Below are 57,671 nucleotides of genomic sequence, written 5' to 3' on the forward strand. Positions count from 1 at the left end.
CCACTGGCAACCGGGCCAGGTCGATCACCACTTTGCCTGCACCTTGAGCCGCGTCGACATGGAACAACGCGTCGCGAGCACGCACGACTTCGCCGATGGCCGCGATGTCGTTGACGGTGCCCAGCTCGTTGTTGACCAGCATCAACGATACCAGAAAGGTGTCTTCGCGCATCGCTTCGCTGACCGCTTGCGGGGTTATCAAGCCCTCGGCGTCAGGCACCAGATAAGTCACCGCGACGCCGGCATCCTGCAACTGCTTTGCCGTGTCGAGAATCGCTTTGTGTTCGATCTGGCTGGTGATGATGTGGCCGCCAGAAACGCCGCGAGCCTGGGCCACGCCCTTGAGGGCAAGGTTATTCGATTCGGTGGCGCCGGAGGTCCAGACGATCTGGTCCGCCTGAGCCCCGACCAGTTCGGCGACCTGCTGCCGCGCCTGCTCGACCGATTGCCGGGCCTGTTGACCGAACGCATGGGAGCTGGACGCCGGATTGCCGAAGTTGCCGGTAAAACCCAGGCACTCGACCATGACCTTGATGACTCGCTCATCCACCGGCGTGGTGGCGGCGTAGTCGAAATACAGAGGACGTTTATTCATAGAAGACTCGCAGAGCATGTTCCGGGATCAGGAGGCTCGTCACTGAAACGTCAAAGCGCAGCCTCGTGAGCTGCGCCGATCGTTCAGAGCGTTAGAAATACCTGATCGGAGGCCGTTAAAGAAGAACAACTTCATTTAAAAGTGCGTAGGAACGCTCCTGAAGTCGAGCTTAACAGGCATCGGGCAACCGGTTGAAGCAATGCGTCACCTAAAGCTTTCAAGCAACAACGGATACAGCGAAGCCACCAGTAGCAAGGCCATGCCCCAGTTGAACAGCCGCAACCAGCGGCGATCCTTCAGCACGTTGCGCAACAACGTGCCGCAGCCTGCCCAGACACTGACGCTCGGCAGGTTGATCAAGGCGAACACCGCCGCAATCACGATCACGTTGGTGAAATAACCCTGCATTGGCGTGTAGGTGCTGATGGCCCCGATGGCCATGATCCATGCCTTGGGATTGACCCACTGAAACGCTGCGGCGCCCAAATAGCTGATCGGCTTACTCTCGCCCTTTTCACTCTCGGAAACCGGTCCCGAATGGGCGATTTTCCACGCCAGATACAACAAATACGCCGCGCCGATGTAACGCAGCACGCTGTAGAGCAAAGGATAGGTTTGAAACACCGCGCCCAAGCCAAAACCTACCGCCACCACGAGCACGAAGAAGCCGCAGGTAATGCCAAGCATGTGGGGAATGGTGCGGTTAAAGCCGAAGTTCACACCCGATGCCAGCAACATCGTGTTGTTGGGGCCGGGAGTAATCGAGGTGACAAGCGCAAACAGGGCAAAGCCCAACAGCAAATCGAGCGAGAGCGTCATGGGTGGCAGTCCATTGGGGTCAGTCAGGTGTTGACCCTATCGCAGGCCTTCAGGGAAACCCATGGACAGTTGCGTGAAACTTCAAGCGGTACAGTTTTCGATCAGCTAGAACGACCGTGAAGCTGTACAGCACGTTCGGCGTTCATCTCGCCGTGTTTGTCGAAACTGAATGATTTTTGCGGTTGGCCGAGCAATTCGGCTTTTTTCGCGTGGTATTCGTCGAAAGACAAACCGCGACGATTCAACGCCTCTAGTGCCAATTCTCTGGTTTCTTCTGCGGTGTACGGCCGTAATTCCGGGGAAACATGGCTGGCACATCCGGCGAGCACCGAGACCGCAAGCAGCAAGAAAGTAGCGATTAGAGGTTTCATTGTGAGCGTCCTGACATCTGGGTTCGAGGCAATGAACACAGGCTACGCCGGGCATCCGATCAGCAGAAATCAACGCTCTCGATAGTGGCTATCGACTTTGACTAATGCCGCTCATATATCTCTAAACGATCTATAAATATTAATTTTAGGTATTTTGAGGAATAACACAGAGCCTTTATAACAACGGTCATCGCTTCACGCACTGTTGCTCAAGCAACTGTTTGCCAGGCAACAGTCATTCAACAAACAGCTCTGCCATTCGTACAGCGTCTACCGGCCAACGCGCCGAAAGCCCCGTAAACAGGGGCTCCGAGGGATTGGTACAGCTCTTGCTCTCTGTCAGTGACTACTCACTGCTCCCTGAGCAACTGTTTAAAAAGGAACTGATCATGTCGCGTCCATTGAAAGTTGTTGCCCTCTCCGGCGGTACCTGGCGTCCGTCCCGCACGTTGGTGCTGACCCAGGCGCTGTTGGCGCAACTGGCCGAGCAATTGCCGATTGAAAGCAAACTGATTGAACTGGGTGACATCGCCCGACCGTTGGGTACCGCGCTGTCCCGTCAAGAGTTGAGTGCCGAGATCGAAGCCGAGCTGCAAGCGATCGAGAACGCCGACCTGCTGATCGTCGCCGCGCCGGTTTATCGCGGTTCCTACCCTGGACTGCTCAAGCATCTGTTCGACCTGATCGACCTCAATGCATTGATCGACACGCCGGTATTGCTGGCCGCGACCGGTGGCAGTGAGCGTCATGCACTGGTGCTGGATCACCAGTTGCGGCCGCTGTTCAGTTTCTTCCAGGCCTTGACCTTGCCGGTTGGCGTCTACGCCACCGAAGCCGATTTCTCCAATTACCAAATAACCAGTGAGCCCTTGAAGGCCCGCATACGCCTTGCTGCAGAACGCGCCGCGCCATTGTTTGGCGTGCACCCCAAAAATCTGCTGAAAATCGCTTAAGGATTCCTTCATGGATGTTTTCTGGTTTCTGCCGACTCACGGCGACGGCCATTACCTGGGCACCACTCAGGGCGCTCGCCCGGTGACCCTCAACTACCTGAAACAAGTGGCCCAGGCGGCCGACAGCCTCGGCTACCACGGTGTACTGATTCCGACCGGGCGCTCCTGCGAAGATTCGTGGGTGATTGCTTCGGCGCTGGTGCCGCTGACCGAACGCCTGCGTTATCTGGTGGCGATCCGGCCGGGGATCATCTCGCCGACGGTCTCGGCGCGCATGGCCGCGACACTGGATCGACTGTCCAATGGCCGCTTGTTGATCAACGTGGTTACGGGCGGTGACCCGGATGAAAACCGTGGCGACGGCATCTTCCTCGATCACAGCGAACGCTACGAAGTGACCGACGAATTCCTGCAAATCTGGCGCCGGGTGCTGCAAGGCGAATCGGTGGATTTCGAAGGCAAACACCTGCAAGTACAGAACGCCAAGGCGTTGTATCCGCCTGTGCAGAAACCGTATCCGCCGCTGTACTTCGGCGGTTCTTCCGAGGCTGCGCATGAACTGGCCGCCGAGCAGGTTGATGTCTACCTGACCTGGGGCGAACCACCGGCCGCCGTGGCGGAAAAACTGGCCGATGTGCGTGAGCGTGCCGCGCGAAACGGTCGCACGGTGAAGTTCGGGATTCGCTTGCACGTGATCGTTCGCGAGACCGCCGAAGAGGCCTGGAAAGCCGCGGACAAACTGATCGAGCACATCAGCGACGAGACCATCGCGGCCGCGCAGAAGTCGTTCTCGCGTTTCGACTCCGAAGGTCAGCGGCGCATGGCGGCGTTGCATGACGGGCGTCGTGACAACCTGGAAATCTCCCCCAACCTGTGGGCTGGTGTCGGTCTGGTGCGTGGCGGTGCCGGGACAGCATTGGTGGGCGATCCGCAGCAAGTGGCGGCGCGAATCAAGGAGTACACGGACCTGGGGATCGAGAGTTTCATCTTCTCCGGCTATCCGCACCTCGAAGAGGCTTATCGTTTTGCCGAGCTGGTGTTCCCGCTGTTGCCTGAGCCGTATGCCAGCCTTGCGGGGCGCGGCGTCACTAATCTCACCGGGCCGTTTGGCGAAATGATCGCCAATGATGTGCTGCCCACCAAAGCCACGGCCTGATCGCCGAGACTTTGGCCGTAAGGTGAATTTGTGGCGAGGGGGCTCGCCCCCGTTCGGCTGCGCAGCAGTCGTAAAACCGTTGAATGCGGTCTTCATGAAAACCCGCTTGCGACGATTTCAGGGCCGCTACGCGTCCCAACGGGGGCAAGCCCCCTCGCCACAAAAGCCCGCCACACAAGAAACGGTTCGATTCATATGAGGAACCCCGAGTGACTGCCAAGCAGCAAAGCGCCCTGATATCCCCCCTGCAGACCGCCCGCCGATTGGCGGCCGAGTTTGCCCTGACCGCTGTCGAGCGCGATGAACGTGGCGGTACGCCCAAAGCCGAACGCGACGCTTTGCGCCACAGCGGTCTGCTCGCCTTAAGCATTCCCACCCAGTACGGCGGCCTCGGCGCCAGCTGGAGTGACACCCTGACCATCGTGCGCGAGTTCGCCAAGGTCGACAGTTCGATTGCCCATGTCTTTGGCTTCCATCACCTGATGCTCGCCACCGTGCGCCTGTTCGCCCGGCCCGAGCAGTGGCAGCCGTGGTTCGAACAGACCGCGCGCAAGAACTGGTTCTGGGGCAACGCCCTGAACCCGCTGGACACCCGCACCGTGGTGAAAAATCTCGGTGGCTGGCGTGAGTTTTCCGGCAAGAAAAGTTTCTGCTCCGGCGCCAGCGATTCGGAAATGTTGATTGCCTCGGCGGTGGACGAAAGCGCTGGCGGCAAGCTGTTGATCGCCGCGATTCCCAGCGGTCGCAGCGGCATCACCCTGCACAACGACTGGAACAACATGGGCCAGCGCCAGACCGACAGCGGCAGCGCGACATTCGAACGGGTGCGGGTCGAAGAGTCGGAGTTGCTCCTCGATCCGGGTCCGCTGAGTACGCCATTCGCTTGCCTGCGGCCGTTGATTGCCCAACTGACCTTCACCCACATGTTTCTCGGCATCGCCGAAGGGGCCTTCGAAGAAGCGCGGCAATACACCCTCACCGAAACCCGTCCGTGGCACAAATCCAGTGCCCAGGATGTGCGTCAGGATCCTTATGTACTCGGCCACTACGGCGAATTCTGGGTCGCCCTCGAAAGTGTTCGACTGTTGGTGGAGCGCGCTGCCGGGTTGCTCGACAAGGCCTGGGCCAAAGGCCCGAACCTCAGCGCCGAAGAACGTGGGCATCTCGCTACCGCCATCGCCACAGCCAAGGTCGCCGCCACCCGCAACGGTCTGGATCTCTGTAGCCGCTTGTTCGAAGTGACCGGCGCCCGTTCAACGCATGCCTCACTGCGACTGGACCGCCATTGGCGCAACCTGCGCACGCAAACCCTGCACGACCCGGTGGATTACAAACTCCATGAACTGGGTGACTGGGCGCTCAACCAGTCGCTACCGATTCCGACTTTCTATTCATAGCCTTCTCTTCATGGAGCCTGCCCATGCAACTGCTGACCTTACCGCCCTCGCCCGCTCTGGCCACCTCGATCCGCGCCACGGCGCAGGTATTCGAAGACCCTAAATCCCAGGCCTTGCTCGCCCACATTCAACAAGTCGCGCCGAGTGAAGCCAGCGTGCTGATCATCGGCGAAACCGGCACCGGCAAGGAGCTGGTGGCGCGGCATATCCACAACCTCAGCGCCCGGCGCAACCGGCCATTTGTGGCGGTGAACTGCGGCGCGTTCTCCGAATCTTTGGTGGAGGCCGAGCTGTTCGGCCATGAAAAAGGTGCCTTCACCGGTGCGTTGAGCGCCAAGGCCGGCTGGTTCGAAGAGGCCGACGGCGGCACCTTGTTCCTCGACGAAATCGGCGATTTGCCGATGGCGATTCAGGTCAAGTTGTTGCGGGTATTGCAGGAGCGCGAAGTGGTGCGACTGGGTTCGCGCAAGAGCATTCCCATCAATGTCCGTGTGCTGGCGGCGACCAACGTGCAATTGGAGAAAGCCATCAACGCCGGGCATTTCCGTGAGGATTTGTACTACCGCCTCGACGTGGTCAGCCTGGAATTGAGCCCGCTGCGCGACCGCCCCGGCGACATCCTGCCGCTGACCCGGCACTTCGTCGAAGCCTACAGCCAGCGCCTTGGCTACGGCACCATCACCATCAGCAAAGAGGCCGAACTGAAACTGCGCGGCTACAGCTGGCCGGGCAACATCCGCGAACTGGAAAATGTCATTCACCACACCTTGCTGATCTGCCGTAACGGCGTGATCGAACGCGACGACCTGCGCCTGTCGAACATGCGCATCGAGCGTCAGGACGATAACCACAGCAGCGTCGACGATTCACCCGAAGCCCTGCTCAATCGGGCCTTTCAAAAGCTCTTCGAAGAACAGGCCGGGGCGCTGCACGAGAAAGTCGAAGACGCGTTGCTGCGAGCCGCCTATCGATTCAGCCATTACAACCAGGTGCACACCGCTGCGCTGCAGGGCTTGAGCCGCAACGTAACCCGTACGCGACTGATCAAGATTGGCGAACTGGCGGTAAACAAACGCCGGCCCACGGAAAACCTTCAGGGCGAGCGTGTCATGCAGCTGTCGATCTAACCCACCAGATTGCAGTGAAGCGCGTTGTCGTGGCTGCGTTCCAGGCTGTGCAGCACCTGGAACGAGCCGAAGGTCACGGCTTTCGCCTGATGGGCGCGAATCAGCTGCCAGAAATCCTGCTCGCCGCTTTCAAAGCTTTGAAACGCGGCTTCTCCCGCCTCGCGTGTTTGCCATTGCAGGTAGTTGAGCACCCGCCGGCCATCGTCGCTGGCCTGGATGCTGGCACTCAGAAAACCGCTGTAACCCTGGGCGAGACGCTCGGTCTGCTTCGACAGTGCTGACACCAGTGCGGGTTGTTGATGGGGTTCGATCTCGAATTCGATCAATTGGGTGAAACTGCGATTTTTCTCTGACGCTTGCATGAAAAGTCCCCACTGACGTGTAAGCCGGATCTTGCGATCCGAAGGCCTGCAGGGTAAAACCTCGAGTTAACTTGAGGTCAAGGGGCATTTTTTAAATGATCACCTCGGAAAATCTGCACAAGGAACTCACCGTCGGCCAAGTGGCTGCGCGTAGCGGCGTCGCGGTCACGGCACTGCACTTTTACGAATCCAAGGGTTTGATTAAAAGTAATCGCAACCAAGGCAACCAGCGGCGTTATCCACGGGAAGTGTTGCGGCGGGTGGCGTTGATCAAAGTGGCTCAGCGATTGGGCATTCCGTTAGCGGAGATTGGCGAGGCCCTCAAGTCCCTGCCGGATAACCGCGCCCCGACGGCGGCGGACTGGAAGGTGTTGTCGGCGCAGTGGAGTCGGGATCTGGATGAGCGGATCAATCAGCTGACCTTGCTGCGGGACAAGCTCAATGGCTGCATTGGTTGTGGGTGTTTGTCGATGGAGGCGTGTCCGTTGCGCAACTTTGGCGATGTGCTGGGGGAACGCGGGCCGGGGCCGCAGCTCTTGGAATCGGGGGCTGATCCTAAATAGCAGTGCGGCCATCGCGGGCAAGCCTTGCTCCTACAGGTTTTGTGTCGTTTGTGATTATTGCGAACGACACAAAACCTGTAGGAGCAAGCGGTGCGGCGGTCCGACTTGCCCGCGATGGCGTCCCTCCAGTCGACGAGGTTTTAGAACCCCGGTGCAATCTGCCCTTTGTAGCGGGTCAAAATGAACTGCCGAACCTCATCCGAATTCAACGCCTTGGCCAGTTTCTGCAAACCCGGATCATTGATGTTGTCCGGCCGCGCGACCAGAAACTCGACGTACAGACTCTTGCCCTTCTCGACGATCAACGCGCTGTTGGTATCGATCCCCGCTTCCAGGGCGTAGTTGGCAAAAACAAACGCCAGGTCCACCTGGCTCACCGAACGCGCCAGCAGCGCTCCCTCCAGTTCACGGATTTTCAGGTGTTTGGGGTTTTCGATGATGTCGCGCTGAGTGGCCAGGGTGTTGCTCGGGTCCTTGAGTTTGATCAGGCCGGCTTCGTGTAGCAGAACCAGCGCACGGCCAGTGTTCACCGGGTCATTGGGAATCGACACCGTGGCGCCATCCTTCAGCTCGGCGATGTTTTTGATCCTGGTCGAGTAAGCGCCAAACGGTTCGATGTGCACACCGACCACCGGCACCAGATCGGTATGGCGGGTTTTGTTGAAGTCATCGAGAAATGGCCGGTACTGGTAATAGTTGGCGTCGAGGTTCTTCAACGCCAGTTGCTGGTTGGGCTGGATGAAGTCGGTGAAGACCTTGATGTCCAGGTCCACGCCTTCCTTGGCCAGGGTCGGTTTGACGAATTCGAGGATCTCCGCGTGCGGCACCGGGGTGGCGCCGACGATGAGTTTTTCGTTGGCGTGAGCGTTGAACGACAGGACGGCAGCCAGAATGGCCAGGGTCTTTTTCATGCTGTGCTCCTAGGCAGATTGAGTGGCCGTCGTGGGGCGGACGTTGGGCCGATTTTTAATGGTTGAATCGAGTTTTTATCGTCGGCTGTAGCGCGCCACCAGTCGGTCGCCGGTCATTTGCAATGCCTGGACCAGGATCAACAACAGCACCACGGTGACCACCATCACGTCAGTCTGAAAACGCTGATAGCCGTAGCGGATCGCCAGGTCGCCAAGACCGCCGCCACCGATCACCCCAGCCATTGCGGTGTAATCCACCAGCACAATGGCGGTCACCGTGACCGCAGCCAGCAACCCTCCCCGCGCTTCGGGCAACAAGGTGTGGCGGATGATCTGCCAAGTGGTGCCGCCCATGGCCTGGGTCGCTTCGACGACCCCGCGATCGACTTCGCGCAACGCGGTTTCCACCAGCCGCGCGAAGAACGGCGTGCAACCCACCACCAGCGGCGGGATAGTCCCCGGCACGCCCAGTGAAGTGCCGACCAACAACGTGGTCAGGGGAATCAGCACGATCAGCAAAATGATGAACGGCAGCGAACGCAGCATGTTCACGATCACCGAAAGCACCCGATACACACCGACCGCTTTATGCAATTGGCGCTTGCCGGTGAGGAACAGCACCACGCCCAGCGGCAACCCCAGCAGCACGGTAAAACCGAGGGCGGCACCGAGCATGCTCAGGGTGTCGAGGCAGGCCTGGGCGATGTCGGCCCAATAGATGTTTTTCAACCACTCGGCCATGGTCACGACCAGTCGTGTCGCGGTGGTTTGACGCCATTGAGCAGCCAATTGCCGACCACGTGGTACTTCCAGCGCACCGGGTCATGCAGGGTATGGACCCGAGCGTTGCGCCAGTGGCGGTCGAAGTTGTGTTTCCTCAGGGTCGAGCGAGTGCCGCCGAGTTCGAAGAGTTTGTTGCTGGCTTCGATGGCGATTTCGGTGGTCAGCACTTTGGCTTTGGCGACGGCCAAGGAGGCTAGCGCGACGTTGTCTTCGTCAGGTGCCGAACGTGCGGCATCCAGCGCCCAACCGGCGCGTTCCAGCAAGGCTTCGGCCGCGTCCAGACGAATCTCCAGGCCGCCGACCTGAATGATGGTCAGCGGATCTTCACTGGCTTTTTCCACACCCGCGTCGATCCACGGCCGAGCGAATTGCTGAACGAACGCGATGGTGTCACGCAGGGCCGCGCGGGCGATGCCTGCGTCAATGGCGGCGGTGGTCAACTGCGCGAACGGGCCCGCCAGGGTGGGTGTTTCATAAGAGCGATAGGTCGGGAACAGATTGAACGCCGAAACGTGCAAGTCCTCAGCCAGCACCGTGCCGCTGGAGGTGGTGCGCTGACCGATGCTGTCCCAATCGTCGACGATCACCAGTCCTTGGGTGCCGCGCTCGACAAAGGCCAACTGGCCCTTCTGCTCTTCATCCAGCGCCAGCACCGCCAGCCAGTGGGCGTAGAGCGAACCGGTGCAATAACCCTTGCGGCCATTGATCACATGGCCGTCGCCGAAACGGCGAATGGTCGCCTGAATATCCTGCACGTTCTTGCCGCCGGTTTCCGACAAGGCATTGGCAAAGCGGTGACCTTGCAGCGCCAGTCCGAAGAAGTGCGTTTGCTGTTCAGGCGTGCCTTGCAGGCGAATGTCTTCCAGCAGGCAATAGTGGTTTTGCGGGATTTGCCCCAGGGACGGATCGGCCGCCGAGATGATCGCGATGACCTGCGCCAGCACCGCATAGGACACCTGCGCGCCGCCGAACGCCTTCGGCACGCTGATGCCCCACAAACCGCTGTTGGAATACAGATCGACGATCTCGGCGGGCACTTGGCGGGTGCGGTCGCGTTCGGCGTCTTGCTCCAGTAACACCGCGGCAATGCGTCCGGCGACGCGCAAGGCTTCGGCTTCGTTGGCGATCCGATGGGCGGCCGGTGGGTTGATCGGATAAACGGCAGATTCAGGCATACAAGGCTCTCGGCACCAATGTTTGCCAGAGGGCATTGCAGCTTCTGTGCCTGACCGTCCGAGCCACTGTTTTCGGGGGTGTTCTGGGCAGCTCAGAGGCTTTTTTCATGAGCAACCCGAGCAATCTGCTGCTGCGCTGTTGATGGCTGAACAGTGGTGCTGCTCGTCGGACACTCGGTTGCAGAAAAGAGGCTGACCTATAGTTATCCGGCCGGAAAACGGCACAGGATCTTTCTCGACTGACAACAAAAACAGGGAGAACAGCCATGAGCGTCAAACCTATTCCAGAGGGTTATCACAGCATCACCCCGTATCTGGGCATTCAAAAAGCGGCGGAAGCCATCGAGTTCTACAAGAAAGCCTTTGGTGCCACCGAAGTCATGCGCCTGTCCATGCCCGATGGCGGCATCGGCCATGCCGAACTGCGTATTGGCGATTGCCCGATCATGCTGGGCACGCCGTGCGATCAGGGTCCATTGAGCAATCCGGACAAGTCGCCGTCCGTAGGGCTGCATCTGTATGTGAACGATGTGGACAAGTCCTATAAACAGGCGATTGCGGCTGGCGGCATAGTGGTGTCCGAGGTCAAGGATCAATTTTATGGCGACCGCTCGGGAACCTTGAAGGATCCCTATGGGCATCTGTGGTTTCTGGCCACGCGCAAGGAAGATCTGACTCAGCAACAGATCGAGCAGCGAGCGCAGGAAATGTTTAAACAAGGTTAAACCCACTCGCCTGCTGCCAAGTGCACAACGCACATGGCTCTGTAGGAGCAAAGCTTGCTCGCGATAGCGGTAGTCCAGTCAACATCAATGTTGAATGACTGCAAGCAATCGCGAGCAAGCTTTGCTCCTACAGAAATCAGCCAAGTGGTTTCTGGCCACGCGCAAGGAAGATCTGACTCAAGAGCAGATCGAGCAGCGAGCGCAGGAGATGTTTAAACAGGGTTAAACCCACTCGCCTTCTGCCAAGTGCACAACGCACATGGCTCTGTAGGAGCAAAGCTTGCTCGCGATAGCAGTAGCCCAGTCAACATCAATGTTGAATGACAGAAAGCAATCGCGAGCAAGCTTTGCTCCTACAGAAATCAGCCAAACGATATCGCGAAACATTTTCTTTCATATCCCCCTTCGGGATTTTCGATGCTCATCCGTCTTATTTAGATGCAGTCGGCCCGCGTAGGCAAAAGCCACGGCCCGGCCTTTCATGGACCTCATCGCTGGAAGCCCACAGCAGAGGCCATCTCATCGAAACAAGACCTTTAATCATGTCGAAGAAATCCCGTTCAAAACTCTGGTTTCTGGTCCATAGCTGGCTGGCATTGCCGATCTGGTTTTTCGTACTGATCGTGTGCGTGACCGGCACTCTGGCGGTGGTCAGCCAGGAAATCGTCTGGCTGGCCGAACCGCAAATGCGCGCCAGCCAACCCTCGGACGATGCGCCGCTGCTCAGCTATGACCAGATCATCGCCGCCATCAAGAAGGCTGAGCCCAACACTCTGGTTGAGGCCATCAGCCGACCCGATGAATCGCACTTCGCCCTCGACGTGGACGTCAGCTACCCCGACGGTCGCTCGGTGACGGTTTACGTCAATCCCTACAGCGGCGTGATTCAGGGCACTGCTCCACAATTCAATTTCAAGGCGTTTACCCGCGCCCTGCATGGCTGGTGGCTGGTGCCGTTCACCAACGGTTACAGCTGGGGCTGGTACCTGGTCTCATTCCTGAGCTTGCCGCTGCTGGCGTCGTTGGTCACCGGGCTGGTGGTCTACAAGCGCTTCTGGAAAGGATTCTTGCGACCGACGTTGCGCATTCGGCACGGCGCGCGGATTTTCTGGGGCGACTTTCATCGCCTCAGCGGCATCTGGTCGATCTGGTTCATCGCGGTGATTTCCATCACCAGCACCTGGTTCCTGATTCAGGCGTTCATGTTCGATAACCAGATTTCGATTTCCACCGCGCCGGTGGCGGCCGTGGTCCCGCGTGAAAGTGTCCCGCTGACTGCCGACGGTTCGCCAGCGCCAATGATTAGCCTGGAGACGGCAATCCGCGAAGCCAAGGAACGTATTCCCGGCCTGGACGACAGCTTCGTCAGCCTGCCCGCCAATGCCTATAGCTACCTCTCGGTGGGCGGGCGCAGTTGGTATCCGCTGATGTTCCAGACCGCCGACATCAACCCGTACACCGGCGACATCGCCGCCACCCGCCTGTTGTCGGACCGTTCCGGCCTGGAACTGGTGACCGAGTCCATGCGTCCGCTGCACACCGGGGATTTCGGCGGCATCTGGATCAAGCTGATCTGGTTCTTCTTCGGCCTGATCCTGAGCATGATGGTGCTCAGCGGCCTGTTGATCTGGACCAAACGCACGGCCCTGGCCACGGCCAATGCCCTCAAGCGCAGCCATAAACGCCCGCGCAGTCAGGTCGCTCCGGCCGCTCGCCATGAAACCACGGAGGTCAGCCTATGAGCCTGTTCGCCGCTGATAAACCGGGCTCGAAACTGAGCCGTTTCTGGCACAAATGGCGCTTCCACATCAACGTTCTGTTGTTGCTGGTGCCGCTGGGGTTCATGCCCAAGTACTTCGCCGACGCTGCGCTGTTTCGCGGTGACACCGGCCTGGGTGAGCGGGAAATCGGCGAGGTCCAGGTAGGCCCCTGGAGCCTGCGCCTGGCCGAGTTGCGCAACGAAGCCCCGACCCTTGATGGTCCGGCCGGCTACATGAAGAGCTTCAATGCGGCGCTGTGCGACAGCTGCCGCGATCAGGTCAAGGCGACGTACCTGCGTATTGGCAAACCGCGCAGCCTGCGCGCTGCCGGGGTGATTTTCTTCGGCACGCCGTACCGCATGGGCGCGATGTTGCCGATCCCCGAGAAGACCAAAGCCGACGCCGAGCTGTGGATCACCATGGAAGGCTGGGATGGCGCCATGCATCAGGCCTCCGTCCCCCTGAGCCAGGCATCCCCGGCCACCCTCGCCTGGCTGAACCAACAAGGAGGCAAACCATGATCAACGCTTTACGTCCTTTGAGCGCCGCGTTGCTGGTGCTCTGCGCCGGTTTCAGCGCCAGCGCCCTGGCCCACAACCCGATGTGCGAATGCAAAGCCATCGACGCCGAGCAGATCAAATGTACCGGCGGTTTCTCCGACGGCAGCGGCGCGCCGGGGGTGACCCTGGACGTGATCGGCTACGACGAAACCATCCTGGTGCCGGGCAAGCTCGGCGCCGATTCGAGCCTGACTTTCAAGAAGCCCGGCGCCGAGTTCTACGTGCTGTTCGATGCCGGCCCCGGCCACGTCGTCGAGATCGACCAAGCGGACATCGAAGCCCCATGAGTACGCCAACCACGCAAGTCGTCCGCCCGGCCGGTGCCGGCCACGAAACCCTCTATGTGCTGTTGTTGTGCCTGATGATCCTCGCGGTTGCCGGTTCGGTAGTCGCCTGGCGCGGCGAGTCCCAGGCAGTCAGCAGCGTTGGCAGCCATCAACTGGATGCCCGCCGTGACTTGAGCGCGTCCGAGCAAGGCATCTACGCCGACCTGCGGGTGACGCTCGACGAAATTCATCTGTTACGTCAGGAGCAACAGGCGCTACCCGCCCCCGCCACCCTCGCCGATGAGGGTTTTGCGCCGTTCGCCCAGGATGCCAGTTCCGTCAGCCGCGGCGCTCATGCCTGGCAATTGCTCGACGCCAAGGCTTACTTCGGCCAGAGCCAGACGCCCACCGTGGCGGGTTCGTTTCTGATGCGCTTGACCGCTGACGACGATGCACCGGACGTCTGGCTCAACCGTGGCAACGCCCTCGCTGCCCCGACAGACCTCACCGACGCCGCGCTGGAAAGCGCTGGCTGGCAGCAGATCGTCGCGCAATTCGATGCCGGCGTGACTCGCCAGCACCGGCACTGAACCCTCGCCTTCACCCGAGAGAAGATCGCTTTCCCATGCCTATTTCATCTCAACGTTCTTTCTTGCGCCTGATGTTGGTCGGCTTACTGGCTTGCCTGCTGACCCCGCTGGCCAGTGCCGACGAGGCCAAGCGCCTGCGCATCGGCATCACCCTGCACCCTTATTACAGCTACGTGGCGAACATCGTCGGTGACAAGGCCGAGGTGGTGCCGCTGATTCCGGCCGGTTTCAACCCGCATGCCTACGAGCCGCGCGCCGAAGACATCAAGCGCATCAGCGGGCTGGACGTGGTCGTGCTCAACGGTGTCGGTCATGACGACTTCGCCGACCGCATGATCGCCGCCAGCGAAACCCCGAACATCCCGGTGATCGAAGCCAACGAAAACGTGCCGCTGTTGGCCGCCACCGGCGTTGCCGCTCGCGGCGCCGGCAAGGTCGTAAACCCGCACACTTTCCTGTCGATCAGCGCCTCGATTGCCCAGGTCAACAACATCGCCCGGGAACTGGGCAAGCTCGACCCGGCCAACGCCAAGACCTACACCCAGAACGCCCGCGCCTACGGCAAACGCCTGCGGCAGATGCGCGCCGACGCCCTGGCGAAACTGACCCAGGCACCGAACGCCGAACTGCGAGTGGCCACGGTTCACGCGGCTTACGATTATTTGCTGCGCGAATTCGGCCTGGAAGTGACGGCCGTGGTCGAACCGGCGCACGGTATCGAACCAAGCCCGAGCCAGTTGAAAAAGACCATCGATCAACTGCGTGAACTGGACGTGAAAGTGATCTTCTCGGAGATGGATTTCCCGTCCACCTACGTCGAGACCATCCAGCGTGAATCCGGGGTGAAGCTGTACCCGCTGTCGCACATTTCCTATGGCGAATACACCGCCGACAAGTACGAAAAGGAAATGACCGGCAACCTCAACACGGTGGTTCGGGCGATTCAGGAGTCTGGTAAATGACGGCTAAAGAAACCATCACCGCACAAAACCCCGGCCCGATCGACCCCGAATCCCCTGTGGGAGCGACGGTGCGACGATTCGACCTGCTCGCGAAGAGGGAGTGTCAATCGACATCTATGTTGACTGCCCCACCGCAATCGCGAGCAGGCTCACTCCCACAGGTTTCGGGGCCGGCGCTGGATTTTGCGGAGGTCAGCCTGACGCTGGGTCGCACGACGATCCTCGACAACGTCACTTTTCAGGTTCAGCCCGGCAGTGTGCATGCGCTGGTCGGCCCCAACGGTGGCGGCAAGAGTTCGCTGATCAAGACCTTGCTCGGGCAGATGCCGCATCAGGGGCGCTTGAGTCTGCAATGGCCCGGCACACCGGGAACCATCGGTTACGTGCCCCAAGCCCTGGAGTTCGATCGGGGTTTGCCGATGACCGTCGACGATTTCATGGCCGCGATGTGCCAGCGGCGCCCGGCATTCCTCGGCTTGAGCAAGCACTACGCCGCCGCTATTGGCGAAGCCCTGGAACGGGTCGGCATGCAGGACAAACGCAAGCGGCGCATGGGGGCGTTGTCCGGCGGTGAGCGTCAGCGTGTGTTGCTGGCTCAAGGGTTGATTCCGGCGCCGCAATTGTTGGTGTTGGATGAACCGATGTCGGCGCTCGACGAGGCCGGCATTCAGGTATTCGAACGGCTGCTCGGCGACTGGCGCCAGAGCGGCATCACCGTGCTGTGGATCGAGCATGATCTGGAAGCCGTGGGTCGTCTGGCGGATCGGGTCACCGGGCTCAATCGCCGGGTGTTGTTCGATGCCACTCCGAAACAGGCGCTGACCCCGGAACGCCTGCTGAGCCTGTTCTCGACCCATCCTCGGAGCGCTGCCTGATGAGTTATGAAGCCTTTCGTTTGATGGTCCAGGGTTGGGCCTCGTCGGGTTATCTGCCCGAGGCGCTGGCCTATGGATTTGTGGTCAACGCGTTGCTCGCCGGCTTGCTGATCGGCCCGGTGCTGGGCGGTTTGGGTACGTTGGTGGTGGTCAAGCGCTTCGCGTTTTTCTCCGAAGCGGTGGGCCACGCGGCGCTGACCGGCGTGGCCATCGGCATTCTGCTGGGCGAACCGTACACCGGGCCTTACGGCAGCCTGTTCGGCTACTGCTTGTTGTTTGGCATCTTGCTGAACTATCTGCGTAACCGCACAGGTCTGGCGCCGGATACCTTGATCGGTGTGTTTCTGTCGGTGTCGTTGGCGCTGGGTGCCAGTCTGCTGCTGATTCTGGCGGGCAAGATCAACGTGCACATCCTCGAAAACGTGTTGTTCGGTTCGGTGTTGACCGTAAACGGCAATGACCTGCTGGTGTTGGCCATCGTAGGTTCACTGGTCATGGCGCTGGCCTTGCCGCTGTACAACCGCATCATGCTGGCCAGTTTCAATCCGCAACTGGCGGCGGTCCGTGGCGTGGCAGTGAAGACCCTGGATTATCTGTTTGTGATTCTGGTGACCCTGATCACCGTGGCGGCGGTGAAAGTCATCGGCGCGATTCTGGTTGGTGCCCTGCTGGTGATTCCGGCGGCAGCTGCACGATTGCTGAGTCAGTCGCTGAAGGGCTTCTTCTGGTGTTCGGTGCTGATCGCTACGGTCAGCACGCTGTGCGGGATTCTCGCGCCGATTGTCTTCGACCTGCCTATCCCGTCCGGCGCCGCGATCATTCTGGTGGCCGGTATCGCCTTCGCTCTCGCCGCCATTGCGCGTGGCGTTGTCCCCAGTCTGAAAGGGAATCTCGGATAAATGTCTTTTACTTTGCGTCAACTGACCCTGGCCGTAGCCCTGTGCGGGCTGGTCAACACAACCTTTGCAGCGGACAGCGCCAAACCGCTGCGCGTGCTGGCGTCCTTGCCGATCACTTATGGTCTGGGTGAAGTCTTGCTCAAAGGCACCGACGTCAACCTTGAACGTGCCGCGCCGGCGAACCTGCCCGGCAGCCGTCAGACCGCGTACTTCACAGGTCGTGGCGCTCCGGCGCTGGCCAAACTGGCGACCGACGCCGATGCGGTGATTGGTCTGCGTTCGCTGTGGGCGGATGATCCGCTTTACCCGATCTCCCGGCGTAGCAACATCCGCATCGTCGAGGTCGACGCCGCCCGCCCGGTGGACGGCGCCTTGCCCGGCATCGCCGTGCAGCCTGGCAACAAGATCGATGGATTAAGCAGTCAGCCGTGGTTTTCCAGCAACAACATGGGGCGGATGGCGGACGTCATGGCGGCGGACCTGGTGCGCCTGGCGCCCGAGGCCAAGCCGAAGATCGAGGCCAACCTGGCGGCGCTCAAACAGCGTTTGCTCAAGTTCAGCGCCGACAGCGAAGCGCGGCTGGCCAGTGCCGACAACCTCAGCGTGATGAGCCTGAGCGATCACTTTGGCTATCTGATCGGCGGCCTCAATCTCGAGCTGATCAGCCTGGATGCGCGGCCGGATGCCGAGTGGACAGCTGAAGCGCTCAAGCAATTGGGTGTGACGCTGAAGGACAATGACGTGGCGGTGGTGTTGCACCATCGACAGCCGTCGGAGGCGGTGAAAGCGGTGATTGCCGAGGCAGGGAGTCGGTTGGTGGTGTTGAGTGTGGATGCGGCGGATCCGGTGGCCGAGCTGGAAGGGAATGTGGATTTGCTGATCAAGGGGTTGAGCGGCAAGCCATCGGCCTAAGATCAAAAGATCGCAGCCTCGTTTCACTCGACAGCTCCTACAGGTTTTGTGGAGTCATCGTAGGAGCTGTCGAGTGAAACGAGGCTGCGATCTTTTGATGTTCATCCCTAACAAAAAGCCCGCTGACCGATATCGGTTCAGCGGGCTTCTTTATGCGCGGTGACTTTAGTGAGCCACAGCCGCTTGTTCTTCCATTTTCTGGCGCAGGCTCAGCGGACGCATGTCAGTCCAGGTTTCTTCAATGTAAGCCAGGCATTCCTTCTTCAATCCGCTCTTGCCCACGGTGCGCCAGCCTGCAGGCACGGCTTTGTAGTCGGGCCAGATCGAGTACTGCTCTTCGTGGTTGACTACGACCTGAAAGAGGATGTCCTCGCGGTCGAATACTGAAGTCATGGTGTTTCTCCATCGCTGTAGGGTGGGCTGCACTGCGTGCGCAGCCGTTATGTAGAAGGAACGTTCCAGCTGCCGAAAAATTTAGAGGCTGGCGGTGGCAGCGGCCATGGCCCTGCCGAAAATCTCGGCTACCCGATCGATTTCCGCGGCAGTGATCACCAGCGGCGGCAGGAAACGCACCACGCCGCCATGACGGCCGCCCAGTTCAAGGATCAAACCGCGCTTGAGGCATTCACGCTGCACCAGCGGCGCCAGACGACCGAAAATCGGCGGATGACCCAGCGCATCCCGCTCGCCAGCCGGATCGACCAGTTCAACACCCAGCATCAAGCCGCGCCCCCGGATATCGCCCAGTTGCGGGAAGTCCCGTTGCAGGATGTGCAAGTGTTCACTCAGGCGTTCACCCATGGCGGCAGCGTGCTCGCAGACCTTGTGTTCGGTCAGGTAACGCATCACCGCAGAACCTGCGGCCATGGCCATTTGATTGCCACGGAAGGTTCCGGCATGGGCGCCCGGAAGCCAGGTGTCGAGCCAGTCGCGATAGACCACCACCGCCAGCGGCAAACTGCCGCCGATGGCTTTGGACATGACCACCACGTCCGGAATGATCCCGGCGTGTTCGAAGGCGAACATCTTGCCGGTGCGGGCAAAACCGCTCTGAATCTCGTCGACGATCAGCGCCACGCCGGCCTTTTCGGTAATCCGCCGCAGACCGCGCAGCCAGTCGAGATCGGCCGGGATAACCCCGCCCTCGCCTTGCACCACTTCAACGATCACCGCTGCGGGTAATTGCACGCCGGCTTCTGGATCATTCAGCAAGTTGTCCAGGTAGTTGAGATTGACCTTCACACCTTGCGCGCCGCCGAGCCCGAACGGGCAGCGGTAATCGTAGGGATACGGCATGAACTGCACGCCGCTGCTGAGCAAGGCGCCCAAGGGTTTCTTCGGCCCCAGGCTGCCCATCAGGCTCAGCGCGCCCTGGCTCATGCCGTGATAACCGCCCTGAAACGACAACACGGTGCTGCGTCCGGTGGCGGTGCGTACCAGTTTCAGCGCGGCTTCCACCGCGTCGGTGCCGGTCGGGCCGCAGAACTGGATCCGGGCTTCAGCGGCCAAAGCCGGCGGCAGCAGACCGAACAGGTCCTGGACGAATTGATCCTTGACCGGGGTCGTCAGGTCGAGGGTGTGCAGCGGCAGTTCATCCGTCAGCACTTGCTGGATCGCTTTGATCACCACCGGATGGTTGTGCCCAAGGGCCAACGTCCCTGCGCCGGCCAGGCAGTCGATGAAACGGCGGCCTTCGACGTCTTCGACATAAATGCCCTTGGCACGTTTGAGGGCCAGGGGAATGCGTCGCGGATAGCTGCGGGCATTCGATTCCTGCTGATTTTGACGGGCCAGCAGTGGCGATTCGTTGAACTGATAAAGCGTCTCGGTCGGCGCCGGAGTGATCCGGGCCGACTGATCTTCCATAAGGCTGGTAGCGACTGACATCTCTCGACCCCTCAATAAGGTTTTCCTGTTGTGGAAACGCATCAGGGCGCCGAGGATTTAGACCCTCGATCAGCTTTCTATGAAGGGGGTGTCAGCGCTTTGTGCATGGGAATGGCGTGGAGCCCGGCTACGGCGAAGGTTTCAGCGCAAGGGTGGTAACCCAGATGACGGTAAAACGCTTCACTGGTGCGGGTGCTGTTAAGTCGTGCCTGGCGCAAACCCTGATCGGTCAACCAGCCTTCGAGGTCATGCACCAGCGCTTGCCCGGCCCCGCGACGAAACCATTCCGGTTGCACGTAACAAAACGCAACTTTGCCGCTGATCGCAGCCATCGCAACGCCGACCGGTTTGTCCTGCAACAGGGCGATGTTCAGGTACAACCGCTCGTCGGTCAGCCAGGGCTGCACGTGCTCGATGGTCTTGTTGTGGGTCCAGGTGGCGACGGTGAGCGGATCGTTGCGATGGTCGAGCGCGCAACCCACGCGGATGGATCGCTCGACGATCCGGCTGATGATGCCGGCGTCGGCGGGGGTTGCCTTGCAAATGTGTAGGGGGGCATCCATGGCGCTGTTACCTCAATCCATTGAGAGAAAGCTGCTGCCGGGGACGATAGCGCTGCGGGGAGCGGGTGGCTAATGGGGAGACGTTACATTAGATGTGCATCGCCGATCCTTGTAGGAGCTGAGCTTGCTCGCGATGGCGTCCGTACAGTCAACATCACCGTTGAATGTACGGACGCCATCGCGAGCAAGCTCAGCTCCTACAGGGATCTATCAAACCGGTTGCAACGGCATGGTCAGTTCGACTCGCAATCCGTCCGGCCGACTGTCGAAATGCAACGTACAACCACAGCGCTGGACAATCGCCTGAACAATCGCCAGACCCAGACCGCAGCCGGTGCTCTGGCCGTTGCGCCAGAAGCGTTGGGTCAAATGTTGCAGATCGTCTTCGGCAATCCCCGGCCCGTGGTCGCGAACCACAAACTGCACGCGGTTGCCGGTGGTTTGCAGGCTCAACTCCACCGCGCCGTCGCCCGGGGTATGCCGCAGCGCGTTGTCCAGCAGGTTACGTAGCGCGGCAATCGACAGCACCGCGGGCATTTGCACCGGGGCGTGGGAGATTTTCGGCGGCAGCTGAAATTTGATCCGCTGACGATCACCGCTGGCGGCGTCCTGAATCGCCAGTTTCGCCACCTGCTCGGCGCTGCATTGCACGCCGTCATCGAACGACAGACTGCCCTCGACCCGCGCCAGCAACAGCAATTGCTCCAGGGTCCGGTGCAGGCGATCCGCGCCCTCTTCGGCCCGGGCCAGGGATTGATCCCGGGCCGCGCCGTCGGTCATGCGCGCCACTTGCAGGTGGGTCTTGATCGCCGTCAGCGGGCTGCGCAATTCATGGGCGGCGTCACCGGTAAGACGGCGTTCCCGTTCGATGGTCTTGCCGATCCGTTGGAACAACTGATTCTGGGTGTCCAGCAACGGTTGCAGTTCGCTGGGCAGCGGCTGGATTTGCAAGGGTTCGAGAGAATCGGCGCTGCGGCGCATCAAGGCATCGCGCATGCGATTCAGCGGCGCCAGCCCCTGGCCGATCCCCAGCCAGAGCAGGCACAGGCAGCCGAGCAAGGCCACGCCCACCGGCACCGAAGCGGCCAGCAGGATCGACATGTTCAGTGCCTCACGTTCGATCTGCCGGTCGGCGGTGGTGATGCGCACGTCGCCGCGCGCCAGGGTGAAACTGCGCCACGGCGCACCATCGATCATCTGATCGTGGAAGCCCATCTTCTCGGCTTCGAGGGTTTGTTGCGGATCGGTGTGACTGCGGGCGAGGATTTCGCCGCGCAATGAACTGACCTGGCAAGCCATGCCGCCGGGGAGGTTCAGTTGTTCAGCGCTGAAATGGGTGCCCTCGCCCTTGCTCGGCAATGGCGGCAATTGCTCCATCAGGCCGGCGACCATGCGTGCCGAGGCCACCAGCCGCTGGTCGAGGGAAAACATCATCTGATTGCGCAGGTCACTGAGCATCCAGGCCGCCGCCAACGCCCAGATCAGCGCAAACGCGGCGCCGAGTGTCAGGCTCAGGCGCAAACGCAGGCTCATCACTTTTTCAAACCCTCTGCGCCATCGGCCGGTCCCAGGCGATAGCCCAGGCCGCGCACCGTCTCGACAATGCCATTGCCGAGTTTGCGCCGCAGGTGATGGATATGCACATTGAGAGCGTTGCTTTCCAGCTCATCGTTAAAACCATAAACGCTGTCTTTCAGTTGCTCGGTCGACAGCACCCGGCCCCGGTTATGCAGCAAGGCCTGCAACAGCGACTGCTCACGACGGGAAAGGTCCACCGGCTGGCCGCCGAGCATGGTTTCGCGGCTGCTTGGGTCGTAGGTCAGGCGACCATGTTCGATCAGGTTGACGCTACGCCCCGCCACTCGTCGCAGCAGGGTGTGCAGGCGCGCGGCGAGTTCGCGCAGGTCGAAAGGCTTGAGCAAGTAATCGTCAGCGCCGGCCTGCAAGCCGTCAACACGGTCGGTGACTGAATCCCGGGCGGTGAGGATCAACACCGGGATTTCCAGACCGCTGTGTCGCAATTGCTGCAGCAGCTTCAACCCGTCTTCATCGGGCAGACCGAGGTCGAGCACCATCACATCGAACTCGGCGACCTTGAGCATCGCCCGGGCCGCCGACGCGGTGGCGACATGCTCCACGGTCAGGCCCTGTGCGGTGAGGCCGGCGACAATGCCACTGGCAATCAGCTCATCGTCTTCGCAAACCAGTACGTGCATGGGAACTCCATGAGCAAAGACCCTAGTCAAACAGGTGAGGATTAAGTCGCAATTATGGCAAGGGCTTCGGCTGACGAGAAGCAGGGCTTGCATTCACGTCGCAGGGATCAATTCAACGCAATACATATGTACCGCACCCGTGCGTCCCCTTCTCAATAGCCTGTGTCGGGTAGTACTTAAATTCAACTCGACTCAATACAGGTATCCATCATGTATTCCCATGTAAGTGCTTTAACAATTCTGTTCAATTTGTTTGACACCCTGAGCGCGCTGGCAACCCAAGTCAACGATCAGCCAAAAGAAGCGATAACGAAGGGCCTGGCCCTGTACAACCTGGGCGAATTCATCCAGGCGAAGCCTTATCTGACGGTTGCCGCCGTCGCGGGAGACCGTGCGTCGCAATATGCGTTGGGGGAGGTGACAAGGCGTCAGGCGGGCAGCATCACCGACGAAGCAAAAGACTGGTATCGACTCGCCGGTGCCCAGAATCATGTTTATGCCCTGATGCGACTGGGGGACGAAGCCTCGCTCAAGAAAGCAAAGGAACTGGCCCAAGCCAATGCCGCTCAAGCCATGCTTGAGTTGTACGAGCTGGACCAGAACATTGAAACATTGAAAAAAGCTGCGGATGCCGGCTCCCTGGAGGGCCAGTACATTCTCGCGGCCAAGTACGACCAGGACAAAACGCTCATTACCGACACTGAGCAACGTCGATCCACCATCGATGCGCTGCTGAAAAAAGCCGCCGACGCCGGTTTTTCGAAAGCGGTCCACTGGAACACCAACCGTGCCCCGATCAACCAGGATTTTCCTCTCAGGCGCCAATGGCTGGAAAAACGCGCACAGCTCAATGACGTGAACGGCGTACTGAATTACGGTTTTGGACTCAGCGGTTTCTATCAAGATGAAAGCGGTGTCGATGTCGAATATGGCTTCACGCGGGATCTGGTCAAAGGCTATGGGTTGATCTGGCTGGTCCTCGAAACCACCAGTGAGCTGTCTCGACACGATAGCGCCAGAGAATACCTTGGCGAAATCGCCGAGGAGATGACGCCTGATCAAATAATTGCCGCCAAAGCCTTTGCGCAGCAATGGAAAACGACTCATCCCCCGATGTCCGAATTCCGGCTGGCCTATAGCGACATTGACTGATCCGGCCGGGCGCCAATCACCGAAGACGGCCATCGACGTCGTGCGTTAACACCCGGTTAATCGCTGGCCATCATCTTGGGCCAAGTGTGTAAACCTCAAGGCGTTGTCGATGCGTTACGTTCTTCTATTGCTATTAACGTTGTTTGCCAGCCTGGGTCAGGCCCAGGCTGGCAGCAATCCGTTCGAGACCAAACCTGAATTTTTGCCGGTGGAAAAAGCGTTCGTCTTCACCTCCGAGCGTCTTGAATCGGGCGAAACCCAGCTCTATTGGCAGATCGCCGACGGCTATTACCTTTATCAGAAACGCCTGAAATTCGATGGCTTGCCCGCTGAGCAGCATCCCGTATTACCTGAAGGCGAAGCGCACAGCGACGAGTTTTTCGGCGCGCAACAGGTTTATCGCCAAGGTCTGGAACTGAAAATTCCGGCCGGTGCCACCGGTCAAATCAAAGTGGGCTTCCAGGGCTGTGCCGACGCCGGTTTGTGTTATCCGCCGCACACTCAGGTCGTGGATCTGGGCGGCACATCCGCTATCGCCGCGACAAACGAAGCACCGGACCAAGCCCTGGCCAGCGGCCTGCAACAACGGGCGCTGGGCTGGAGTTTGCTGGTGTTCTTCGGTCTGGGACTGTTGCTGGCCTTCACGCCTTGCTCGTTGCCGATGCTGCCGATTCTGGCGGGTTTGATCGTCGGCAGTGGCGCCACACCCAAACGCGGTTTCGCCTTGGCCACCAGTTATGTGGTGAGCATGGCGCTGGTGTATGCGGCGATGGGCGTGCTGGCCGCAATGCTCGGGGCGAATCTGCAGGCGTTGTTGCAGAACCCTTGGTTGCTGGGCAGTTTCGCTACCGTGTTTGTGTTGCTGGCGTTGCCGATGTTCGGCTTCTTTGAGTTGCAACTGCCGGTGGCCGTGCGTGATCGATTGGAAAATGTCTCGCGCAATCAGCGCGGCGGCAGCCTGTTCGGTGCCGGTGTGTTGGGGGCCTTGTCCGGTTTGCTGGTGGGTCCGTGCATGACCGCCCCGCTGGCGGGCGCCTTGCTCTACATCGCGCAAAGCGGCAATGCGGCGCATGGCGGGCTGATTCTGTTCACAATGGGCATCGGCATCGGTGTGCCGCTGCTGTTGTTGGTCACCGTCGGCAATCGCTTCCTGCCCAAACCCGGCGCGTGGATGAACCTGCTCAAGGGCGTATTCGGCTTCCTGTTCCTCGCCACCGCGTTGCTGATGCTGCGTCCGGTGCTGGACGAATCACTGTGGATTGGTCTGTGCGGTGCGTTGCTGCTGATTGCCGCGTACAGCGCCTGGAAGCAGTCGGAAGGTTTCGGTCGTGTTGCCCATGTGTTCGGCGCCAGCTCACTCTTGCTGGGTGTGTGGGGCAGCCTGCTGATGATCGGTGCCGCTGGCGGCAGCGACGACTTGATGAAGCCTTTGCAGGTCTACAGCGCTTCAAACTCGAGCAGCGCCGCCAACCCGGTCGGCCACGACGCATTCACCACGATCAAGGACCCGGCAGCTCTGCAACGGGAGCTCGACGCGGCGCAGGCTCAAGGCCAGTGGGTACTGCTGGACTACTACGCCGACTGGTGTGTGTCGTGCAAGGTCATGGAAAAACAGGTGTTCGGCAAAGCCCACGTACTGGAGGCCTTGAGCGATGTGCGCTTGCTACGGCTGGACGTCACCGCCGACAATGCCGCCAGCCGCGAATTGCTCGGCCGTTATAAAGTGCCGGGGCCACCGAGTCTGTTGTGGATCGGCGCCGACGGCATCGAGCGTCGCAGCCAGCGCATCACCGGTGAGGTTGATGCCGGCACCTTCCTGCAACGCTGGACCACTACCCGAGACGCCCGTTAATGCTGACCTTTACCCTCGGCACTTTTGCCATCGCGCTTAATCACCTGCTGCTGATCAGTGCCCTGGCGCTGGCGACTTTCGTCGGCTGGCGGGTGGCCAAGCGCGGCGGCGAGAATCCGGAGTCGGTGTTGTTCAGCCTGTTCCTGCTGGGTATGCTGGCCGCCCGGGTCGGTTTCGTGGCCGTTTACTGGGCCCATTATCGTGATGACCCCTGGCAGATCATCGACCTGCGCGATGGCGGTTTCCTCGCCTGGCCCGGTGTGATCGTACTGCTGCTGGCCGCGTTGTATCGAGGCTGGCGTCGTCCGGGTTTGCGCCGCCCGTTGGGCTTTGGCGTGGCCAGCGGCCTGGCGTTCTGGTTGCTGGCGACCTTCTCCCTGACCCTTTACGAACAAGGCTCGCGCCTGCCGGAAATTACCCTGCGCAATGCCGCCGGTGAAACCGTGCAACTGGCCGATTACAAGGGCGGCCCGTTGGTGATCAATCTCTGGGCCACCTGGTGTCCGCCGTGCCGTCGGGAAATGCCAGTGCTGGAAAACGCCCAGCAACACCGCCCGGACCTGACGTTCCTGTTCGTCAATCAGGCTGAAAGCATGCAAAGCGTCAGTACTTTTCTGGAAACTCAGGGGCTGAGCCTGTCCAACGTTCTTTTTGACGGCAGTGGCCGATTAAGTCAGGCCGTCGGCTCCATGGCGTTGCCGACTACGCTGTTCTATAGCCCCGACGGTCGCCTGCTGGGCAGCCATCTGGGAGAGCTGTCGGAAGCCAGCCTGGCCCGCGCCCTGGAAAACTTCGACACCCCGAATCCTGCCGTACCGGCCACCTCTTCAAGGAAACTGCCATGCCCCGCCTCCGCCACCTGCTGACGTTGACCCTGGGCGCCGCCCTGCTGCATTTACCGTCAGTGCAGGCCGCCGAAGAATTGCCCGAAGCGATCAAGAAAATCGAAGCCAAGGGCGCGAAAATCGTCGGCCAATTCGACGCACCCGACGGCCTGCGCGGTTATGCGGCGCAGTACCAGAACCGGGGCATGGCGTTGTACCTGACCCCGGATGGCAAGCACGTGCTGCTCGGCAATCTGTACGACGCCGACGGCAACGACCTGAGCAGCGCGCCGTTGCAGAAGCTGGTTTACGCACCGCTGGCCAAGGAAATCTGGGGCAAGATGGAAGCCAGCAACTGGATCGGCGACGGGAAGAAAGATGCGCCGCGGGTCGTCTACCTGTTCAGCGACCCGAACTGCCCTTATTGCAACATGTTCTGGGAACAGGCGCGGCCATGGGTCAACGCGGGCAAGGTGCAGTTGCGGCACATCATGGTCGGCATCATTCGCGAAGACAGTCCGGGGAAATCGGCTGCACTGCTGGCCGCCAAGGATCCGCAGAAAGCGCTGGAAGACCATGAGAAGTCAGGCAAGGACAGCTCGCTAAAAGCCCTGAAAAACGTGCCCCCGGCGATTCAGGCGAAGCTGGCGGCCAACATGAAGTTGATGGAAGACCTGGAGCTGCAAGCCACCCCGGCGATTTTCTACATGGACGGCAAGGGCGAACTGCAACAACAGCAAGGCGCGCCGTCGCCGGACAAGTTGGTGCAAATTCTCGGGCCTAAGTAAGTAGTTCGGCCGTCGGATTTGCGGCGACAACACTGACGCCATCGCGGGCAAGCCTTGCTCCTACAGGTTCTGTGTCGTTTCCCATTTTTGAGAACAACACAGAACCTGTAGGAGCAAGGCTTGCCCGCGATGGCGTCAGCAAGACCCACTAATTTCTCTCGGCTAAAAACGCCATTAACGTCTCGGTGACAAACTGCGGATTCTCCAGATTGGAGATATGCCCCGCTTCCGGCACCAGCACAAACGGGCAACCGATCAACCCGGCCATCTCCCTTGTCTCCGATGGCGGCCGCGGTTTGTCCTGATCGCCACACATCAGCAGCGTGGTGTCAGGATTCAACTCGCCCAGTCGCGGCAACAGATCATCGCGCCCAAACGTAATCCGCCCCATCGGCACGATGCTCTCGCGCAGACGCTCCGGCGGTAGCGCGGCCAGTTTGGCGCGGAAGTCCTGATACAGCGCCGACTGCGGATCGATGCCCGGGCGGAAGAAGATCGGCACGACGATGTCGAGCAGCTGCGGTGCGATCACGCCGGTGTCTTCGATCTGTTTGAACAGCGAGAAATAGTACTGACGAGTCGGTTCCGGCTCGACGCCGACGTAGGTGTCCATCAGCACCAGACCATTGATCCGCTGCGGCGCCGACAGCGCCAGACGCACGCCCCACATGCCACCAACCGAAAGACCGACCAGCGTGACACGGTCGATGTCCAGGTGATCGAGCAGCGCCAGTGCCTGGCGCGCAATGTCATCCAGCGAGTGCGTACCTTGGGGTAGCGGCCCGGATTCACCGTGGCCCCACAGGTCCAGAGCAATCACCCGGTATTGCTGCGACAGGGCGGCGATCTGCGGCGCCCACATGGCCTGGTCCCATAGATAACTGCCGGCCAGCAGAACGGCAGCGCCGGTGCCTTGATCAATGTAGTGAAGGGGTTGTCCATCAACCGTAACGAAGGGCATTGACTGTCTCCTTTATGAATTGCGATCCACCCAAAAAAGCACAGGCAGCCTGAGCCGGTCCGAAGTGACAGTCAACGCGCAAATCCGCGCAAAATTCAGTGACCCCATCGCGGGCAAGCCATGCTCCTACAGGTTCTATGTTGTTCTCAAACCTGTAGGAGCATGGCTTGCCCGCGATGGGGCCTTCACAGACGCTAGAGAATCAAAGCCCCTCCAACTCCGCCATCAGGTCATTGAGGCGATCCACCTTCTCCTCGGTGATGTCACTCGCCGCCAATCCGTCGATGTATTCGGCCAACTCCGCCACCGTGCTGCATTCAAACATCGCCCGCAGCGGCACATCACGTTGCAGGGCTTTCTGCACCCGCGAAGCGATCTGCGTCGCCAGCAATGAATGCCCGCCCAGCTCGAAGAAGTTGTCGCGAACCCCGACCTTCTCGATCTTCAGCACCTCGGCCCAGATATCCGCCAGCGTTTGCTCCAGTTCATTGCGCGGCGCTTGATAGTCCTGGCTCTGCAACTGGCCGATCTCCAGCGCCGGCAAAGCCTTGCGATCAAGCTTGCCGTTGGCGTTCAGCGGCATCCGCTCCAGCCATAACCAGTGCAGCGGCACCATGTATTCCGGCAGTTCGGCGCGCAGGCGTTGCTTGATGCGGTCCAGTCGCTCGGTTGGATTGATCAAAGCATCAGCCGCTACCAAATAGCCGACCAGATGTTTGCCGTTGACGCCTTCCTGCACGCCGACTGCGGCTTCACGCACTTCCGGTTGCTCATGCAGACGCGCTTCGATTTCACCCAGTTCAATGCGGTAGCCGCGGATCTTCACCTGATGGTCGATCCGCCCGACGTATTCCAGCACGCCGTCACTGCGCCGACGGGCCAGATCGCCGGTGCGATACAGACGATCACCTGGCGCACCAAACGGGTCAGGCACAAACACTTGAGCCGTGCGCAACGGATCACTGACGTAGCCACGGCCGACACCGGTACCCGCGACGCACAACTCACCCACCGCACCCAACGGCACCAGTTCCAGAGCGCCGTCGAGCAGGTACAGACGGTTGTTGTCGGTCGGCGTACCGATCGGCAAGTAGCTGCCACGAGTCGACGCCATGTCGACGCGGAAGAACGCCACGTCGTCCGAGCATTCCGCCGGACCGTAAGCATTCACCAGCCCGATCTTCGGATAGCGCAGCAACCACTGGTGTGCGAGCTCCGGCGGCATCGCTTCACCGGTCGGCAGCATCCAGCGCAGGCCGTCGAGGCTCATGCGTTCCTGGGCGAGCATGCCCTGAATCAGCGACGGCACGCTCTCCAGCACGGTGATGCCCTTGGCCGACACATGCGCCAGCAACCCTTGCGGATCATGGGCGATGGTGTTCGGCACGATGTCCACCCGAGCGCCGAATAGCGGAGCGGCGAGGAACTGCCAGACCGAAATGTCGAAACTTTGCGAGGCGGTCTGAGCGATCACATCGGTGTCACTCAGGTTCAGGTACGGCACCTTGCTCAACTGGTTGTTGAGCATGCCGCGCTGTTCGACCATCACGCCTTTCGGCAAACCGGTGGAGCCCGAGGTGTAGATCACATAGGCGAGGTTGTCCGGGCCGCTGTAGATGCCTGGGTTGGCAACCGAAACATCGCTCGCCTGCACCTGTTCCCAGACCAGCAACGTGGGCCGGCTGGCGCAACCGAACTCATCCAGCAGCGCCAACGCTTGCTCGCGGCAGGCTTGAGTGCAGACCAGCAACGGCGTGCGGCTCAGGTCGATGATCCGGCTCAGACGCTGACTCGGCAGCCCCGGATCCAGCGGCAAATACCCCGCGCCAGCCTTGAAGCTGCCGATGATCATGCCCAGCAGATCGAGGTTACGTTCAGCCAGCAACGCCACCGGTTGATCCAGCCTCACACCTGCGGCGATCAAGGCATGACCGAGACGGTTACTGCGCTCATTCAGCTCGAGGTAACTGTGCTGCTGATCCAGGCAACTGGCGGCAATGCGCTGTGGATGCTCGGCAACCTGCGCTTCAAACAGTGAGACATAACTCTGCTCCAGCGGGTAATCCTGTTCGCTCTGGTTGCAACCGTGGATCAGGAAGTCCTGTTCCTCGGCACCCAACAACGGCAGATCAGCCATGTCACCGTGGAAACCTTCGACCAGCGCCAGCAACAACCGCTTGAACTCGCCGAGCATGCGCTCGATGGTCGACTCATCGAAATAACGCTGGTCGTAAGACAGGTGCAAGCCCAGGTCATCGCCCGGATAGCAGACCGCCGTCAGCGGGAAGTTGGTGTGGGTGCGGCCCGAATCCGAGGTCGCGTTGAGGCTCTGCGCACGGTCCAGCACCGAGACTTCCACCGGGGCGTTTTCGAACACGAACAGGCTGTCGAACAACGGCTGGCCCTTGGGCAGCTCGCTGTTTTCCTGAATGCTCACCAGCGGCAGGTATTCGTACTCGCGCAGTTGCATGTTGCTGTCGAGCAAGCCGCTCAACCATTGACGAACACTGCAACGCTGATGGTCTTCCGGCATCTTCACCCGCAACGCGATGCTGTTGATGAACAGCCCGACCGTGCGTTGCATCTGCGGCATGTCCACCGGACGCCCGGCCACCGTGACGCCGAACAGCACGTCGCGATCACCGCTCAAACGCCGCAGCACCAGTGCCCACGCCGCTTGGGCAAAGGTGTTGATGGTCAGTTGATGCGCCTGAGCCAGTTCGCGCAGTTGCGCACCGTCACGGGCATCGAGCCGCGTGTAGCGGTCGCCGACGATCATGCCGCCGCTTTCGCCGGCATGTTCACGCAGGAACGGCCGGTCGCTCGGGATCGGCGTGGTGCGCTCGAAGCCTTGCAGGTTGGTTTTCCACCACTGCCTCGCCTCGGCCAGGCTTTGGCGTTGCAGCCAGCCGATGTAGTCGCGATAACGCGGTGGCACGGCCAGTTGCGCGTCCCGGCCTTCGCCAAGGGCGGTGTAGATTTCAAAGAAATCGTTCATCAGCAGCGAACGGCACCAGGCATCGATGAGGATGTGGTGGTTGCTCATCATGAACCAGTAGCGCGCCGCGCCGACCTTGATCAGGCGCAGGTGGAACGGTGCCTGATTGAGCAAATCGAACCCGGCCTCGCGCTCGCTTTTGAGCTGCGCCTGCAACTTCGGTTCTTGCTCGGCTTCGGCGATTGCCGTCCAGTCCAGATACTCGATCGGCGTACTGCCCGGCTTGTGGATAACTTGCAGCATGTCTTCGCCGACGTTCCAGCAGAACGACGCGCGCAGGGCTTCGTGGCGAGTGATCACCGCTTGCCAGGCCTGGGCGAAACGTTGCGGGTCAAGCTCGCTGTTGATGCGGTAACGGTCCTGCATGTAGTAGAGGCCGGTGCCCGGTTCCAGCAAGGTGTGCAACAGCATGCCTTCCTGCATCGGCGTCAGCGGGTAGACGTCTTCGATGGCGGCGGCCGGGATGGGCAGCGCGTCGAGTTGCGGCTGGGTCAGTTTCGCCAACGGGAAGTCCGACGGCGTCAGGCCTCCCGCATCGTCGCCCAGGCAATGTTCGATCAGGCTCTGCAATTCGCCGAGATAAGCGTCTGCCAGCTCAGTGATGGTCCGCAGATCATGGCGTTCAGCGCTGAAGGTCCAACGCAGCACCAGTTCACCGCCATAGACCTGACTGTCGACGCTCAGCTCATTGGGCAGCGGCGCGCGAGAATCATGGGCCGCACCGACCGCTTCATCGAGAGGACAGAACAACGCATCCGCGCCGAAGCTCTGGTCGAACTGGCCGAGGTAGTTGAAGGTGATCGGCGCCACCGGCAAGGCCGCCATGGTCTGCCGGCTCGAGTCATCGGCGAGATAGCGCAAAACGCCATAACCCAGACCTTTGTGCGGCACCGCGCGCAGTTGTTCCTTGATCGCCTTGATCGAAGCGCCCTGCCCGTCCGCTGGCATCAGCCGCAGCGGATAAGCGCTGGTGAACCAGCCGACGGTGCGGGTCAGGTCGATCTCGTCGAACAGCGTTTCGCGGCCGTGGCCTTCGAGTTGAATCAGCGCCGACTCGTGACCGCTCCAACGACACAGCACGCGGGTCAAAGCAGTCAGCAGCAAGTCGTTGACCTGCGTGCGATAGGCGCTCGGTGCCTGTTGCAACAGTTGGCGAGTGCGCTCGCTGTCGAGGCGCACGCTGACGGTTTGCGCATGACGATTCTGCCGGCCACCCTCGGGGCGATCACACGGCAATTCGGCGCTTTGACCGGCCAGTTGCGACTGCCACCAGCTCAATTCTTCGCGCAGGGATTCACTGCCGGCATACGCTTGCAAACGTGCGGCCCAGTCCTTGAAGGCACTGGTTTTCGCCGGCAGTTTTGCCGACTGCCCCGCGTCCAGTTGGCGATACACCGTTTGCAAATCGTCCAGTAACACCCGCCACGAAACCCCATCCACGACCAAGTGATGAAAGGCGATGAACAGCCGCTGTTGCCCCTCAGGACCATCGACTAGCAACGCGCGCATCAGCGGCCCTTCCTCAAGGTCGAGGCTGCGCTGGGCATCGGCGAACAGTGCCGCGCATTTGTCCATGGACGAAACACGCACTTGCCACAGCACCGGCGCGTCGGAAACCGTCTGGTGCTCGGCTTGCCATTGCCCTGCAATTTCAGAGAAGCGCAAACGCAAGGCGTCGTGCTGTTCGATCACTGCCAGCAGCGATTGCTCCAGGCGATGGGCCTCCAGCGCCACGGTCGGTTCCAGCAGCAATGCCTGGTTCCAGTGTTGGCGCTGGGGGATGTCGGTGTCGAAGAACCAGTGCTGGATCGGCGTCAGACGCGATTCGCCGGTCAGCAAACCTTGCTCGGCCGTGACTTGCTCGGTGCGGGTCGCCACGGCGGCCAGGGTCTGCACGGTCTGGTGCTGGAACAGGTCACGCGGGGTGAAGTGAATGCCCTGCTGCCGCGCGCGGCTGACCACCTGGATCGACAGAATCGAATCGCCACCCAGTTCAAAGAAGTTGTCGTTGAGGCCGACCTGCAGAACGTTCAGCACTTCGCACCAGATGGCGGCCAGCGTCAGTTCAAGCTCGTTGCTCGGCGCCACGTACTGCTGACGGTTCAGCTCCGGATCCGGTGCTGGTAGTGCGCGACGGTCAAGTTTGCCGTTGGCGGTCAGCGGCATGCTGGCCAGCAGGATCAGGTGCGTTGGCACCATATAGTCCGGCAACTGGGATTTGAGGTGATTTTTCAGGGCTTCGCGCAGTGCGGCTTGTTGCGACTCGTCCTGTTTGGCAACGTCGGTGACTAGATAGCCGACCAGTTGTTTGCCGCTCGGTGCATCGAGAGCCAGCACCACGGCTTCACGGATGGATTCATGCTCCAGCAGACGGGTTTCGATTTCGCCCAGCTCGATGCGGAAACCACGAATTTTCACTTGATGGTCGATGCGTCCGAGGTATTCCACCAGACCATCGGCGCGCTGGCGCACCAGGTCGCCGGTGCGGTACAGACGACCGCCGTTGGCCGCAAAAGGATCAGCCACAAAACGCTCGGCCGTCATCCCCGGACGCTGGTGATAACCCTGCGCCAGACCGGCGCCGCCGACGTACAACTCGCCCGTCGCCCCTTGCGGCACCAACGCCAGATCAGCGTCGAGGATGTAGGCCACGCGCGCGCCGATCACACTGCCGATCGGCACGCTGCCGAGGCCTTCTTCCAATTGCTCGGGCGCCAGACTGGCCAGCGGCATGACCACGGTTTCGGTCGGGCCGTAGGCGTTGAAAAACAGGCTCGGCTTGAACGCCGCGCGAATCCGCGTCAGGTGTTCGCCAGTCAGTGCTTCACCGCCGGTGATGCACATGCGCACCGGTAATGTCTCGCCCTGAGTCACCAGCCACTGCGCCAATTGGCTGCCGTAGCTCGGGGTGAAGCCGAGGATGTTGATGTTGTGCCGGCGAATCAGGCCGCAGATTTCTTCCGCGTCCCACTGGCCTTGAGCGCGCAGAACGACTTGAGCACCACTCAGCAACGGCACCAGCAAACGCTCGGTCGCGGCGTCGAAGTTGATGGAATAGAAGTGCAGCTCGCAGTCGTCCGGGCGCATGCCGAAACGTTCAATGACCGCTTGGCAATGCATGGCGATTTCACCGTGGGACACCACCACGCCTTTCGGTTTGCCGGTAGAGCCCGAGGTGTAAATCAGGTACGCCTGATGCTGCGGCAGGCTGATAAACGGCAGCTCGGTGGCCGGGTAATTGGCCAATTCTGCTGCGTCCTCCTCCAGGCACCAGCGAGCGACTGTTGCCGGCAGTTCGCCGAGCGCGTCGAACATTGCTGCATCGCTGAGCAGCAGGCCGATGCCGCTGTCTTCGATCATGTAGTGCAAACGGTCCAGCGGGTACTCTGGGTCCAGCGGCACGTAGGCGCCGCCGGCCTTGAGGATCGCCAACAGCCCGACGACCATTTCCAGTGAACGCTCAAGGGCCAGACCGACCCGAACCTGCGGCCCGACGCCCCGCTCGCGGAGCATCCAGGCCAGGCGATTGGCGCGGCTGTCGAGCTCGGCGTAGCTCAGGGTTTGCCCGGCGAAGGTCAGGGCCGGCGCGTCTTTGCGCGCCAGCGCCTGCTCGCTGAACAGGTGATGTATGCACTGGTCGAGGCGATGTTCGCCCGGTTCGACGCCGAGGCTGTCGAGCAGGTTTTGCTGTTCGGTGGCCTCCAGCAGCGGCAGCTCACTGAGGCGCTGTTGCGGATCGGCCAACAGCGCTTCCAGCAGGTTGCGCCAATGCCCGGCCATCCGAGCGATGCGGGGTTCATCGAACAGATCGGTGCTGTAGGTCAGGCAGCAACCCAGGCGATGGTCGAGGTCGGTGACTTCCAGGTTGAGGTCGAACTTGGTCGCTCGCGCATCGTTCGCCAGGTACTCGACGGTCATGCCGGCGAGTGTGCGGCTCTGCTGGAATTCCCAGCGCTGCACGTTGCACATCACCTGGAACAACGGGTTGTAAGCGGCGCTGCGCGGTGGCTGCAAGGCTTCCACCAAGTGATCGAACGGCAAGTCCTGATGGGACTGGCCTTCAATCACGGTATGGCGAACCTGCTCGAACAACTCAGCCACGGACATCTGCCCGTCGAGCTGGCAACGCAGCACTTGGGTGTTGAGGAACGCACCGATCAGCCCTTCGCTTTCCGGACGAATCCGGTTGGCCACCGGCGCGCCGATGCGCAGGTCGGTCTGGCCGCTGTAGCGGTAAAGCAGCACCGCCAGCGCGGCGGTCATGGTCATGAACAGGGTCAGGCCGTTTTGTGCATTGAAGGCACGAACGCGCGCGGCAAGATCATCGCTCAGGTCGAAACGGAACAGTTCGCCCTGATGGCTTTGCACCGGTGGACGCGGACGGTCGCCCGGCAATTCCAGCAATGGATGTTCGCGGCCCAGTTGCGCGGTCCAGTAGTCGAGTTGGCGCTGACGTTCGCCGGACTCCAGCCACTGACGCTGCCAGACGCTGTAATCCAGGTATTGCACCGGCAGCGGTTCCAGCGGCGATTCGCGGTCATCGACGAAGGCCTCGTAGAGCGCGCTCAGTTCCCGGGCGAAGATGTCCATCGCCCAGCCTTCGGTGACGATGTGGTGCAGGGTCAGTACCAGGTAGTGCTCCTGTTCGGCGGTCTTGACCATGCAGGCGCGCAGCAGCGGTCCGGTTTCCAGATCGAACGGCTGGTGCGCTTCATCGTCGGCCAGTTGCTGCACCTGCCATTCGCGGCTGGCGGCGTCCAGCGCGGAGAAATCCTTCCAGTCCATGCGCATCCCGGTATCTGGATGCACCCGTTGCCGGGCCACGCCATCGATGCTCGGGAAGGTTGTGCGCAAGGTTTCATGACGCATGATCAGCGCTTGCAATGCCGCCTCGAAACGCCCGACATCGAGCACCCCGCGCAGCCGCGCCATGCCGCCAACGTTGTAGGCTGGGCTGTCCGGCTCCATCTGCCAGAGGAACCACATGCGCTGCTGGGAATAGGACAACGGCACCGGTTGGCTGCGGTCGACTTTCTCGATCGGCGGTTGCTGGTTGGTTTTGCCGCTGGCCTGGATCAGTTGAACCTGTTCGGCAAACGCGCCCAGCTCACTGTTTTCGAACAGCGCGCGCAGCGGCAACTCGACGTCGCAGGCCTGACGGGTGCGGGAAATGATTTGCGTGGCCAGCAAGGAATGACCGCCGAGGGCGAAGAAGTCATCGCGCAGACCGATTTGCGCCAGGCCTAATACTTCACGCCAGATGCCGGCGATTTGCTGCTCGAGGGCGGTGACCGGCTCGACGTGTTCGCGGACTTGCCATTGAGGTTCCGGTAACGCGCGTCGATCGAGTTTTCCGCTTGGGCTCAGGGGCATTTCGTCCACACGCATGAGCTGCGCCGGGACCATATACTCCGGCAGCTCGGCCGCCAGTGCGGCTTTCAGGCGAGCGGTTTGAGCCTCAACATCTTCTGTGGAATCGGTTGCGGTGTAGTAACCGATCAACTGTCCGCCGGCCGCCGTTTCACGCACCAGCACCACAGCTTGAGCGACGCCGTCCTGAGCCAACAATCGTGCTTCGATTTCTTCCGGTTCAACGCGGAAACCACGCAGTTTGACCTGCTGATCGAGACGACCGAGGTATTCGATCACACCGTCGGCGGTCCAGCGCGCGCGGTCACCGGTGCGGTACAGACGCGCGCCCTGATCGCCCAATGGATCAACGACAAAACGTTCTGCAGTCAGGCCCGGACGACCCAAATAGCCACGGGCCAGACCGATACCGCTAATGCACAGTTCGCCCGGCACACCGGCCGGAACGGGATTGAGTGCCTCATCGAGCACGCGGCACAGCACATTGCCCAGCGGACGACCAATCGGCGAGCGTTCGCCATCGGCGGTTGTGCAGTGCCAATGGGTGACGTTGATCGCGGTTTCGGTCGGGCCGTAGCGGTTGTGCAATTGCACGGCGGGCAGTTGTTCCAGCACGCGGTTGCGCAGTTCGGCGGGCAAGGCTTCGCCACCGGAGAATACGCGGCGCAGGCTGGTGCATTCAGCGGTGAGCGGTTCGTCGATGAACAGCGAAAGCAGCGGCGGTACGAAGTGCAGCGTGGTCACGCCGAATTGCTGAACCCGTTGCGCGATGCGGTACGGATCGCGGTGTTCGCCGGGGCCGGCAATCAGCAAGCGCGCACCGGTGATCAGCGGCCAGAAACACTCCCACACCGACACGTCGAAACTGATCGGCGCCTTTTGCATCAGCACGTCGGTGTCGTTCAAACGATAGGTGTTCTGCATCCATTGCAAACGCTCGGCGAGGGCTGCGTGGGTGTTGCCGACGCCCTTCGGCTGGCCGGTGGAGCCGGAGGTGTAAATCACGTACGCCAGGTTGTCACCGTGCAAGTGCAGGCCCGGTGCGTGGCTCGGCCAGCTCTCCAGATGCAAGGCGTCCATGGCGATCACGCTGACGCCATCGGTGGCCGGCAAGCGCTCGAGTAATTCGGTTTGGGTCAGCAGCAACTCGACGCCGCTGTCGCTGAGCATGTAGGCCAGGCGTTCGACCGGGTAATCCGGGTCCAGCGGCACGTAGGCGCCACCGGCCTTGATGATCGCCAGCAGGCCGATCAACAGTTGCGGCGAACGCTCGGCGGCGATGGCCACGCAGGCGTCCGGGCCAACGCCTTTGTCGCGCAGGTAATGGGCCAGGCGATTGGATTGAATGTGCAGTTCGGCGAAGTCCATGGCGCCGCCGTCCCACATCAGCGCAGTGCGCTCCGGGATCAGGCGAGCCTGTTCGTTGAGCAATTCCGGCAGCCAAACGCTGGCCGGTGTGCACGGTGCAGCGCTCCACGGTGCTTGCTGATCGAGCTCGGACGAGGTCAGCAATTGCAGATCGCCGATGGTGGTTTTCGGCTGTTCGCAAACGGCTCGCAACAGGTTGGTGAAGTGTTCGGCCAGACGCTCGATGGTCGCCACATCGAACAGCTCGCTGGCGTAGTCGAAGGACAGGCTGAGGCGACCCTTTTGGTCTTCCTCGCTGTGCAGTTGCAGGTCGAACTTGGCTTCGCGGCTGTGCCACGGCAGCTCTTCGGCCAGCAATCCAGGCAGGCGACGCAATGCGCTCAAGTCCCGTTGCTGGTGGTTGAACATGACCTGGAACAAGCCTTGCTCGCGGGCTTGCGGGAAGGCTTCGAGCAATTGTTCGAACGGCAGATCCTGATGCGCTTGTGCGCCCAACGCGGCTTGACGGGTTTGCGCCAGCAGCTCGACGAATGGCAGCTGCGAATCCAGTTCGGCGCGCAGCACCTGGGTGTTGATGAAGAAGCCGATCAACCCTTGGGTTTCCAGTCGCGGACGGTTGGCGTTCGGCACGCCGATGCGGATGTCGCGTTGGCCGCTGTAGCGGTGCAGCAGGCTTTGGAATGCGGCAAGCAACAGCATGAACGAAGTGGATTCATGAGCCTGGGCGGTCTGGCGAATCGCATCGCTCAGGGTCGCGTCCAGCTTCACAGAATGACGGGCGGCCGTGTGAATGTGGTGCGCCGAGCGCGGATGATCAGTGGCCAGGCTCAGGGTCGGATGCACATCGCCCAATTGCGCTTTCCAGTAAGCCAACTGACGCTCGCCCTCCCCTTGCGCCAGCCATTGACGCTGCCAGCTGCCGTAGTCGGCGTACTGGGTCGGCAACGCCGGAAGTGTCGCTGTTTGTCCTTGGGACGCTGCGGCATACAGGCGCGAGAACTCGTCGATCAGCACGTTCAGCGACCAGCCGTCGGCGATGATGTGATGCATCGTCACCAACAGTTGATGGTCCTCATCATCGAGGCGCACCAGGGTCACCCACAGCAGTGGGCCTTTCTGCAGATCGAATTGAGTACGGGCTTCGTCCTCACGGATTTGTTGCGCACGGACTTCACGCTCGGCAATCGGCAGGTCGCTGATATCGATCAGTTGCAGGTTGAATTCACTCGCAGCATCGACCTGTTGCAGCGCCACACCATCACGTTCGAAGAACCGCGTACGCAGGGATTCGTGACGTTCGATCAGCTGTTGGAAACTGGCGCGCAAGGCGTCTTCATCCAGCTCGCCGCGCAGGCGCAAGGCGCCGGGAATGTTGTAGGCGCTGCTCTGCGGGTCGAGTTGCCAGGTGATCCACAGACGGTTTTGCGCGAGCGATTGCGGCATGGCTTCGGCGCGCGACAGCGGGGTGATCGCGCCTTGGGCGAGTCCGCCGTCCTGCTGTTGCCGAGCGACTGCGGAGGTAAATGCGCCAAGGGTCGGCGCTTCAAACAGCAGACGCAGGTTCAGCTCCAGACCGAGTGCTTCGCGCAGACGTGCGACCACCTGAGTGGCGGCAATGGAGTTGCCGCCCAGCAGGAAGAAGTGATCGTCGGCGCTGATCTGTTTGACCTGCAGTTGCTCGCACCAGATCTGGCCAATCAAGGTTTGCAGTTCAGAACCTGATTCAGTCGAGGATTTACTTTCGATGTCTGCCGACGGGAACAACGCATAGCTGTCGAGGCTGCCGTCCGCCAGGCGATTGCGGCAAGCCGAACGTTGCAGTTTGCCGCTGGAGGTCTTGGGCAACGCGCCCGGATTGAGCAGCACCACCACGCTTGGCGCTTCCTGATACGCCTCGGCCACGGCTTGGCGGATGGCTTTGATCAACGCCTCGGGTGGGAGGATTTTTTGCACGCTGCGGCTGATTTCCGCCGCGATTCCGATGCCTTCCTGACCCTCGATGTTCACGGCAAAAGCGGCGACACGGCCTTTGCGCACCACCTCGACTTCGCGTTCGATGGTTTGCTCGATGTCCTGCGGATAAAGGTTGTGGCCACGGACGATCAACATGTCTTTCAGGCGCCCGGTGATGAACAGTTCACCGTCGCGCATAAAGCCCAGGTCACCGGTGCGCAGCCAGGTACGGCCAGCGTGCTGCACGAAGGTTTTGGCGCTGGCCTCCGGGTTGCGCCAGTAACCGTGGGCGATGCTCGGCCCGGCGGCCCAGACTTCGCCGACCGTGTTGTCAGCCAACTCGTTGAGCGCTGTTGGATCGACAATCAGCACCGCGTGATCCGGCTGACTGATGCCACAACTCATGATCGCGCTGCCCTCGCCTGGCTCCGCACGGTTGTGTGCCAGGGCTTGATCGTCCACGCGCAGGTTGCCAATGCCCTGACCGCGAGGGCTGCCGGCCACGAACAGCGTCGCTTCGGCCAACCCGTAGGACGCCATGAAACTGTCCTGGGTGAAACCGCAGGCCGCGAACTTCTCGGCGAAGCGTTCCAGCGTATCGAGGCGAATCGGCTCGGAACCGGAATACGCCACGCGCCAGCCGCTCAGGTCGAGGCGTCCCAAGGCGGATTCACTGACCCGCTCGCTGCACAATCGATAGGCAAAATCCGGCCCGCCGCTGATGGTCCCGCCGTACTCGCTGATCGCTTCCAGCCAGCGCAACGGACGGCCGAGGAAATACGCCGGCGACATCAACACGCACGGCACGCCGCTGAAAATCGGCTGCAACAGACCGCCGATCAAGCCCATGTCGTGGTACAGCGGCAGCCAGCTGACGATCACGTCGTCAGGATTCAGATCGATGCCGAAGCCGTGGCGAATCAGCAGTTCGTTCGCCACCAGATTGCCGTGGCTGACTTGCACCCCTTTCGGCAACGCGGTGGAGCCGGAGGTGTATTGCAGGAACGCGATGTCGTCGTCTGCAAGTTCCGGCGCCACCCAATGTTCGGCCAATGCACTGTCGAGGGTGTCGACACACAGCAACGGCGGCGCGCCCTCGATTTGCTGCAACGCATCGAGCAGGCCGGCGCTGGTCAGTAACAGACGCGGTTCGGCATCGCTGATGATCGACAGCAGACGCTCCTGATGATGACGACGCGCCGACTCCGGCGGATAGGCCGGCACCGCGATCACACCGGCGTACAGACAGCCGAAGAACGCCGCGACGTAATCCGGGCCGCTGGGAAACAGCAGCACCGCGCGATCGCCAAACGCAGCCTCGGCCTGCAACGCGCCGGCAATGGTCCGCGCCCGCTGATCCAGCTCGCGATAACTGAGCACCACAGCCTGATCCTGGGTTTCGGCGAGAAAACGCAAGGCCACCCGGTCCGGCGTCAGGGCCGCTCGGCGCTGAAGGGCTTGGACCAGTGTGCTGGGGAGTTCGAACGCGTCGGTCATGAGGTTTCCTGCCTGAATTCGGCTTGCAAGTGAAATCGGTTTTCTGACGTCACGCCCTTCGGGGCGTGCAAGGCGCGGTCTTCGCCGACCGCGCAAGGCTTGGGAATGCTGTGTTGGCCGCAGCCGCTACCCGGAACCATTCACCAATGAGAACGGTTGACGTCTTGAAATAATTAGTCGGCAAGCCTGATCCCCCAATGGGGCTGCGATGCCGCAAGCGGGCGCGTCAGCGTGTCGCAGTTCTCACTCTGCGCAGCCTCGGAGTATTAGTTCTATTTCTCATTTGACAATCATTATCATTAAGAATAATTTGTCGCTCGACGTGTTGGACGGCCCAGCCCCCGCTTGCCGTCCCGCCAACCTATTTGCAGCAAGGTGATTTCCAATGACGGAACAAGTGTCCACAAGCAGGTGCGATTCACCGCTACTTCAGGCATTCGTCGACAATCGACTGATTCTGGTCAAGATCGCAGCCCGCATTACCGGCTGCCGGTCGCGTGCAGAAGACGTGGTGCAGGATGCGTTCTTCCGGCTGCAATCCGCGCCGCAGATCACGTCCTCGTTCAAGGCTCAGCTCAGCTACCTGTTTCAGATCGTGCGCAATCTGGCGATTGATCACTACCGCAAACAGGCGCTGGAGCAGAAGTATTCGGGCCCTGAAGAGGAAGGCCTGAACGTGGTGATTCAAGGTGCTTCGCCGGAAACCTCGCACATCAACTTCTCGACGCTGGAGCACATCGCCGACGCGCTGACCGAGCTGCCCAGCCGCACCCGCTACGCTTTCGAGATGTATCGCCTGCACGGCGTGCCGCAAAAGGACATCGCCAAGGAGCTGGGCGTCTCGCCGACCCTGGTGAACTTCATGATTCGCGATGCGCTGGTGCATTGCCGCAAGGTTTCGGGGAGTCGTGTGGATACCTTTGCCCGTCGCTAAGATCTGAAGTCTGCGTCGCCCCCAATCGCGAGCAGGCTCGCTCCCACATGGGATCGCTGGTGTTCACAGATTGTGAGTTCACAGAAGAACCAATGTGGGAGCGAGCCTGCTCGCGATGGGGCACTCAAGACCGAAGCAGATCTTGAGCCTTAAGCATCAAGCCAACACACACCGCTCAAAAAACCGCTCACGCCCCAACACCATCAGCGCCGCGCGCTTGTGCGGGAAGTCGAATGCTTTCTCGCAGTGGAAACCCTGGTTCTGCATATGTCCGATCATCTTCGCGTTGTCGGCGCGAGGCTCGGCGACCACTTTCTGAGTGCGTGGATCGTCGAGAAACAGGTAATGCGTCAACGCCGATAACCAGCTCGCCACCTTGTGCGGGCCACGGTGATTTTCCTCACCCACCAACATGTGAATACCGCGGTCGTAATCGCCGACGTCATAGAACGGCGCGATGCGATCTTCCTTGGCCCAATAGGCTTCAAAGTAGGCGAACGGCTGATCATCGAAACAACCGATCAGCGTCAGGGTGTGGGGATCGGCTTCAAGTTTGCTCAGGTACTCGCGATGCTGCTCGAGGCTGCCCTCCTCCTGCCAGAAACTCGCCACGCGCGGGCTGTTCTGCCAACGATTGAAACGCGCCAGGTCCAGGTCGATGTCCAGCGTGCGCAGGGAAATCCAGGCACCGAGGCGCGCATCAAAACGCCGATAGACTTCACCGCGCGGTTTCACCGGACGCAGTGGATGACGCTTGCCGCCACTGATGACCAGTTGCTGCGGATAACCCGGTGTCAATGACGCGCCCAGCCAAGGCTGAGGCAACTGCCAGAACAGCGTGCGTTCGCAACGATATTGGCCGACGATTTCGTCAGGGATCAGCAACCCGCTGAGCAATGCTTCGGTGGGGGCTTCATCGAGATGCCAGGTCAGGCGCTGGCAGGCCGGGTCACGGGCAAACAGCCAATAACAGGCCGCCCAGACGGCAAGATTGTCAGCGTGGTCGAAGCGCTCTTCTACTTGCACTTGCAGCGCGGGCTCGCGAGTCAGGCGCAACTGAATCAGCGGCTGCCCCTCAAGGCTGAGGCACAGGCGGCTTTCGGTTTCATCAGCTACAAGACGGGTTCCTGTCGGCAAGGCCAGGGCAGTCAGGTCATTCAGAGTGGACATGGGTCGGGCTCACGTTAATCGTCGACAGTTCAACGAGGTGACGTGAGCCGGGGCAGGAAATTTAAGCGCAGTCGCCAAATACGTGCCCCATGGCACGAATCAGGGCTTACCCACCGGTACCAGGGCAATTTTGTAGGGATCGAAAATCTTCAGCATTTGGCCGTTATCCCTCAACCCCTGCAGCAATTTGGCAAACGTCTCGCCGCTGATCGGTGCCATCGGGCGGAGGATGGCGTAGTGGTGATAGACCTGATCGATGCGTTGCGACACCAGCAACTGCTCGCCGACTTTCTCGTTACGCAGCAGATAATCGCTCAGATAGGAGCGAGTCACCAAGGCAATATCCGCTCGTCCACGCAGCACCATCAGCAAGTTGCTGTCGTGGGAATAAGTCAGCGTGGCGTTGTAGGTGTCGGCCAGATACTTGGGATCGGCATTGAAACTGGCAAACTCGTAGTGATAGCCGCTGTACAGCGCCAAGCGCTTGCCCGTCAGGTCCTTGAAGTAATTCTCGTCGCGATCGGGTTTCTTCTGCGCGACAAAGATTTCTGCATCTTCCAGGCCCATGTCGACGTCGGTATGCGGAATATCCTTCCAGCCCCAGTCCGGGTTCTCGAAAATCGCCATATCGACCCTGCCTTCCTTGAAGTCGTTGAAACGTCGAGGAATGGAGGTGGGCACCAATACAAACTGATAGTCGGTTTGCAACTGATTCAGCGCTTCCACCAGTTGCGGCAACAGACCGGTGTCGGCACCGGACTCCGGGCGCACGGTATAGGGTGGAAAATGCGCGGCACCGACCCGCACCTGTTGTGCAGCCTGAGACGGCAACACGCAGCACACCGCAAGCGTCGCCAGCAAAAGCCGCGAAACCGTCCGAATTGGCGAAGACATCAAAACAATCCACTCCCCAAAAAAATACGCTTCAATGCATTCAAGCTAGGCGGTTTCGGCAACTTAGCCAGTTTCCTTTGACCTGAACAAACTTATTGCTTCTCTTCCAGCACCAGAATCAACGCCTCATCGGCCAATTGATCGAGGCTCATGCTGCCGCCTGCGCGAAACCAGGTGGTGGTCCAGGACAACGCACCGGTCAGGAAACGACGCGTGATGAACACATCCCCGCGGATAAAACCGGCCTCCTTGGCCTCACCCAGTACCTGAAGCCAGAGTTCTTCATAAATGTCGCGCAGCGCCAGCACCTGCGCCTGCCCGTCTGCGGACAGCGAACGCCATTCATACACCAACACCGCCATGGCCTCGCCGCTACCGCCCATGATCGACTGTAATTCACAACGAATCAGCGCCAGTACCCGCTCGCGCACACTGCCGGCTTCGGCCAGGGCTGCACGCATCAACGCAGTGTTATAGCGAATGGTTTCTTCCATCACCGCCCGCAGGATCTCGTCCTTGCTTTTGAAGTGATGAAAAATACTGCCGGACTGAATCCCCACGGCGCCGGCCAGATCGCGCACGGTGGTGCGTTCGTAACCTTTGTTGCGGAACAGGTGAGCCGCCACTTGCAGCAGTTTGCCGCGGGCGCTGTCCGGGTCGGTCAATTGGCCGCTGTCGACCAATTCGCGCATCACCCTCAGGGCTTTTTGCTCGTCCACCCGTTCTCTCCTACAGTCGATCAATCAAGTACGCCGCTCGCCGCTAAAACTGCGGGGTTGCGCGGGCAATTTAAGCTGGCCGGCGCGACCAAGCAAGCGCTCGGGCAGAAGATAGTTAAGTCGTTTACAAACCAAGCGCTTGCTTGGTAGTCTCAAAGCACTTCTATCGGAGGTGGCTATGCAGTTGACTGTGCCCAAAACAATCCGCATCGGTTGCGCCAGCGCCTTCTGGGGCGACACCTCGACCGCCGCCGCGCAACTGGTGGAAGGTGGGCGTCTGGATTATCTGGTCTTCGATTATCTGGCCGAGATTACGATGTCGATCATGGCCGGTGCGCGGATGAAAGATCCCCTGGCCGGTTACGCCAGCGACTTCATCGAAGTCCTCAGCCCGCTGCTGGGTCAACTCGCCGAACAGCAAATCCGCGTCATCAGCAACGCCGGCGGGGTCAACCCGCAAGCCTGCGCCGCCGCCCTGCAAGCGGCCTGCGACAAGGCTGGAGTGGCGCTGAAAATCGCCGTGCTGCTGGGCGACGACTTGCAGCCGCAACTCAAACAGCTCAGCAGCAGCGGTATCCATGAAATGTTCAGCGGCGCGCCCCTTCCGCCGATGTGTGTCTCGACCAACGCCTACCTCGGCGCACCGGGCATCGTCGAAGCCCTGCGGCTGGGGGCCGACATCGTCATCACCGGACGCGTGGTCGACAGCGCCGTGGTCAGCGCCGCGCTGGTGCATGAATTCGGCTGGTCGTGGCACGACTACGACAAACTCGCCCAGGCCGCATTGGCCGGGCACATCATCGAATGTGGCGCCCAGTGCACCGGCGGCAACTTCACCGATTGGCGCGAGGTGCCCGACTACGAACACATCGGCTTCCCCATCGTCGAAGTCAGCGCCAACAGCCAGTTCATCGTCAGCAAACCCGAAGGCTCCGGCGGACTGGTCACACCCCTGACGGTCGGCGAGCAGATGCTGTATGAAATCGGCAACCCGCAGGCGTATCTGCTGCCGGACGTGGTCTGCGATTTCACTGAAGTCAAACTCGTGCAACAAGGCAAAAACGCGGTCCAGGTGCACGGCGCAAAAGGCCTGCCGCCGACCGATCAGTACAAGGTCAGCGCGACGTACCCGGAGGGTTTCCGCTGCACCGCCAGTTGCCTGATCGCCGGGATCGATGCGGTCGACAAGGCGCGTCGAGTCAGCGAAGCCATCATCAACAAGACCTCGGAAATCTTCAGCCAGCGCGGTTGGCCACCCTACAGCGAAGTGAACATCGAACTGCTCGGCAGCGAGGCCACTTACGGCCCCCACGGTCAGCGTCAGGACAGCCGCGAAGTGGTGATCAAACTCGCGGTGCGCCATCCGGGCAAACAGGCGTTGATTGTGTTCTCCCGGGAGATCGCCCAAGCCGCCACCGGCATGGCGCCGGGGCTGACCGGGATTGTCGGTGGACGGCCGACGGTGTATCCGCTGATCCGGCTGTTCTCGTTCCTTATCGACAAAACCGCCTGCACGCTGGACATTGATCTCAAGGGCCAGCGCCACCCCTGCGCCTTGCCCGCCGTTGATGTGCTCGACACCGCCGACCTGCCCGTGGCGTGCGCCCCACCGAAACCCTCAGGCCGGGCCGATGCCAGCGTGCCCTTGGTCAAACTCGCCGTAGCGCGCTCCGGTGACAAGGGTAACCACAGCAACATCGGCGTCATGGCTCGCGAGCCGGAGTACCTGCCGTGGATTGCCGAAGCCTTGACGCCGGCAGTGATCGTCGACTGGATGAGTCATGTCCTCGACCCGATCCACGGACGTGTCGAACGCTGGTACCTGCCGGGCACCCACAGCCTTAATTTTCTGCTGGAAAACGCCCTGGGAGGCGGTGGCGTGGCCAGCCTGCGGATCGATCCGCAAGGCAAAGCCTTCGCCCAGCAACTGCTGGAAATCCAGATACCGGTGCCTCAGCGCATCGCCGACCAGGTCAACTAGAGGACTGTCGCCATGGCTTACGATTCGATTTTCAAAGCCGGTTTGTTTGCAGGCCAAAACATCATCGTCACCGGTGGCGGCAGCGGCATCGGTCGTTGCACCGCTCACGAACTGGCGGCCCTCGGCGCCCATGTGCTGTTGCTCGGGCGCAAGGCTGACAAGCTGAAAAACGTCACGGCCGAGATTACCGAAGATGGCGGCAAGGCTGACTGGATGGTCTGCGATATTCGTGAAGAAGAGGCGGTCAAGCATGTGGTCAGCGAGTTGATCCGCAAGCACGGACCGATTCACGGCCTGGTCAACAATGCCGGCGGGCAGTACCCGTCGCCGCTGGCGTCGATCAATCAAAAAGGCTTCGATACGGTGTTGCGCACCAACCTGATGGGCGGCTTCCTGATGGCCCGGGAAGTGTTCAACCAGTCCATGAGCAAACACGGCGGCGCCATCGTCAATATGCTCGCCGACATGTGGGGCGGCATGCCCGGCATGGGTCACTCGGGCGCGGCGCGTTCAGGCATGGACAACCTCACCAAGACCGCTGCGTTCGAATGGGGTTATGCCGGGGTGCGGGTCAACGCCGTGGCGCCGGGCTGGATCGCGTCCAGTGGCATGGACACCTACGAAGGCGCGTTCAAAGCGGTGATCCCGACGTTGCGCGAGCACGTTCCGCTGAAACGCATCGGCACCGAATCGGAGGTCAGCGCGGCGATCGTTTTCCTGCTCAGCCCGGCCGCGGCGTTTGTCAGTGGCAGCACCTTGCGCATCGACGGCGCCGCCAGCCTGGGCGGGCGCGCCTGGCCGATACACAAGGCGCAGATCAGCGAGTCGTATAACGGTTTCCACCGTGCCTACCTGCCTGACGTGCTCAAGGACAAGGAATAATTCATGCCGGTGATTCAGTCGCAAGTGGACCCGTTCAGCGAACAGTTCGCGCGCAATCGTGCGGCGATGCTGGTCGGCATCGAGCACGTCCGCCAACTCGAACAGAACTTGCTGAACAAGGCGACCGAAGCCAAACCCAGGTTCGACAAACGCGGCCAATTGTTGCCCCGCGAACGCCTCAATCTGCTGCTGGACCCTGGCGCACCGTTCCTCGAACTGGCGAGCCTGGCGGGCTACAAGCTGCACGATGACAAGGACGGCAGCTCCGCTGGCGGCGGGTTGATCGCCGGGATCGGCTACGTGTCCGGCGCGCGCGTGCTGGTGGTGGCAAACAACAGTGCGATCAAGGGCGGGACCATTTCCCCCAGCGGTTTGAAAAAATCCCTGCGCCTGCAACAGATCGCCATGGAGAACAAACTGCCGGTCATTACCCTGGCCGAAAGCGGTGGCGCCAACCTCAATTACGCGGCGGAGATTTTCGTCGAAGGCGCCCGCAGTTTTGCCAATCAGGCGCGGATGTCGGCCATGGGCCTGCCGCAAATCACCGTGGTCCATGGCTCGGCCACGGCGGGCGGCGCCTATCAGCCAGGGTTGTCGGATTATGTGGTGGTGGTGCGTGGCAAGGCCAAGCTGTTTCTGGCCGGCCCGCCGCTGCTCAAGGCTGCCACCGGCGAAGTCGCCACCGATGAAGCACTGGGCGGCGCCGAGATGCATGCGCAAATCGCCGGCACCGCGGAATACCTGGCCGAGAACGATGCCGATGGCGTGCGCCAGGTGCGCGAGATTGTCAGCCTGTTGCCGTGGAATGATCAATTGCCCTGGGTACCCGAGCGTCGCTGGGAAGAACCGCTCTACCCCATCGACGAGTTGCTCGGGCTGATTCCTGACGACGCGAAAAAACCTTACGACGTGCGCGAAATCATCGCGCGGATAGCCGACGGCTCGAACTTTCTCGAATTCAAGGGCGAGTTCGATCAGCAAACCGTCTGCGGCCATTTGCAGATTCAAGGCCGCGCCTGCGGATTTATTGGCAACAATGGGCCGATTACGCCCAAGGGTGCGAGCAAGGCGGCGCAGTTCATTCAGCTCTGTGACCAGAGCAAGACCCCGTTGCTGTTCTTCCACAACACCACCGGGTTCATGGTCGGCACCGAGTCGGAGCAGCAAGGCGTGATCAAACACGGCGCGAAAATGATTCAAGCGGTGGCCAACGCCCGGGTGCCTAAACTGACCATCGTCGTCGGTGGCTCCTACGGCGCCGGTAACTACGCGATGTGTGGCCGCGGCCTCGACCCGCGCTTCATCTTCGCCTGGCCCAACAGCCGCACGGCGGTGATGGGCGGCGCTCAGGCCGGCAAAGTGCTGCGGATCGTCACCGAGGCCAAACAGGCCAAGGACGGTCTGGTGCCCGACCCGAAAATGCTCGACATGCTGGAACAGGTCACCGCGCAGAAACTCGACAGCCAGTCCACCGCGCTGTACGGCAGCGCCAGCCTGTGGGACGACGGGTTGATCGATCCTCGCGATACCCGGACCTTGCTCGGGTACTTGCTGGATATCTGTCATGAGGCTGAAGTGCGGCCGCTGCAAACCAACAGTTTTGGTGTAGCCCGTTTCTAAGGGCGCTCAGGAGAACAATAAGAATGATCTTCACCCAGGAACACGAAGCACTGCGCCGCACTGTCCGCCAATTCGTCGATCACGAGATCAATCCTCACGTCGAGGCATGGGAAAAGGCCGGACGCTTTCCGATCCACGAGATCTTCCGCAAGGCCGGCGACCTCGGCCTGCTGGGGATTTCCAAACCGGAAAAGTTTGGCGGCATGGGGCTCGATTACAGCTATTCGATCGTCGCGGCTGAAGAGTTCGGCACCATCCACTGCGGCGGCATTCCGATGTCCATCGGCGTGCAGACCGACATGTGCACCCCGGCGCTGGCGCGTTTCGGCTCCGATGAACTGCGTGAAGAATTCCTGCGCCCGGCGATCACTGGCGAGCAGGTCGGTTGCATCGGTGTTTCCGAAGTCGGCGCCGGTTCCGACGTGGCCGGTTTGAAAACCACCGCCCGTAAAGACGGCGACGACTACGTGATCAACGGCAGCAAGATGTGGATCACCAACTCGCCGAGCGCGGATTTCATCTGCCTGCTGGCCAACACCTCAGACGACAAACCGCACATCAACAAGTCGCTGATCATGGTGCCGATGAACACCCCCGGCATCAGCCTCAGTTCGCACCTGGACAAGCTCGGCATGCGCAGTTCAGAAACCGCCCAGGTGTTTTTCGACAACGTGCGCGTGCCGCAACGCAACCGCATCGGCCACGAAGGCGCGGGGTTCATGATGCAGATGCTGCAGTTCCAGGAGGAACGACTGTTCGGCGCGGCGAACATGATCAAGGGCCTGGAGTATTGCGTCGACAGCACCATCGAGTACTGCAAGGAACGTAAAACCTTCGGCAATGCGCTGATCGACAATCAGGTCATCCATTTCCGCCTGGCCGAACTGCAAACCGAAATCGAATGCCTGCGGGCACTGGTCTATCAGGCCACCGAGCAGTACATCAAAGGCCAGGACGTCACCCGTCTGGCATCGATGGCCAAACTCAAGGCCGGGCGCCTGGGTCGGGAAGTCAGCGACAGCTGCCTGCAATATTGGGGCGGCATGGGCTTCATGTGGGACAACCCGGTGGCCCGCGCTTACCGTGACGTGCGACTGGTGTCGATCGGCGGCGGTGCCGACGAGATCATGCTGGGGATCATCTGCAAACTCATGGGCATCCTGCCGGGGAAAAAGAAATGAGCACCCTGCCGGTTTGCCAGACCTTGCTGCTGGAATCGCACAACGGCGTTCTGCACATCACCCTCAACCGCCCGGAAAACCGCAATGCCATGAGCCTGTTGATGGTCGCGGAACTGCGTGCCGTGCTGTTGGCCGTGCGCGATGACCGTGAGATTCGTGCCTTGGTGATCGGTGGTGCCGGCGGGCATTTTTGCGCCGGTGGCGACATCAAGGACATGGCCAACGCACGCGCTCAAGGCCCGAACGCCTATCGCGACTTGAATCGCGCGTTCGGTGCGCTGCTGCAAGAGGTGCAACACGCGCCGCAAGTGGTGATCACGGTGCTGCAAGGCGCGGTGCTCGGCGGTGGTTTTGGTCTGGTCTGCGTCAGCGACGTCGCCTTGGCCGATCACCAGGCGCAATTTGGTCTGCCGGAAACCAGCCTCGGTCTGCTACCCGCGCAAATCGCGCCGTTCGTGGTGCAACGCATCGGCCTGACCCAGACGCGTCGACTGGCACTGACCGCGGCACGTTTCGATGGCACACACGCACGGCGCATGGGCTTGGTGCATTTTGTCGAGCATGACGCGCAAGCGTTGGCCGAGCGTCTCGATGAAATTCTGGCCCATGTGTTGTGCTGCGCGCCGGAGGCCAATGCAATGACCAAAAAGCTGTTGCTGGCGAGTGCCGGACAGCCATCGAATGCGTTGCTGGATGAAGCGGCCGACTGGTTCAGCGAGGCGGTGACCGGGGCTGAAGGTGTTGAGGGGACCATGGCCTTCGTGCAAAAGCGTAAACCGGGGTGGGCGCCTTAACAGCATCGCGGGCAAGCCTTGCTCCTACAAGTTCACGGTCGATCCCATCAAGGTGATTCAATCCAAACCCTGTAGGAGCAAGGCTTGCCCGCGATGAGGCCATCACTTTCACCGCACAACTTCAGAGAAGCCCCCATGCCCGGACTCAGAAAAATCCTGATCGCCAACCGCGGTGAAATCGCCTGCCGCATCCAGCGCACCGCCCAGGCCCTGGGCTATCGCACGGTCGCGGTGTTCAGCGATGCCGACGCCGATGCGCTGCATGTGCAACTGGCCGACGAAGCCGTGAACATCGGCCCGGCCCCAGTGCAGCAGTCCTATCTGAATATCCCGGCCATTCTCGACGCCGCCCGGCGCACGGGCGCTGACGCCATCCATCCGGGCTACGGCTTCCTCTCGGAAAACGCCGGGTTCGCCCGCGCCTGCCAGGATGCCGGCATCACCTTCATCGGCCCCAGTCCCGACGCCATCGAACTGATGGGCAGCAAACGCCTGTCGAAACTCGCCATGCTCGATGCCGGTGTGCCGTGCATCAAGGGTTATCAGGGCGAAGAACAGGACGACGCCACCCTGAGCCGCGAAGCCGCACGCATCGGTTATCCGCTGATGATCAAGGCCAGTGCCGGCGGTGGCGGGCGTGGCATGCGCCTGGTGCACGAGGCCAATGATTTGCTCGAACAACTGCGCACCGCCCGCTCCGAAGCGCTGCATGGGTTTGGCAGCGACGAACTGATCCTCGAGCAAGCGCTGATCGACCCGCGTCACGTCGAAGTTCAACTGTTCGGCGACCAGCACGGCAACCTGATCTACCTTGGCGAGCGCGACTGCTCGATCCAGCGTCGCCATCAAAAAGTCATTGAAGAAGCACCCTGCCCGGTGATGAACGCCGAGTTGCGTCATGCCATGGGCGAAGCGGCGCTCAAGGCAGGTCGCGCAGTGCATTACGTCGGCGCCGGCACCGTCGAGTTCCTGCTGGATGCGCGCGGGCAGTTTTACTTTCTGGAGATGAACACCCGACTCCAGGTGGAGCACCCGGTGACCGAATTGATCACCGGTCTCGATCTGGTGGCCTGGCAGTTGCACGTCGCCGAAGGACTGCCGCTGCCCTTGCGCCAGGAGCAGGTCCAGCTTTGCGGCCATGCCATGGAAGTCCGTTTGTACGCCGAAGATCCGGCACACGGTTTTCTGCCTCAGACCGGTCGCATCACCGCCTGGGAGCCTGCGTTGCAGAGCGGCGTGCGGATCGATCATGGCTTGATCGAAGGCCAGACAGTCAGCCCGTTTTATGACCCGATGCTGGGCAAGATCATCGCCCACGGCGCCACCCGCGAAGAAGCCCGGCGCAAATTGTTGCGGGCGGTTCAGGACAGCGTGCTGCTCGGCGTGCAGAGCAATCAGCGTTTGCTCGCCGGCCTGCTCGAACACCCGCAGTTCATCAGTGGCGAGTTCAGTACCGGGTTCATCCAGACTCACTTTGCCGAGCATCCTTGCATGCATGCGCATGTGCCGAGCGCCGAAGAACTGGCCATCGCTGCTGCATTGCTCTATCAGGCCTCGGCGCAGGTGCATCACGCGCCACTGGCTGGTTGGCGCAACAACGCCAGCGTGCCGTTGCTTTATCGAATCGGCCTTGAGGATCAGGAGTGGTCAGTGGAGCTGAATGCTGTGCCGGGTGAACCGTATCGGATTCAAGTCGCCACTACGCCCTTTGAATTGAAGATCATCCAGTGCGACGGACACTGGGCCAGCCTGGACATCAACGGTATCCGGCGACGCCATGCTTACCGTCTTGAGGCCGGGCAACTCTGGCTGTTCACCCGTCCCGGCAGTGTGCGGCTGGTGGACCGGACGCAGGCCTTGGTCAGCAGCCAGGCCAGCGTCAGCTCAGGCACCCTCAAGGCCCCGATGGATGGGGCGATCGTCGACGTGCTGGTGACTGAGGGCAGCCCGGTCAGTAAAGGCCAGTTATTGGTGGTGCTGGAGGCGATGAAAATGGAGCATCCGCTCAAGTCGGGCATCGACGGCGTGCTCAAACGCTTGCAGGTCAGGGTCGGTGACCAGGTGAAAAATCGTCAGATTTTGTTGGAGGTCGAATAAGCCGCTAGGCGGATCCGCCGGGTTTGGCTACGCTCAAGCCCTATCAGGACGCGGATACCAGGAACCCTGCGATGCCTCACTGGCTGGTCATTGATCTAGAAGCCACCACCGATGAGGGTGGTTGGCCAGTAACAGAAATGGAAATCATCGAAATCGGCGCCACCCTGGTGGACCGAAAAGGCCGAGAACTGGATAGCTTTCAGTGCTTCGTGCGCCCGACGCGTCGGCCTTTGCTGACGCCGTTTTGCCGGCAACTGACCCATATCACCCAGGCCAACATCGACGCCGCGCAGCCTCTGAACGAGGTCTGGGCGTCGTTCGAACACTGGCTCGGCCAGCATCACTCGCGCCTCGAAGGCTGGGTCAGTTGGGGCGATTACGATCGCAAACAGTTGGTACAGGAGTGGGAGCGCCTGCAACTCGATAGCGCCCTGAGCCGAGTGCCGCACATGAACCTCAAACAGCGCTTTGCCAAGGCTCGCCGGCTGGAGCGCCCGTTGGGGCTTAACGGCGCGCTGCAACTGGCGGGCATGCAGTTCAATGGCCAACAACATCGGGCGCTGGAAGATGCGCGCAATACCGCACGATTATTGCCACTGGTTCTTCCGTCTTAGAGAGGTGACGCCGGCATGGGCCTTGTGCATACTGGCCGGCCCTTTTCAGTCCTTTTCGAGGAATCGCCCATGTTTAAAGTCAACGAGTACTTCGACGGCACCGTCAAGTCGATCGCCTTTGGCACCGCTGAAGGTCCTGCGACCATCGGCGTCATGGCACCGGGCGAATACGAATTCGGCACCAGCCAGCGTGAAATCATGCACGTGGTGTCCGGCGCCCTGACCGTCAAACTGCCGGACAGCAGCGACTGGGAAACCTTCGCCGCCGGCAGCCAGTTCAACGTGCCCGCCAACAGCAAGTTCCAGCTGAAAGTGGCCGTCGACACCGCTTACCTGTGCGAATACCGCGGCTAAAACCCTGGGTTTCACAGCGACAAAAAAATGCCCGTGTCCTTGGACACGGGCATTTTTGATTCAGAGGGTCTTATTCAAGGATCGTCACCGGCATACCGACTTCAAGTCGGCCATTGCTGTCGTTGACCAGATTCTGTCCGAACATCGCGCCGTCGGCTTCGGCACGGTACTTCTGCAACGTTGCCAGAGGTTCACGATCTTCGCTGCGTTCACCGGTTTGCGGGTCGATGGTGGTCAGAATGCAGCGTGAACACGACTTGACCACGCGAAACTCGACATCGCCGATGCGGATGCGCTTCCAGCCATCTTCGGCATACGCCTCGCTGCCCTCGATCACCAGGTTGGGCCGAAAGCGCAGCATTTCCAGCGGGCGGCCGACTTTTTGCGACAAGTCCTCCAGTGAGGCCTGTCCGATCAGCAACAGCGGAAAGCCATCGGCGAAGGCCACCTGATCATCGTCCTTGCCGTAGCCGGCCTGGGTGGTCCGTGCGCGATCAAGAGGGACTTGTACCAGGCGAGTCGGTTTGCCAATGAATTCACTGACCCAGGCACTCGCCTCGTCACCGGCATCCGGCACACGCAACGTATCGCGCCAAATGGTCACGCCACGCAGTTCCGCGTCGCTGGCAGGCAAAGCGATATCGATCGGAGAGCGGCCCGGGGCACTGAGGGTCAAGCCACCGTCGGCATTCCACAACGCCGACAGCTGACTCATCTGCGCCACTGCACGCTGGGTCAGAAAGCGCCCGCTGGCCTCGTCCACCAGCATCCAGCGTCGATCACCGTCCAGGCCCAGCTTGTCGAGGCCGACCTGCTGCAGGATCTCGCCCTTGCCGGATTTCAACGGATAACGATACAGCGCGCTCAGACGCAACATGGCCAGCTCCCTGGAGGGTAAAAACGCCACCCTATACGAGCTTGATCGCCGAATCAAAGGCCAAAAAACTGTGGGCCCCTGTTGTGGTCAGGCAGGCACTTCGTCGAGCATCAGACGCTGGCGCACCACATCGACGAGTTTGTCCGGCTGGAATTTGGAGAGGAAGTTGTCGCAGCCGACCTTCTTCACCATCGAGTCGTTGAAGCTGCCGGACAACGAGGTATGCAGAACCACATAAAGGCCACGCAGGCGCGGGTCGTTGCGGATTTCCGTGGTCAGGCGATAGCCGTCCATTTCCGGCATTTCCGCGTCGGTGAAGACCATCAGCAGTTTGTCGGTCATGTTCACACCGGTATCGGCCCAGGCCTTGAGCATGTTCAGAGCCTTCAGGCCATCGCTGGCGATGTGCATCTTCACGCCCAGCTGACCCAGGGTGTCACGCAATTGCGACAGGGCCACGTTCGAGTCGTCCACCAGCAGCACTTCGCGGCCACGGGCACGTTCCAGAACCGGATCGTCGAGTTTGTCGCGCGATACCTTGGCGTTGTACGGGACGATTTCCGCGAGGACTTTTTCGACGTCGATGATTTCCACCAACTGATCGTCGACCTTGCTGATAGCCGTCAAATAATGCTGACGACCGGCGCTGGCCGGTGGCGGCAGAATGGCTTCCCAGTTCATGTTGACGATACGGTCCACACCACCGACCAGGAACGCCTGCACCGAACGGTTGTACTCGGTAACGATGATCGTACTGGTCGGGCTTGGCACCAGCGGACGCATACCGATGGCCTGGGACAGGTCGATCACTGGCAGGGTCTGGCCACGCAGATTCACCACGCCGCAGACAAACGGATGACGCTGGGGCATCAGGGTCAGCTTCGGCAGTTGCAGCACTTCCTGCACTTTGAAGACGTTGATCGCGAACAATTGACGTCCGGCCAGCCGGAACATGAGAATTTCCAGGCGATTCTCACCCACCAGTTGCGTGCGTTGGTCTACCGTGTCGAGAATGCCGGCCATCAATGACTCCTGGGCTTGTTCTGATGAATTCACTAAAGGGGGTTATCGGCTGTTTTTGCCGGACCTTGACCCCCGTGTAAAATGCCACGACCAAACATTGATGTCACATTAACATCATGCTTTACTGGCCAGACGATTTCATCTGCCCCATTGCCTGCCGCGAGACCTTGTTTCGTTCGGTTGGTTCCCCCGTGTAAGGGATTCCCCTAGTAACAATCAGGCCCAACCTGATATTCGCAATATCCAATAGCCATTAATGTGACGCCATTCTCATTGCATGAACGGAGTCAGGCTTTTGTGTGCGATCGCAGGTAAGTGGCCATCCACCCTATCGAGTTTCCCAGCCTGCAGCCAGACAGGCCGGCGCGCGATCTCACGACGGCATGGCAACACGGGGACGCTGATCGTCCCCGTCGACACACACGACATTCCCGCATTTGACATGACGTTGTGGAGATAAACATGCCGAACGATCGTAAAGAATGGGCTCACCGGCTCCCTGAGTTTCTCGTCGAAGCAGAGACACTCCTGGTTAAAACCGAGGAATGCCTGAGTCATTTGCAACTGATCAGCAATGACAAGGACGCCATCGATTGCATGCTGAGCACCCTGCTCAAACTGGCCAACAAGGCTGATGCCCTCGCGCTGGCAGCCGTTTCGGAGTTTTCGTTGCACATTCATGGTTTGCTGAGCCATGCCCAGAATCACATGGATTTACACGACCAGGCCCTGAGTGCGCTGAAAGACTGCCTGACGTTGATCGCCTGGCAACTCGAGCTAATCGATCAAAAGACCGGCCAACTCAGCCTTGATGACAGCGAACAGACCTCCCTGATCGAAGCCTTCGCCTTTCAGGTCGGACACAGTCAGTTTCAGCTCCCCGCTAATTCCAAACCGTTCACACTCGTTTCCTTTGCAGGTCGGCAAGCCTGAATGATCGGGCCCTGTGCCGTGTTGTGAATTTTTATTGCCATGACCGCCCTTCTAACTTTGACGGGCTCATGTCGCATTTGAATATTCCATACCTGCTTACGACAACTCGAAACAAATAAACCACTCTTGCCAGCCAACTTTTTCCATTATGGAACTGCTGTCCATAAATGCTTATTTCCTGACTCTGCGGACATATATACCAAACGCGACCAACGGCACCTTAAGTGGTATTATGCCGCCCATTAGTTGACGTCAATTAATGGCAGAGTGACTCCAGACAGAGACCCGTCATCCACGATGCCCGGTCTTCCCGCAGCGAACATCCATTGGCTCCATCCGCTATGTACGCCAGCCTCAAGTCGATCACCCTAAAGCCACCCTCCCCAAAAAACGCGCGCCTGGTCACGC

At 60.6% G+C, this 57,671-nt stretch carries 48 protein-coding genes and 1 pseudogene (2 of these 49 only partly in view); 30 read left to right on the forward strand and 19 right to left on the reverse strand.

The annotated features are described in order from the left end of the window. From PMI27_RS15920 to PMI27_RS15910, 3 genes are all read right to left on the reverse strand, one after another. Positions 1-595: the 5' portion of a cysteine desulfurase family protein gene (locus PMI27_RS15920; RefSeq protein ID WP_008156206.1), read on the reverse strand. The gene continues 563 nt to the left of window position 1, outside the view; only the first 595 of its 1,158 coding nucleotides appear in the window; its start codon is at positions 593-595; its stop codon lies beyond the left edge, outside the window. Positions 596-799: 204 nt separating this feature from the next. Further along, on the reverse strand, positions 800-1,414 hold the full coding sequence (locus tag PMI27_RS15915; protein WP_008156205.1) for a LysE family translocator: 615 nt from the start codon (positions 1,412-1,414) through the stop codon (positions 800-802). 101 nt (positions 1,415-1,515) lie between these two features. Next, complete coding sequence (locus PMI27_RS15910; RefSeq protein WP_008156203.1) at positions 1,516-1,785, reverse strand: hypothetical protein; 270 nt, start codon at positions 1,783-1,785, stop codon at positions 1,516-1,518. Between the two features lie 389 nt (positions 1,786-2,174). Between PMI27_RS15910 and msuE the strand changes: the two genes are divergently transcribed. The 4 genes from msuE (at position 2,175) to PMI27_RS15890 (ending at position 6,418) form a co-directional block, all read left to right on the forward strand. Continuing rightward, entirely contained in the window at positions 2,175-2,738 is a 564-nt protein-coding gene (msuE, locus tag PMI27_RS15905) for an FMN reductase (RefSeq protein WP_008156202.1), read from the forward strand. Between the two features lie 10 nt (positions 2,739-2,748). After that, a complete protein-coding gene (gene ssuD, locus PMI27_RS15900) occupies positions 2,749-3,894 on the forward strand; it encodes an FMNH2-dependent alkanesulfonate monooxygenase (RefSeq protein ID WP_008156200.1) in 1,146 nt (381 codons plus the stop codon). Between the two features lie 209 nt (positions 3,895-4,103). Beyond that, complete coding sequence (locus PMI27_RS15895; RefSeq protein WP_008156197.1) at positions 4,104-5,291, forward strand: acyl-CoA dehydrogenase family protein; 1,188 nt, start codon at positions 4,104-4,106, stop codon at positions 5,289-5,291. A 23-nt stretch (positions 5,292-5,314) separates the two neighbouring features. Beyond that, the gene (locus PMI27_RS15890) at positions 5,315-6,418 is read left to right on the forward strand and encodes a sigma-54 interaction domain-containing protein (RefSeq protein ID WP_008156195.1); all 1,104 of its coding nucleotides are present in this window, start codon (positions 5,315-5,317) and stop codon (positions 6,416-6,418) included. On the opposite strand, the gene PMI27_RS15885 is transcribed toward PMI27_RS15890, so the two are convergent. After that, on the reverse strand, positions 6,415-6,780 hold the full coding sequence (locus tag PMI27_RS15885; RefSeq protein WP_008156193.1) for an antibiotic biosynthesis monooxygenase: 366 nt from the start codon (positions 6,778-6,780) through the stop codon (positions 6,415-6,417). The two genes, PMI27_RS15890 and PMI27_RS15885, sit on opposite strands and share 4 nt — an antisense overlap. Before the next feature lie 95 nt (positions 6,781-6,875). On the opposite strand from PMI27_RS15885, the gene soxR reads away from it, so the two are divergent. Further along, positions 6,876-7,343: a redox-sensitive transcriptional activator SoxR gene (gene soxR / locus PMI27_RS15880; protein WP_008156191.1), complete on the forward strand. Its 468-nt coding sequence runs from the start codon at positions 6,876-6,878 to the stop codon at positions 7,341-7,343. Between the two features lie 140 nt (positions 7,344-7,483). On the opposite strand, the gene PMI27_RS15875 is transcribed toward soxR, so the two are convergent. From PMI27_RS15875 to PMI27_RS15865, 3 genes are all read right to left on the reverse strand, one after another. Continuing rightward, complete coding sequence (locus tag PMI27_RS15875; RefSeq protein WP_008156188.1) at positions 7,484-8,254, reverse strand: MetQ/NlpA family ABC transporter substrate-binding protein; 771 nt, start codon at positions 8,252-8,254, stop codon at positions 7,484-7,486. Between the two features lie 75 nt (positions 8,255-8,329). Beyond that, positions 8,330-8,995 (reverse strand): methionine ABC transporter permease, encoded by a 666-nt coding sequence (locus PMI27_RS15870; RefSeq protein ID WP_008156187.1) that lies wholly within the window; start codon positions 8,993-8,995, stop codon positions 8,330-8,332. Between the two features lie 2 nt (positions 8,996-8,997). Next, complete coding sequence (locus PMI27_RS15865) at positions 8,998-10,212, reverse strand: SfnB family sulfur acquisition oxidoreductase (RefSeq protein WP_008156185.1); 1,215 nt, start codon at positions 10,210-10,212, stop codon at positions 8,998-9,000. 266 nt (positions 10,213-10,478) lie between these two features. Between PMI27_RS15865 and PMI27_RS15860 the strand changes: the two genes are divergently transcribed. From PMI27_RS15860 to PMI27_RS15820, 10 genes and pseudogenes are all read left to right on the forward strand, one after another. After that, a complete protein-coding gene (locus tag PMI27_RS15860) occupies positions 10,479-10,937 on the forward strand; it encodes a VOC family protein (protein ID WP_008156183.1) in 459 nt (152 codons plus the stop codon). A gap of 145 nt (positions 10,938-11,082) precedes the next feature. Further along, a pseudogene (locus tag PMI27_RS31380) lies at positions 11,083-11,163 on the forward strand (VOC family protein); the annotation flags it as partial. 316 nt (positions 11,164-11,479) lie between these two features. Beyond that, entirely contained in the window at positions 11,480-12,679 is a 1,200-nt protein-coding gene (locus tag PMI27_RS15855; protein ID WP_008152770.1) for a PepSY-associated TM helix domain-containing protein, read from the forward strand. Then, positions 12,676-13,218, forward strand: a complete 543-nt coding sequence (locus PMI27_RS15850; protein ID WP_008152768.1) for a hypothetical protein — start codon at positions 12,676-12,678, stop codon at positions 13,216-13,218. Before PMI27_RS15855 ends, PMI27_RS15850 begins: the two co-directional genes overlap by 4 nt. Beyond that, entirely contained in the window at positions 13,215-13,544 is a 330-nt protein-coding gene (locus tag PMI27_RS15845) for a hypothetical protein (RefSeq protein WP_008152767.1), read from the forward strand. Before PMI27_RS15850 ends, PMI27_RS15845 begins: the two co-directional genes overlap by 4 nt. Continuing rightward, positions 13,541-14,113 (forward strand): DUF6162 family protein, encoded by a 573-nt coding sequence (locus PMI27_RS15840; protein ID WP_008152765.1) that lies wholly within the window; start codon positions 13,541-13,543, stop codon positions 14,111-14,113. The genes PMI27_RS15845 and PMI27_RS15840 overlap by 4 nt, the downstream gene beginning before the upstream one ends. Before the next feature lie 35 nt (positions 14,114-14,148). Continuing rightward, a complete protein-coding gene (locus tag PMI27_RS15835; protein ID WP_008152763.1) occupies positions 14,149-15,075 on the forward strand; it encodes a metal ABC transporter substrate-binding protein in 927 nt (308 codons plus the stop codon). 116 nt (positions 15,076-15,191) lie between these two features. After that, complete coding sequence (locus PMI27_RS15830; RefSeq protein ID WP_177327853.1) at positions 15,192-15,950, forward strand: metal ABC transporter ATP-binding protein; 759 nt, start codon at positions 15,192-15,194, stop codon at positions 15,948-15,950. Then, a complete protein-coding gene (locus PMI27_RS15825) occupies positions 15,950-16,849 on the forward strand; it encodes a metal ABC transporter permease (protein WP_003226663.1) in 900 nt (299 codons plus the stop codon). Before PMI27_RS15830 ends, PMI27_RS15825 begins: the two co-directional genes overlap by 1 nt. Next, entirely contained in the window at positions 16,850-17,761 is a 912-nt protein-coding gene (locus PMI27_RS15820) for a metal ABC transporter substrate-binding protein (protein ID WP_008152759.1), read from the forward strand. A gap of 165 nt (positions 17,762-17,926) precedes the next feature. On the opposite strand, the gene PMI27_RS15815 is transcribed toward PMI27_RS15820, so the two are convergent. The 5 genes from PMI27_RS15815 to PMI27_RS15795 all read right to left on the reverse strand — a co-directional run bounded on the left by PMI27_RS15815 (position 17,927) and on the right by PMI27_RS15795 (position 22,427). After that, complete coding sequence (locus tag PMI27_RS15815; RefSeq protein ID WP_008152757.1) at positions 17,927-18,154, reverse strand: MbtH family protein; 228 nt, start codon at positions 18,152-18,154, stop codon at positions 17,927-17,929. A gap of 81 nt (positions 18,155-18,235) precedes the next feature. Further along, positions 18,236-19,648, reverse strand: a complete 1,413-nt coding sequence (locus tag PMI27_RS15810) for an aspartate aminotransferase family protein (protein ID WP_008152754.1) — start codon at positions 19,646-19,648, stop codon at positions 18,236-18,238. Positions 19,649-19,725: 77 nt separating this feature from the next. After that, positions 19,726-20,211: a GNAT family N-acetyltransferase gene (locus PMI27_RS15805; RefSeq protein WP_008152752.1), complete on the reverse strand. Its 486-nt coding sequence runs from the start codon at positions 20,209-20,211 to the stop codon at positions 19,726-19,728. Between the two features lie 210 nt (positions 20,212-20,421). Next, positions 20,422-21,747 carry an ATP-binding protein gene (locus PMI27_RS15800; RefSeq protein ID WP_008152749.1) on the reverse strand — a complete coding sequence of 442 codons (1,326 nt, stop codon included), beginning with the start codon at positions 21,745-21,747 and terminating at the stop codon, positions 20,422-20,424. Then, complete coding sequence (locus PMI27_RS15795) at positions 21,744-22,427, reverse strand: response regulator (protein WP_008152746.1); 684 nt, start codon at positions 22,425-22,427, stop codon at positions 21,744-21,746. The genes PMI27_RS15800 and PMI27_RS15795 overlap by 4 nt, the downstream gene beginning before the upstream one ends. A gap of 210 nt (positions 22,428-22,637) precedes the next feature. Here PMI27_RS15795 and PMI27_RS15790 point away from each other — a divergent pair, with 210 nt between their 5' ends. From PMI27_RS15790 to dsbG, 4 genes are all read left to right on the forward strand, one after another. Next, on the forward strand, positions 22,638-23,579 hold the full coding sequence (locus tag PMI27_RS15790) for a sel1 repeat family protein (protein ID WP_008152744.1): 942 nt from the start codon (positions 22,638-22,640) through the stop codon (positions 23,577-23,579). Positions 23,580-23,688: 109 nt separating this feature from the next. Continuing rightward, a complete protein-coding gene (dsbD, locus tag PMI27_RS15785) occupies positions 23,689-25,431 on the forward strand; it encodes a protein-disulfide reductase DsbD (protein ID WP_008152742.1) in 1,743 nt (580 codons plus the stop codon). After that, positions 25,431-26,297, forward strand: coding sequence for a TlpA disulfide reductase family protein (locus tag PMI27_RS15780; protein WP_008152741.1), 867 nt, complete (start codon positions 25,431-25,433; stop codon positions 26,295-26,297). Before dsbD ends, PMI27_RS15780 begins: the two co-directional genes overlap by 1 nt. Continuing rightward, positions 26,273-27,043, forward strand: coding sequence for a thiol:disulfide interchange protein DsbG (gene dsbG, locus PMI27_RS15775; RefSeq protein ID WP_008152739.1), 771 nt, complete (start codon positions 26,273-26,275; stop codon positions 27,041-27,043). The genes PMI27_RS15780 and dsbG overlap by 25 nt, the downstream gene beginning before the upstream one ends. Before the next feature lie 148 nt (positions 27,044-27,191). On the opposite strand, the gene PMI27_RS15770 is transcribed toward dsbG, so the two are convergent. Together PMI27_RS15770 and PMI27_RS15765 are read right to left on the reverse strand one after the other, a co-directional pair. Next, positions 27,192-28,004, reverse strand: a complete 813-nt coding sequence (locus PMI27_RS15770) for an alpha/beta fold hydrolase (protein WP_008152737.1) — start codon at positions 28,002-28,004, stop codon at positions 27,192-27,194. Positions 28,005-28,206: 202 nt separating this feature from the next. After that, entirely contained in the window at positions 28,207-41,190 is a 12,984-nt protein-coding gene (locus tag PMI27_RS15765; RefSeq protein ID WP_024164565.1) for a non-ribosomal peptide synthetase, read from the reverse strand. Between the two features lie 385 nt (positions 41,191-41,575). Between PMI27_RS15765 and PMI27_RS15760 the strand changes: the two genes are divergently transcribed. Further along, positions 41,576-42,124 (forward strand): RNA polymerase factor sigma-70, encoded by a 549-nt coding sequence (locus PMI27_RS15760; protein WP_008145913.1) that lies wholly within the window; start codon positions 41,576-41,578, stop codon positions 42,122-42,124. Positions 42,125-42,280: 156 nt separating this feature from the next. Here the strand turns inward: PMI27_RS15760 and PMI27_RS15755 are convergent, their stop codons facing one another. The 3 genes from PMI27_RS15755 to PMI27_RS15745 all read right to left on the reverse strand — a co-directional run bounded on the left by PMI27_RS15755 (position 42,281) and on the right by PMI27_RS15745 (position 44,907). Next, positions 42,281-43,294: a GNAT family N-acetyltransferase gene (locus PMI27_RS15755; protein WP_008145912.1), complete on the reverse strand. Its 1,014-nt coding sequence runs from the start codon at positions 43,292-43,294 to the stop codon at positions 42,281-42,283. A 99-nt stretch (positions 43,295-43,393) separates the two neighbouring features. Continuing rightward, a complete protein-coding gene (locus PMI27_RS15750) occupies positions 43,394-44,188 on the reverse strand; it encodes a substrate-binding periplasmic protein (RefSeq protein WP_008145911.1) in 795 nt (264 codons plus the stop codon). A 92-nt stretch (positions 44,189-44,280) separates the two neighbouring features. After that, positions 44,281-44,907 carry a TetR/AcrR family transcriptional regulator gene (locus PMI27_RS15745; RefSeq protein ID WP_008145910.1) on the reverse strand — a complete coding sequence of 209 codons (627 nt, stop codon included), beginning with the start codon at positions 44,905-44,907 and terminating at the stop codon, positions 44,281-44,283. 190 nt (positions 44,908-45,097) lie between these two features. Here PMI27_RS15745 and PMI27_RS15740 point away from each other — a divergent pair, with 190 nt between their 5' ends. The 8 genes from PMI27_RS15740 (at position 45,098) to ppnP (ending at position 54,430) form a co-directional block, all read left to right on the forward strand. After that, entirely contained in the window at positions 45,098-46,888 is a 1,791-nt protein-coding gene (locus tag PMI27_RS15740) for an acyclic terpene utilization AtuA family protein (protein ID WP_177327860.1), read from the forward strand. Positions 46,889-46,900: 12 nt separating this feature from the next. After that, positions 46,901-47,770 (forward strand): SDR family oxidoreductase, encoded by an 870-nt coding sequence (locus PMI27_RS15735; RefSeq protein ID WP_008145908.1) that lies wholly within the window; start codon positions 46,901-46,903, stop codon positions 47,768-47,770. Between the two features lie 3 nt (positions 47,771-47,773). Continuing rightward, on the forward strand, positions 47,774-49,390 hold the full coding sequence (gene atuC / locus PMI27_RS15730; protein WP_008145907.1) for a geranyl-CoA carboxylase subunit beta: 1,617 nt from the start codon (positions 47,774-47,776) through the stop codon (positions 49,388-49,390). 23 nt (positions 49,391-49,413) lie between these two features. After that, complete coding sequence (gene atuD / locus PMI27_RS15725) at positions 49,414-50,571, forward strand: citronellyl-CoA dehydrogenase (RefSeq protein ID WP_008145906.1); 1,158 nt, start codon at positions 49,414-49,416, stop codon at positions 50,569-50,571. Further along, positions 50,568-51,365, forward strand: coding sequence for an enoyl-CoA hydratase/isomerase family protein (locus tag PMI27_RS15720; RefSeq protein ID WP_008145905.1), 798 nt, complete (start codon positions 50,568-50,570; stop codon positions 51,363-51,365). Before atuD ends, PMI27_RS15720 begins: the two co-directional genes overlap by 4 nt. 135 nt (positions 51,366-51,500) lie before the next feature. Continuing rightward, positions 51,501-53,462: an acetyl/propionyl/methylcrotonyl-CoA carboxylase subunit alpha gene (locus tag PMI27_RS15715; protein WP_008145904.1), complete on the forward strand. Its 1,962-nt coding sequence runs from the start codon at positions 51,501-51,503 to the stop codon at positions 53,460-53,462. 71 nt (positions 53,463-53,533) lie between these two features. Continuing rightward, positions 53,534-54,076: an exonuclease domain-containing protein gene (locus PMI27_RS15710; RefSeq protein WP_008145903.1), complete on the forward strand. Its 543-nt coding sequence runs from the start codon at positions 53,534-53,536 to the stop codon at positions 54,074-54,076. Between the two features lie 69 nt (positions 54,077-54,145). Next, positions 54,146-54,430 (forward strand): pyrimidine/purine nucleoside phosphorylase, encoded by a 285-nt coding sequence (gene ppnP / locus PMI27_RS15705; RefSeq protein ID WP_007940055.1) that lies wholly within the window; start codon positions 54,146-54,148, stop codon positions 54,428-54,430. Between the two features lie 70 nt (positions 54,431-54,500). On the opposite strand, the gene PMI27_RS15700 is transcribed toward ppnP, so the two are convergent. Next, positions 54,501-55,307 (reverse strand): MOSC domain-containing protein, encoded by an 807-nt coding sequence (locus PMI27_RS15700; protein ID WP_008145902.1) that lies wholly within the window; start codon positions 55,305-55,307, stop codon positions 54,501-54,503. An 87-nt stretch (positions 55,308-55,394) separates the two neighbouring features. Next, positions 55,395-56,330, reverse strand: coding sequence for a chemotaxis protein CheV (locus PMI27_RS15695; RefSeq protein WP_008145901.1), 936 nt, complete (start codon positions 56,328-56,330; stop codon positions 55,395-55,397). Between the two features lie 462 nt (positions 56,331-56,792). Between PMI27_RS15695 and PMI27_RS15690 the strand changes: the two genes are divergently transcribed. Continuing rightward, entirely contained in the window at positions 56,793-57,263 is a 471-nt protein-coding gene (locus tag PMI27_RS15690; RefSeq protein ID WP_008145899.1) for a hypothetical protein, read from the forward strand. A 341-nt stretch (positions 57,264-57,604) separates the two neighbouring features. After that, a protein-coding gene (locus tag PMI27_RS15685; protein WP_008145897.1) for a sensor histidine kinase crosses the window boundary here: on the forward strand, positions 57,605-57,671 show its 5' portion. It continues 827 nt past the right edge of the window; the window shows 67 of its 894 coding nt (coding positions 1-67); it begins with the start codon at positions 57,605-57,607; the stop codon falls past the right edge of the window.

It is taken from the genome of Pseudomonas sp. GM41(2012), assembly GCF_000282315.2.
Taxonomy (GTDB): Bacteria; Pseudomonadota; Gammaproteobacteria; order Pseudomonadales; family Pseudomonadaceae; genus Aquipseudomonas.

Bases quoted from the DNA above. Each gene is read 5' to 3' on its own strand.
- PMI27_RS15870 (WP_008156187.1), bottom strand. From the start codon at position 8,995: ATGGCCGAGTGGTTGAAAAACATCTATTGGGCCGACATCGCCCAGGCC.
- dsbD (WP_008152742.1), top strand. From the start codon at position 23,689: ATGCGTTACGTTCTTCTATTGCTATTAACGTTGTTTGCCAGCCTGGGT.
- PMI27_RS15825 (WP_003226663.1), top strand. From the start codon at position 15,950: ATGAGTTATGAAGCCTTTCGTTTGATGGTCCAGGGTTGGGCCTCGTCG.
- atuD (WP_008145906.1), top strand. From the start codon at position 49,414: ATGATCTTCACCCAGGAACACGAAGCACTGCGCCGCACTGTCCGCCAA.
- PMI27_RS15720 (WP_008145905.1), top strand. From the start codon at position 50,568: ATGAGCACCCTGCCGGTTTGCCAGACCTTGCTGCTGGAATCGCACAAC.
- PMI27_RS15715 (WP_008145904.1), top strand. From the start codon at position 51,501: ATGCCCGGACTCAGAAAAATCCTGATCGCCAACCGCGGTGAAATCGCC.
- PMI27_RS15735 (WP_008145908.1), top strand. From the start codon at position 46,901: ATGGCTTACGATTCGATTTTCAAAGCCGGTTTGTTTGCAGGCCAAAAC.
- PMI27_RS15750 (WP_008145911.1), bottom strand. From the start codon at position 44,188: ATGTCTTCGCCAATTCGGACGGTTTCGCGGCTTTTGCTGGCGACGCTT.
- PMI27_RS15910 (WP_008156203.1), bottom strand. From the start codon at position 1,785: ATGAAACCTCTAATCGCTACTTTCTTGCTGCTTGCGGTCTCGGTGCTC.
- PMI27_RS15690 (WP_008145899.1), top strand. From the start codon at position 56,793: ATGCCGAACGATCGTAAAGAATGGGCTCACCGGCTCCCTGAGTTTCTC.
- PMI27_RS15875 (WP_008156188.1), bottom strand. From the start codon at position 8,254: ATGAAAAAGACCCTGGCCATTCTGGCTGCCGTCCTGTCGTTCAACGCT.
- PMI27_RS15795 (WP_008152746.1), bottom strand. From the start codon at position 22,427: ATGCACGTACTGGTTTGCGAAGACGATGAGCTGATTGCCAGTGGCATT.
- PMI27_RS15760 (WP_008145913.1), top strand. From the start codon at position 41,576: ATGACGGAACAAGTGTCCACAAGCAGGTGCGATTCACCGCTACTTCAG.
- PMI27_RS15830 (WP_177327853.1), top strand. From the start codon at position 15,192: ATGTTGACTGCCCCACCGCAATCGCGAGCAGGCTCACTCCCACAGGTT.
- soxR (WP_008156191.1), top strand. From the start codon at position 6,876: ATGATCACCTCGGAAAATCTGCACAAGGAACTCACCGTCGGCCAAGTG.
- PMI27_RS15710 (WP_008145903.1), top strand. From the start codon at position 53,534: ATGCCTCACTGGCTGGTCATTGATCTAGAAGCCACCACCGATGAGGGT.
- PMI27_RS15780 (WP_008152741.1), top strand. From the start codon at position 25,431: ATGCTGACCTTTACCCTCGGCACTTTTGCCATCGCGCTTAATCACCTG.
- PMI27_RS15845 (WP_008152767.1), top strand. From the start codon at position 13,215: ATGATCAACGCTTTACGTCCTTTGAGCGCCGCGTTGCTGGTGCTCTGC.
- PMI27_RS15855 (WP_008152770.1), top strand. From the start codon at position 11,480: ATGTCGAAGAAATCCCGTTCAAAACTCTGGTTTCTGGTCCATAGCTGG.
- PMI27_RS15915 (WP_008156205.1), bottom strand. From the start codon at position 1,414: ATGACGCTCTCGCTCGATTTGCTGTTGGGCTTTGCCCTGTTTGCGCTT.
- PMI27_RS15820 (WP_008152759.1), top strand. From the start codon at position 16,850: ATGTCTTTTACTTTGCGTCAACTGACCCTGGCCGTAGCCCTGTGCGGG.
- PMI27_RS15770 (WP_008152737.1), bottom strand. From the start codon at position 28,004: ATGCCCTTCGTTACGGTTGATGGACAACCCCTTCACTACATTGATCAA.
- PMI27_RS15805 (WP_008152752.1), bottom strand. From the start codon at position 20,211: ATGGATGCCCCCCTACACATTTGCAAGGCAACCCCCGCCGACGCCGGC.
- ssuD (WP_008156200.1), top strand. From the start codon at position 2,749: ATGGATGTTTTCTGGTTTCTGCCGACTCACGGCGACGGCCATTACCTG.
- dsbG (WP_008152739.1), top strand. From the start codon at position 26,273: ATGCCCCGCCTCCGCCACCTGCTGACGTTGACCCTGGGCGCCGCCCTG.
- PMI27_RS15835 (WP_008152763.1), top strand. From the start codon at position 14,149: ATGCCTATTTCATCTCAACGTTCTTTCTTGCGCCTGATGTTGGTCGGC.
- PMI27_RS15765 (WP_024164565.1), bottom strand. From the start codon at position 41,190: ATGACCGACGCGTTCGAACTCCCCAGCACACTGGTCCAAGCCCTTCAG.
- PMI27_RS15860 (WP_008156183.1), top strand. From the start codon at position 10,479: ATGAGCGTCAAACCTATTCCAGAGGGTTATCACAGCATCACCCCGTAT.
- PMI27_RS15695 (WP_008145901.1), bottom strand. From the start codon at position 56,330: ATGGCCGGCATTCTCGACACGGTAGACCAACGCACGCAACTGGTGGGT.
- PMI27_RS15810 (WP_008152754.1), bottom strand. From the start codon at position 19,648: ATGTCAGTCGCTACCAGCCTTATGGAAGATCAGTCGGCCCGGATCACT.
- PMI27_RS15700 (WP_008145902.1), bottom strand. From the start codon at position 55,307: ATGTTGCGTCTGAGCGCGCTGTATCGTTATCCGTTGAAATCCGGCAAG.
- msuE (WP_008156202.1), top strand. From the start codon at position 2,175: ATGTCGCGTCCATTGAAAGTTGTTGCCCTCTCCGGCGGTACCTGGCGT.
- PMI27_RS15850 (WP_008152768.1), top strand. From the start codon at position 12,676: ATGAGCCTGTTCGCCGCTGATAAACCGGGCTCGAAACTGAGCCGTTTC.
- PMI27_RS15755 (WP_008145912.1), bottom strand. From the start codon at position 43,294: ATGTCCACTCTGAATGACCTGACTGCCCTGGCCTTGCCGACAGGAACC.
- PMI27_RS15790 (WP_008152744.1), top strand. From the start codon at position 22,638: ATGTATTCCCATGTAAGTGCTTTAACAATTCTGTTCAATTTGTTTGAC.
- atuC (WP_008145907.1), top strand. From the start codon at position 47,774: ATGCCGGTGATTCAGTCGCAAGTGGACCCGTTCAGCGAACAGTTCGCG.
- PMI27_RS15885 (WP_008156193.1), bottom strand. From the start codon at position 6,780: ATGCAAGCGTCAGAGAAAAATCGCAGTTTCACCCAATTGATCGAATTC.
- PMI27_RS15890 (WP_008156195.1), top strand. From the start codon at position 5,315: ATGCAACTGCTGACCTTACCGCCCTCGCCCGCTCTGGCCACCTCGATC.
- ppnP (WP_007940055.1), top strand. From the start codon at position 54,146: ATGTTTAAAGTCAACGAGTACTTCGACGGCACCGTCAAGTCGATCGCC.
- PMI27_RS15840 (WP_008152765.1), top strand. From the start codon at position 13,541: ATGAGTACGCCAACCACGCAAGTCGTCCGCCCGGCCGGTGCCGGCCAC.
- PMI27_RS15815 (WP_008152757.1), bottom strand. From the start codon at position 18,154: ATGACTTCAGTATTCGACCGCGAGGACATCCTCTTTCAGGTCGTAGTC.
- PMI27_RS15865 (WP_008156185.1), bottom strand. From the start codon at position 10,212: ATGCCTGAATCTGCCGTTTATCCGATCAACCCACCGGCCGCCCATCGG.